Here is a 55,036-nt window from a genome sequence, read left to right on the forward strand (position 1 = left end):
CGTCGCGCTCGCGGAGCCGCCGGCCAGGCCGGAGCCCACGACGATGATCTTCTTCGAGCGCTTGTTCGCCGGGTTGACCAGCTTGACGCCGAATCGGCGGCGCTCCCAGCGGGTCTCGATGGCACCCGAGGGGACCGCCTTGTCGACGACCGGCTCACCGGTCGTGTAGTCGGCGTAGGAGATGTGGTGGGACGAGGCGTCAGTCATGGGTCAGACCACTCCGAACGTGACGGCGAGGGGCACCGAGATGAAGCCGAGGGTCAGCACGGCGGCGAAGACCGTCGACACCACCTTGATGGTGCGCTCACGCCTGTTCGACGACCACCCGAGCGTCTGGATGCCCGAGAAGATGCCGTGCTGGACGTGGAAGCCCAGCGCGACGACGGCGAGGACGTAGAACAGGGTGACGTACCAGCGGGCGGGGGTGAAGTCGGCCGCGAGGTTGTCCGCCACCGCGAGGTGCACGCCGTTCGGGTTCAGCGTGCCCGCGGTGAGGTCGAGCAGGTGGTAGACGACGAACAGCACGATGATCACGCCGCCCCAGCGCATGGTGCGGGCCGCGTAGCTGCCCTTGACCTGGTAGGAGCCACCCGCGTACTTGATCGGGCGGGCCTTGCGCGCGCGCAGGGCGAGCACCGTCGCCGACCAGATGTGGGCGACCACCGCGACGACGAGCACCACACGGACGATCCAGAGCATGCCCGAGTAGGGCAGCGCCGGCTCCAGGATGGTGCGCAGCCAGGCCGCGTAGTGATCGATCGCCTCGGGACCGAAGAAGATCTTCAGGTTCCCGATCATGTGCAACGTGACGTAGCCGAGCAGCACGACGCCGCTCACCGCCATCACGAACTTCAGCAGCGCACTGGGCGTGCGCGGACGCCGGGGCGCGGCGGGCTTGGCTCCGCCGCCGGCCCGGGACTTCTCGGACATCGTGACCACGTCGTCCAGTGGACATACCAACGGGCAAGGCAGTCCAATGCATGAAACGGTCTCCGGTCATAGCCGTAGGCTATGCATGTGACACTTCAGCAGCTCATGTACTTCGTCGCCGTGGCAAACGTGCGCAGCTTCACTCGGGCGGCCGACCAGGTCGGGGTCGCCCAGCCGACCCTGAGCCGCGCGCTGCGGGCGCTGGAGGACGAGCTGGGCTCCCCGCTGATCAACCGCGGGTCGGTCGTCACGCTGACCCCGGCCGGTGAGGCGGTGCTGCCACTGGCACGGAGGATGCTCGCCGACTCCGACATGGTCCGCACGACGGTGGCCGAGATGGTCGGCCTGCGCAGCGGCCGGGTCCGGGTCGGCGCGACGCCGTCGCTGTGCATCGGCGTGCTGTCCGACGTGCTGCGGGTCTTCCACGCCCGGCACCCCGAGATCGCCGTCGAGCTGGCCGAGGACGGCTCGCAGCCGTTGGAGGCGGCACTGGTCCAGGGCGCGCTGGACGTCGCCCTGGTCATCGTGCCCCCCGACGGGGTGGACCCGACGCTGCACACCGCTCCCCTGCTCCGCGAACGGCTCTCGGTCGCCTCCCCACGGGCACGCAGGCCGCTGACCCCGCGCGGGTCGATGACCGTCTCCGAGCTCGCCCGCCACGACCTGGTGATGGTGCGCCAGGGCTACGACCTGCGGGAGGTGACCCTGCGGGCCTACGCGGTCGCCGGGGTCACGCCGCGGATCGCGGTCGAGGGCGGCCAGATGGACGCCGTGCTGCGCATGGTCGAGGCCGGCACCGGGGTGGCGGTGGTGCCGGACCTGACGTTCATCGGGCGGCCGCGGCTGCGGCGCACGGTGCTCAACCCGGCCATCCACCGCACGGTGGCGCTGGCGCGCCGCGCCGACATCGCCCCCACACCGGCCGTCATCGCCTTCGCGGACACGCTGCTGGAGCACATGTCCGACACCTCGGCGTCGCTGCGGGAGGGCACGACCGACGTCCAGGTGCTGCACCGGCACCGGACCGGCCGGGAGCTGCTCGGCTGAGGACCGGGGTCAGTCGGGAACCGGGAACAGCGGGGCGCGGCCGTCGGGGGTCTCCGGCGGCGGGTGCGGGTCGAGCACCCGCAGGTGCTCGCAGGTGCCGGTGACCTGCAGGACCCGGCGGACCTGGCGGGCCGCGCCGCAGTACAGCTCCAGGACCACCCCGGCCGCGACGGCGGCGTGCCGGCAGTCGAGCAGCACCGAGATCCCGGCCGAGGCGAACACGCCCACCCCGGACAGGTCCAGCACGATCCGTGGGGCCGCGGCGAGCCAGTCGCCCACCTGCTCGGCCAGGAACGGCGCGGTCGCGAGGTCGACGTCGCCGACGGCGTGCAGCACCACCGGACCCGACGGGTGCGGCACCGCCTCCAGGGTCAGACCACCGCCCTCCGCGGTCGCGGCGGACAGGCCGGGCACTCCCCCCGGGCCCTCCGTCGGATCGGTCATCACCGGCCGCCTCCCGCGGGGCGCCGCGCCACCGCCGCAGTCAGGGTGCCAGTGCGGTGCCGGTACCGCACGCCGATCGCCCGGTGACGGCCCCGCCCGGCGTCGACGCGCGGGAGGGCGCCGGTCTTCCTAGGCTCGGCGGGTGGCCCATCACGATCTCGCAGTCGTCGGCACCGGATCCGGGAACACGATCGTCGACGACCGGTTCGACGGTCTCGACGTCGCCCACGTCGAGGCGACCCGGTTCGGCGGGACCTGCCTCAACGTGGGCTGCATCCCGACCAAGATGCTCGCCCACACCGCCGAGGTCGCCGAGACGGTCCGCGCGGCGTCGACCTACGGGGTGGACGCCCGGATCGACCGGATCCGCTGGAGCGACATCCGGGACCGGGTGTTCTCCCGACTCGACCCGATCGGCGACGAGGGCCGCGACCACCGCCGCGACCACGGCACCGTCTACGACGGCACGGCCCGCTTCACCGGGCCACGCGCGATGGCGGTGGACCTGGCCGACGGCGGCACCGCGGAGTTCACCGCGGACCGGATCGTGCTCGCCGTCGGCGGGCGACCGGTGGTCCCGCCGCCGGTCGCCGACTCGGGCGTCCCGTTCGACACCTCCGACACGATCATGCGGATCGACGAGCTGCCCGGGCACCTGGCGATCATCGGCGGTGGCTACATCGCAGCGGAGTTCGCGCACGTGTTCGGCGGGCTCGGCTGCGAGGTCACGCTCGTCGAGAGCGCCGACACCCTGCTCGGCGGGATGGACGAGACCGTCGTGGCGCGGTTCACCGACGCCGCCCGCGAGCGCTTCACCGTCCACACCGGACGGACGGTGGAGAGGGTCACCGGCGGTGCGGGCGACGTACGGCTGCATCTCGACGACGGCACCGAGGTGCGGGCCGACCGGCTGCTCGTCGCGGCCGGGCGCCGCCCGAACTCCGACCGGCTCGACCTGGACCGGGCCGGGATCGACACCGACGACGCCGGCCGCGTCGTCGTCGACGCCCACGGCCGCACCACCGCCGACGGGGTGTGGGCGCTGGGCGACATCTCGTCCCCGCACCCGCTCAAGCACGTCGCGAACCACGAGGCCGAGGTCGTCGGGCACAACCTCGCCCACCCCGACGACCTGCGCGAGGTCGACCACGGGTTCGTCCCGGCCGCGGTGTTCACCACCCCGCAGATCGGCACCGTCGGCCGCACCGAGCAGCAGTGCCGCGAGGAGGGCCTGGAGTTCCGCGTCGGGTTCCACGAGTACGCCGATGTCGCCTTCGGCTGGGCTATGGAGGAGCAGCGCGGGTTCTGCAAGGTCCTCGTCGCCCCGGACGGCACGCTGCTCGGGGCGCACCTGCTCGGCCCGCAGGCGTCGACGCTGGTCCAGCAGCTGGTGCAGGCGATGGCGCTGGGCGTGACCGCGCAGCGCCTCGCCGACGTGCAGTACTGGATCCACCCCGCGCTGAGCGAGGTGCTGGAGAACGCGCTGCGCGACGCCGCCGACCCGGACTAGGCGCGCCGCTCGGTCAGCTCGGTGGCCACCGCCAGGCCGATCACCACGGCGAGCACGACCAGCCCGATCGCGATCGCGGGCAGGGCGTGTCCGGCGACCAGCGCGACCACCGCAGCCACCACCAGGATCGCGGCGGCCACGTAGCGCGACCGCCCGACCGTCCCGGTGCGGCCCTGCAGGTAGAGCTTGTTGCCCGCGAGGTAGAGCAGCGGACCGCCGACCGAGGTCAGCACCAGCGCCGGGGTGTTCTCCGGGTGCGTGAGGTGCAGGTCGATCGCCACCGCGAACAGCACCGCCCCGGCCACCATCAGGCCGTGCGCGTAGGCGAACGCGGCCCGCGCCGCACGGGTCGACCCGTCGCCGGAGCTCGCCCGGGTGCCGTGCCCGGCGAGCGCGAAGTAGGACCACCACAGCGCGACCAGACCGGCGAAGCCGAGCAGGGTGATCACCACTGCGTAGGGGGTCACGTCCTCCATCTCCGACAGCGTGAAACCCATGATCAGGATCGACTCGCCGAGCGCGATGATGAACACCAGCCGGTTGCGCTCGGCGAGGTGCTCCACGTCGGTCGGCCACTCGTCCATCGGGGTGCGCCCGAGCCCCGGCACCCGGAACTCGAACCGCGGCCCGGCCATGTCGACGGCGACGGCCAGCACCCAGACGACCAGCCGCGCCACCGGCGGTAGGAACGCGCCGACGACGACGAGCACGGACGCGGCCGTGCTCCACACCAGAAGGTTGCGGTAGTTGCGGGCCATGACGTGCCCGCGCATGGTCACGACGAGGAACAGCGGGCGCCCGATCTGGGCGGCGGCGAAGCACAGTGCGAACAGCAGCCCGGACTCGCCGAACGCGCCCGGCAGGGCCAGCGCCATCCCCAGCGCCGCCAGCATCAGCCCGGCGTTGAGCATCCGGACCGACGGGCGTCCCGGGTCCAGGTAGTTCATCGCCCAGGCCGAGTAGTTCCACAGCCACCAGACCGCGGCGAACAGCACCGCCGTCTCCAGCGCCCCGATCGGGGTCAGGTGGTAGAGCAGGGTGTGCGAGACCTGGACGATCGCGAACACGTAGACGAGGTCGAAGAACAGCTCGATCGGAGCGACCTCGGAGTCACCCTCCCGTCGCAGCACCCGCGGCCGAATGTCCGGTGTGGTCATCGGTGGGCTCCTTTCCCGTGTCGGCGCTGCCGAAGGGTAGTGCGGCGCGCAACGATGGGCGGTGTGAACCTCGGTCTGCGCGAGATGCGCCCCCGCGATCCGGACGAGCCCCACCGGGTGGCCAGCCCGCTGGAGCTGTTCTTCGACCTGGTGTTCGTGGTGGCGGTGTCGCTGTCGTCGGCGGCGTTGCACCACGAGGAGTCCGGCGGGCACGTCGGCGCCGGGGTCGGGTCCTACCTGATGGTGTTCTTCGGCATCTGGTGGGCCTGGATGAACTTCACCTGGTTCGCCTCGGCCTTCGACGTCGACGACTGGCTCTACCGCGCCACCACCCTGGTCCAGATGGCGGGCGCGCTGGTCATGGCCGCGGGGACGCCCTCGGCGATGGCCGGTGAGGGCTACGGCGTGCTCGTCGCCGGGTACGTGGTGATGCGGCTGGCGATGGTCACGCAGTGGCTGCGGGCGGCGCGGTCGCACCCCGCGCTGCGGACCACCGCGCTCCGCTACGCGGGCGGCATCGCCGTCGTCCAGCTGCTGTGGATCGCCTGGGTGCTCGTCGCCCTGCACCCGGTGTGGTTCGTCGTGCTGGCACTGGCCGAGCTGGCGGTCCCGGTGGTCGCCGAGCGTGCGCGGTCGACGCCGTGGCACCCGCACCACATCGCCGAGCGCTACAGCCTGTTCACCCTGATCCTGCTGGGTGAGTCGATCCTGGCGTCGACGACGGCCGTGGTCGACGCGCTGTCCTCCGCCGAGCACCTCGGCCCGCTGCTGGTGCTCTCGGCGTGCGGGCTCGTGCTGGCAGCGGGCATGTGGTGGGTCTACTTCGCCCACAGCCAGCACGAGCACCTGCGGGCCATGCCGCGGGCGCTGGTGCACGGCTACGGCCACTACCTCGTCTTCGCCGCGGCCGGCGCCTTCTCGGCGGGCATCGAGGTGGCCGTCGACGTCGACACCACCGGGACCGGGCTGTCCGCCGCCGCGGCCGGGGCGACGCTGACCGTGCCGGTCGCGCTGTTCGTCCTCGGGGTGTGGGCGCTGGCGCTGCGCCCCGTGCTCGCCGCCGGCCGCAGCGCCGCCGTCGTCCTGCTGGCGGTGCTGCTGGGGCTGTCGGCGTTCGCGCCGTTCACCCCGGTCGTGGCCGCGGTGGTGATGGTGGCGGTGGTCGTGACCGTCGAGACGGCCCCCGCCCGGAACACCGTCGCCGCATGACGGGTTCGGAGACGTCAGGGGCCGGCACCTGCGGGAGCCGGTGAACCTGCGCCGCGTGGTGCGGCGCCGCGCGTCCTGAGAGGCTGAGTACATGTCCGGCGACACCGACCACGACACCGACCACGACACCGTGGTCACCCACGACACGGGCCACCACCGCTACGAGATCCTGATCGACGGCACCGTGGTCGGCAGGGCCGAGTACGTCGACGACCACGGGCAGCGGATCTTCCACCACACCGAGGTCGATCCGGAGCTGTCCGGGCGCGGGCTCGCGAGCACCCTGGTCCGGTTCGCGCTGGACGACACCCGCACCGCCGGGAAGCGGATCGTGCCGGTCTGCCCGTACGTGCGGCGCTGGGTGTCGACCCATCAGGGCTATGCCGACATCATCGACCCGGTGACGCCCGACGCCGTCGCCGCCGTCCGGAGGAGCGCGCGGTGAGCAACGTCGAGACCGCGCCGGAAGAGGTCGTCTGCGGGGGCGACGCCGCCGACGGGGAGCTGGTGACCCCGCGCGACGTGCCGCTGGGCGGGCCGCGCGCGATGACGGTGCGCCGCACGCTGCCGCGGCGCACCCGGTCGCTGATCGGGGCCTGGTGCTTCCTGGACCACTACGGCCCGGACCGGGTCGCCGACACCGGTGGGATGGCCGTGCCGGGGCATCCGCACACCGGGCTCGCGACGGTGTCGTGGCTGTTCACCGGCCGGGTCGAACACCGCGACACCACCGGCGCGCACGCGATCGTGCGCCCGGGTGAGCTGAACCTGATGACCGCGGGATCCGGCATCGCGCACTCGGAGTTCTCCACCCCCGACACCGAGGTGCTGCACGGGGTGCAGCTGTGGCTGGCGCTGCCCGCCGCCCACCGGGAGACCACTCCCCGCTTCGAGCACTACGCACCGCCCCGGGTGCAGGCCGGGGACGCCGCGCTGCGGGTGTTCCTCGGATCGCTGGCCGGGTCGTCGTCGCCGGTACCGACGTTCACCCCGCTGCTCGGCGCCGAGGTGGTGCTGCCCGCCGGCGCGTCGGTGACGCTGGACGTCGACGCCGGGTTCGAGCACGGTGTGCTGGTCGACACCGGCTCGGCGCAGGTGAGCGGCACCGCGACCGCGGCCGCCGAGCTCGTGTACCTCCCGCCGGGCCGGACGACCCTGGACCTGCACGCCGGCCACGACGGCGCCCGCCTGGTGCTGCTCGGCGGGGAGCCGCTGGGCGAGCAGATCGTGATGTGGTGGAACTTCGTCGGCTCCACCCACGACGAGGTCGTGGCCTTCCGGGAGCAGTGGCAGGACGAGCGTGCCGCCGGGGGGCGGGACGGTGGCCGCTTCGGGATGTTCCCGGACGCGTGGGAGTCGACGTTGCCGGCGCCGGAGCTGCCGAACGCGCGGTTGACTCCTCGCGGGTAGGCGGGGCATGACTCTGCTGCCCTGCCCTCGCAGGTCAGAGATTCGCGATTGCGAACGAAAACTAGCGACCGAACACGTGTTCGACTATCGTCGACAGTGTGACCGCGACCCAAGAGCCACCCGACCATGCCACCGGCGTGGGCCCGGGTGGGTCCCCGACCGGTGACCTCGATCTGTTCCGATTTCTCCTCGACCACGCCCACACCGCCGACACCTCTGCGCTGACAGAGACGGACCTGATCGACCAGATCCAGCAGATCGAGTCGCTCCAGGCCTCCCTCGCCGCACTGCAGGCGAGTCGGATCCGGGCGTTCGCCCGGGCCCACGTCGAGAACCACCTCACCGACGACCGGACCGACGGGACCGACCGCGCCCGGACCGACCCCGAGCGGCTCCACCGCAGTGTCGTCGCCCAGATCCAGCTCGCCTGCCGGATCTCCACCACCGAAGCCCGCACCCGCCTCGCCAACGCCCGCGACCTGCACACCGGACTCGACCACATCCGCGGCCTGCACACCGCCGGACAGCTCAGCGCCGCGAAGGTCACCGCGATCGCCGTCGAATGCCGCGACCTCGACCCACACCGGCGCAGGCAGGTCGACACCCGCCTCGCCGCACACGACCTCACCCGCTACGGCATCGGGCGCCTGCGCGCCATGACCCGCCGCCTGGTCGCCGAGATCGCCCCCGAACGCTTCCGGGCCCGCGTCCACACCGCCGCGGCCGAACGTCGGGTCACCCTGCGCCCGGCACCGGACGCGATGAGCTACCTCACCGCCTACCTCACCGCCGCACAGGGCGCGGCCTGCCTCGCCGCACTCCAGAAAGCCTTCATCCAGGTCCAGGTCGACCCGGCACCGTTGACCCGCAGCCGCGGGCAGATCATGGCCGACACCCTGGTCGAACGCCTCACCGGACAGACCACCGCAACCGCGGTCAACCTCGAAGTCCAGGTCACCGTCCCCGTCCAGGCCCTGCTCGACCCCACCTCCCCACTCCCCGCGGAGATCCCCGGCCTCGGCCCCATCCCGGTCGAGCTGCTCGCCACCAGCGAAGGCACCGCATCACTACGCCGCCTGCTCACCGACCAAGGTCTGGTCATCGGCGGCGACTCACGCCAACGCACCTTCACCGGACTGCTCGCCACCCTCGTGAAAGCCCGAGCCGGGAACCGGTGCACCGAGCCCTACTGCGACGCCCCCGCCCGCCACATCGACCACATCCACCGCGCCGCCGACGGCGGCCGCACCGAGTTGCAGAACGGACGAGGGGTGTGCGAGTTCCACAACCACATCCGCGAACAACCCGGATGGCACGTCACCCGAACACCCGACGGAGCCGTCGTCACGACCACACCCACCGGGCACACCTATCGCGGACCGGACTGACCGGATGATGCGTCTCCATCCGGCGGGCACGAGGGCCCGGCGGTGAACGACGGCGCCGCGCCCGGCTCAGCCCAGGTCGGCGCGTACCACCGGCACGACCCGGCGCAGCTGCTCGAGCAGCAGGTCGGCGGCCCGGCCGTCGTGGGCGACGACGAGGTCGACCCGGCTGATCTCGGCTGACATGTCGACCTGCAGCGAGCGGACCTTCCAGCGGCGCGACCGCAGCATGGTGAGGACCTTGTAGAGGCCGTCATCGGCATCGGTCAAGAGCAGCGAGACGACGTGGCCGTGCTCGGCGGGATCGGTCCCGGTGCGGGCGCGCTCGGCGGTGGGGGCGTTCATCGGATCTCCGGTGTTCGAGGGCGAACGTCAGGATCCGGCCAGGTCCGGCGGGCACCACGTGCCACGCGCCGGCTCCCTGGGTTCAGCCGGCGCGCCGGGTAATGATCCGACCGCGCACGGGTCGAGGGTAACAGCCGTCACCACCCCCGGGCGGAGCCGTGGTGACCGCGACGCGGATGCTGGCGCCGTGCGGTACGTGGCGATCGGGGACAGCTTCACCGAGGGCGTGGGCGACGAGGACGCGGCAGGTGTCCCCCGCGGCTGGGCCGACCGGGTCGCCGCCGGGCTGGCCGGTGCCTCCGGTGAGCCGGTGCACTACGCGAACCTGGCCGTACGAGGCCGGCTGCTGGCCGACGTCGTCGGGCCGCAGCTCGATGCCGCACTGGCGCTGGACCCCGCACCGACCCTGATCACCCTCAACGGCGGGGGGAACGACATGCTCCGCCCCCCGCACCGACGTCGCGGGGCTCGCCGCGCTCACCACCCGCGCCGTCGACCGCTGCGCGGCGGCCGGGGTCCGGCTGGTGCTGCTCAGCGGTGCCGACCCGTCGGACCGGCTTCCACTGGGACGGGTCGTCCACCGCCGCGGCGCGGAGCTGTCGGCGGCGGTGCGCACGCTCGCCGCCACACGCGGACTCACCTTCGTCGACGTGTTCGGCGACGCCGAGATCCGCCGGCCCGGCTACTGGTCGGACGACCGCCTGCACCTGGGCACGCCCGGGCATCTGCGCGCCGCGGGAATCGTGCTGGAGGCGCTCGGTGTGCGTGGGGCGACGCCCGCGACGACCGTCGCCGCGGACCCGCCGACCGGACCGGCCGCAGCGCTCGCCTACTACCGCACCCACGTCCTGCCCTGGGTCGGACGACGTCTGCGGGGCCGGTCGTCCGGGGACGGCCGGCCGGCGAAGGCTCCGTCCTGGACGGTCGTCCCGGCGCGCTGAGCTGCGCCGATCCGTGACTGCGCAATCACGGAAGCCGCTGAAAGTGATCACCCCGATGGATCACCGTCCGCCATACCGTTGCGACTGGCAACGATTTCGGCGGAAGGAGAAGACCATGACGGGGATCAGCAGGCGACGGGCCCTGGGCGCGGGTGTCGCAGGGGTGGCGGGGATGGCGGGACTGGCCGCCACGGGCGGGACCGCCGGGGCGGGTGCTCCGACGCCGCCGCGGACCGGGCAGCCCGGCCACCTGTTCCACCTCGCGGCGACCGAGCCCAACAACTTCGACGGCGGATGGCTGCGCGGGGCGAACGAGCAGAACTTCCCGGTGCTCGCCGGCCAGCAGGGGTCGGTGTACCTGGCCCACCTCGACCCCGGCGGGATCCGCGAACCGCACTGGCACCCGACCGCGTGGGAGCTGAACTACATCGTCTCCGGCACCGCGAAGTGGACCATCCTCGGCACCCACCCCGACGGCGAGTACCACAACGACGTCTTCACCGCGGAGCGCGGTGACCTCGTGTTCGCGCCGACGGGCCTGTTCCACTACTTCGAGAACGCGTCGACGACCGAGCCGCTCGACGTGCTCATCGTGTTCAACACCTCGACCGCCGAGCCGGACGACGACATCGGCATCGTCGGCAGCCTCAACGCGATCCCCCGGGACGTGCTGGCCGCGTCGTTCGGGGTGCCCGAGTCGGCGTTCGCGCAGGTGCCCCAGCGGATCGAGCCGGTGGTGATCACCCGCCGCCGCTGAGCACCGGGCGCGCTCAACCGGGCGCGCTCAGAGGTCGGCGAGCGCGGACAGCGGCGACTCGACGGCGTCGGCGACGAAGCGGAGGAATCCGCCCGCGGTGCCGCCGTCGCAGACCCGGTGGTCGAACACCAGCGACAGCTGGGTGATCGACCGCGGGACGACCGCGCCGTCGACGACCCACGGCCGCGGCAGCACCCGTCCGACGCCCAGCATCGCGACCTCGGGATGGTTGATGATCGCGGCGCTGCCGTCGACGCCGAGCACCCCGTAGTTGTTCAGGGTGAACGACCCTCGGGTCAGCTCGGCGGCGGTGACCGAGCCGTCCCGGGCCGCCGCGGTGAGGCGGCGGATCTCGGTGTCGAGGCCGCGCATCCCGAGACGGTGGGCGTCGGCCACCGAGGGGACGACCAGGCCGCGGTCGGTCTGCGCGGCGATGCCGAGGTGCACCCCGTCGAGGTGCACGATCTGCGCGGACCCGGTGTCGACGCGGGCGTTGAGCTCGGGGAACCGGGCCAGACCGGCGACGACGAACCGCGCCAGGATCGCGAGCAGCCCGACCGGACGGCCGTCGGCGCCGGTGAGCTGCTGGCGCAGGGCGAGCAGGTCGGTGGCGTCGACGTCGACCCAGGTCGTGGCCTCGGGGATCTCGGCGCGGCTGCGGGTCAGGGTCTCGGCGACGGCGCGGCGGACGCCGCGGAGCGGCACGACCTCGCGGACCGCGAGCCCGGTGCGGGGGTCGCGGTCCGGCGCGGCCGGGGTCGGACCGGTCGCGGTCGGTCCGGTCGCGGTCGGTCCGGTCGCGGCCGTCGCCATCGCGGCCGTGCCGGTCGCGGCCGTCGCGGTCGGGACGGTGGCTCGTTCCGCAGCGGCGGGCGGCGGGGCGGCGGCGGTCGGTGCGGCAGCACGGGCCGCGGCGACGGCCACGTCGTGGCGCAGCACCATCCCGCCGGGTCCGGTCCCCTCGACCGTCGCGAGGTCGATGCCGTGGTCACGGGCCAGCCGCCGCACCACCGGCGACTGCACCGGCCGACGCTCGCCCGGTGCGCCGTCGGCGGCCGACGTCGCCACCGGGACCGCGGATGTCGCTGCCGGGACCGCGGACGGGCGAGCCGACGCGGGGGCGTCCGCGGGTACGGCGGCCGTGGGTGCGGCGGCCGCGGGAGTGGCGGCCGCGGGAGTGGCGGCCGCGGGAGTGGCGGCCGCGGGAGTGGCGGCCGCGGGAGTGGCGGCCGCGGGAGTGGCGGCCGCGGGAGTGGCGGCCGCGGGAGTGGCGGCCGCGGAGGCGCGCTTCACCGCCCGGCGACGCCGGCGGGCCCCCTCGTGCCCGCCGGTCGTCCCGTAGCCGATCAGGACGTTGCCCGACCCGGCGTCCCCGGCGGCCCCGGCGGCCTCAGTGGCGTCCCCGACCGACACCAGCGGCTCCCCGACCCGCAGCGTCTCGCCCTCCGCGCCGTGCCGGGACAGCACCGTGCCCGCGTACGGCGAGGGCACCTCGACCACGGCCTTCGCCGTCTCCACCTCGGCGACGGGCTGGTCCACGCCGACGGTGTCCCCGTCGGCCACGAGCCAGCGGACCAGCTCGGCCTCGGTCAGCCCCTCCCCCAGGTCGGGCAGGGTGAACACCTGCGCGCTCACGCCGCGTCCTCCCAGCCGAGCGAGTCGACCGCGTCGAGCACCCGGTCCACCCCGGGCAGGTGGTGCTGCTCCAGCTTCGGCGGCGGGTAGGGCACGTCGAACCCGGTCACCCGGCGCACCGGCGCCTCGAGGTGGTGGAAGCAGCGCTCCGAGACCCGGGCGGCGATCTCCGAGGCGACCGAGGCGAACCCCGGTGCCTCCGCGACGACGACCGCCCGCCCGGTCCGGCGCACCTGCGCGCAGACGGTCTCGTCGTCGAACGGGACGATCGACCGCAGGTCGACCACGCCCAGGTCACGGCCCTCCAGAGCGGCCTCCTCGGCGGCGGCGAGCGCGACCGGGACCGTCGGCCCGTAGGCGATGAGCGTCGCGTCGGCCCCGGGGCGGCGGACGACGGCACGTCCGATCGGTGGCACCGGCACCGCCGTGTCGACCTCCTCGGAGGTGAAGTAGTGCTTCTTCGGCTCCAGGAAGATCACCGGGTCCGGGTACTCGATCGCCGCGCGGAGCAGGCCGTGGGCGTCGGCGTTCGTGGCCGGGGCGAGCACGGTCAGCCCTGCGGTGTGGGCGTAGTACGCCTCGGAGGAGTCGCAGTGGTGCTCGACGCCGCCGATCCCGCCGGCGTAGGGCACCCGGATGACCATCGGCAGCCGCATCCGGCCCGAGGTGCGGTTGCCGAACTTCGCGACGTGGCTGACGATCTGCTCGAACGCCGGGTAGGCGAACGCGTCGAACTGCATCTCGACGACGGGCCGCAGCCCGTTCATCGCCATCCCCACCGCCGTGCCGACGATGCCGGACTCGGCGAGCGGGGTGTCGAAGCAGCGGTGCTCGCCGAACTCGGCGGTGAGCCCGTCGGTGACCCGGAAGACCCCGCCGAGCGGGCCGACGTCCTCCCCGAACACGACGACGGTCGGGTCGGCGGCCATCGCCTCGCGCAGCGCGGTGTTGATCGACTGCGCCATCGTGAGCTTCACGGGACCGGTGTGCACGGTGCCGGTGTTCGCGGTGCCGGTGTTCACGGCGTGACCTCCAGCTCGGCACGCAGCTGGTCGCGCTGCTCGCGCAGCTGCGGGGTGGGGTGGGCGTAGACGTGCGCGAACAGCTCTTCGGGGTCGACCGGGGACTCGGCCGCGATGCCGGCGCGCAGGTCGGCGGCCATCTGCTCGGTCTCCTCGACGAGAGCGCGCTCGGCGTCGTCGTCGAGCAGGTCGTCGGCGCGCAGCCGGGCGCGCAGGCGCGCGAGCGGGTCGCGGGCGGCCCAGGAGGCGACCTCGCCGTCGCTGCGGTAGCGGCCGGCGTCGTCGGCGTTGGTGTGGGCGTCCATCCGGTAGGTGTCGGCCTCGACCAGCGTGGGGCCGTCGCCGGCGCGGGCCCGCTCCACGGCGTCGTCGAGCACGGTGAGCAGGGCGGCGAGGTCGTTGCCGTCGACCCGGACACCGGGCATGCCGTAGCCGACCGCCTTGTCCGCGAGGCTGGCGGCGGCGCTCTGGCGGTGCAGCGGCACCGAGATCGCGTACTTGTTGTTCTGCACCAGGAACACCACCGGCGCCCGGAAGACCGCGGCGAAGTTCAGCGCCTCGTGGAAGTCGCCCTCGCTGGTGGCGCCGTCGCCGCAGAGCGCCAGGACGGCGTCGGGCTCGCCCGTGAGCCGCGCGGCGTGGGCGACGCCGACCGCGTGCAGCAGCTGCGTCGCGAGCGGGGTCGCCTGCGGGGCGACGCGGTGGGCGGCGACGTCGTAGCCGCAGTGCCGGTCCCCGCGCAGCATCGTGAGGACCTCGACCGGGTCGACACCGCGGGCGACGATCGCGGCGGTGTCGCGGTAGGTCGGGAAGAGCCAGTCGCCGTCGGCCAGCACCATCGCCGCGGCCACCTGGCAGGCCTCCTGCCCGCGCGAGGACGGGTACACGGCCAGGCGTCCCTGCCGGACCAGCGCGCCGGCCTGCTCGTTGAGCCGACGGGCGCGCACCAGCCCGCGGTAGCCGGCGAGCAGCCGGTCGGGCGACGGGAGCTGGGCCCTGGGAACCGTGGTGCCGTCGGGCTCCACGAGGCGGACGGTCTCGTGCCGGTCGTCCACGACGACTCCCTTCCGTGCGGACACAGTGCTCCGAGAATGGCGCATGATCCGTACGATCAGCCTGGATCGCGAAGAGGACGAGACGATCGGCCCTGAGCGCGACACCGCCCCGGACGAGTGGTCCCGGGCACCGTCGCCCGGCGGGTCCCGGCGAGACGAACGGAGGCGGCGGTGCTCGACGACATCGACCGGCGGATGGTCGCGGAGCTGCAGCACGACGGCAGGCTGACCGGGCGCGCGCTGGCCGAGCGCCTGACGATCTCGCGGGCGAACGCCTACGCCCGCCTGGCCCGGCTCGTCGACGACGGCGTGATCACCGGGTTCACCGCCGTCGTCGACCCGCACCGGGTGGGGCTGCACACCTCGGCGTACGTGACACTGACGGTGCGCCAGAACAGCTGGCGCGAGCTGCGCGAACAGCTGCGCGCGATCCCCGAGGTCCGGCACATGGCGTTGGTCGGCGGGGACTTCGACGTGCTGCTGCTGGTGCGCACCACCGGCAACGACGCGTTGCGCAGCGTCGTGCTCGAACGCCTGCAGGCGCTCCCGACGGTCGTGTCGACGCGGACGATCCTGATCTTCGAGGACGAGTCCCGCTAGCTCCGGGCGGGTGTCCCTTGCTCGGACGAGGCGGTGTCGAGGAGCTGGCGCAGCGCGTCCACCGGCTGGGCGCCCGCGACGCCGTAGCGGTCGTCGACGACGAGGAACGGCACCGAGGTGATGCCGAGGCGGCGGGCCATGTCCTCGTCAGCGCGGACGTCGTCGAGGTACCGGTCGGAGCCGAGCACCGCGCGCACCCCGCCGTCGTCGAGACCGGCGGCCATCGCGATCCGGGCGAGCGCCTCGGGATCGCCGATCGGCTCGCCGTCGGTGAACGAGGCGCGCAGCAGCCGCCCCTTCAGCGTGTCCTGCAGCCCGGACCCGCCGGTCGCCCAGGCGTGGTGGAGCAGCCGGTGGGCGTCGACGGTGTTGCCGTGGCGGGCCCGGTCGAAGCGGAACTCCAGCCCGTCCGCGGCCGCGGTGGCGGTGACCTGCTCCTCCATCCGGCGGGCCGCCGCGACGCTCACGCCGTACTTGGCCGCCAGGTGCTCGGCGCGGTCACCGGGCTGCTCGCGCGGCGCGGTCGGGTCGAGCTCGAAGCTGCGCCATCGCAGTGTCACCTCGTCGCGGTGCGCGAAGCCGGACAACGCCGTCTCCAGGCGCGCCCGCCCGATCGCGCACCACGGACAGACGACGTCGGACCAGATCTCGAGCTTCACGACCGGTCGCAACCCGCACGCGACCCGCGGCATTCCCGCGCCGGACAGGTCAGGCCCTCGGCTCCCGCCGGTCCTTGAGGCGCTGCAGCTTCCCGACCGAGCGCTCCAGGGTGTCGGGGTCGACGACCTCACAGGTCACCGAGATCCCGACGGTCTCCTTCACCGCGCGCACGAGCTCGGCGGCGGCCGGGTCGCGGCGGTCGGCGGGGGTGTCGCCGCGGGCCTCGACGCGCACGGTCATCGCGTCGAGCCTGCCCCGGGTCGTCAGCTCCAGCTGGAAGTGCGGCGCGAGCCCGGGCGTGCGGAGCACGATCTCCTCGATCTGGGTCGGGAACACGTTCACCCCGCGCAGGATGATCATGTCGTCGAACCGGCCGGTGATCTTGGCCATCCGCCGCATCTGCGGCCGCGCGGTGCCCGGGAGCAGCGTCGTGAGGTCGCGGGTGCGGTAGCGGATGATCGGCAGCCCCTCCTTGGTGAGGCTGGTGAACAGCAGCTCGCCCTCGGCGCCGTCGGGCAGCGGGGTGCCGTCGAGCGGGTCGACGACCTCGGGCAGGAAGTGGTCCTCCCAGATGTGCAGGCCGTCCTTGGTCTCCACGCACTCCTGCGAGACGCCGGGCCCCATGACCTCGGAGAGCCCGTAGATGTCGACGGCGTGGATGCCGGCCCGCTCCTCGATCTCGGCGCGCATCCGTTCGGTCCAGGGTTCGGCACCGAGGATCCCGACCTGCAGGCTCGTGGCCCGCGGGTCGACGCCCTGGCGCTCGAACTCGTCGAGCAGGGTCAGCATGTAGCTCGGGGTCAGCATGATGACCTCGGGGGCGAAGTCGCCGATCAGCTGCACCTGGCGCGGGGTCATCCCGCCCGAGACGGGGATGACGGTCGTGCCCAGCTTCTCCGCGCCGTAGTGCGCGCCGAGCCCGCCGGTGAACAGCCCGTACCCGTAGGCGACGTGCACGCGGTGGCCGGGGCGCCCGCCCGCGGCGCGGATGGACCGCGCGACGAGCCCGGCCCACCGGTCGAGGTCGCCCGCGGTGTAGCCGACGACGGTGGGGCGGCCCGTGGTGCCCGACGACGCGTGGATCCGTGCGATCCGCTCCCGGGGCACCGCGAACATGCCGAACGGGTAGGTCTCCCGCAGGTCGGCCTTGGTGGTCGTCGGGAACTTCGCGATGTCGGCGATCTCGCGGCAGTCGTCGGGGTGCACGCCGTGCTCCTCGAACCTCCGCCGGTAGTACGGGACGTTGTCCCAGGCGTGCCGCAACGTCCACTGCAGACGCCCCAGCTGCAGGGTGCGCAGCTCGTCGACCGACATCCGCTCGGCCGGGTCCAGCAGCTCCGCCGGGGGCGCGTCGCCGAGGCGCTTGGTGGCCGCGGTCATCACGCGTCCTTCTTCGCGACGAGGGTGAGCACGTCGTAGCGGGCGACGGACTCGCCGTCCTGCCGCGTGACGTCGGCGTCCCAGCGGACCTCGCCGTAGCCGGCGGACTCGCGCGGGGTGAGCTGCTTGCAGGTCAGCGTGACGGTGAGCTCGTCGTCGAAGCGGACCGGGGTGAGGAACCGCAGCCCGTCGACGCCGAAGTTCGCGAGCACCGGGCCCGGGTCGGGGTCGACGAACAGCCCGGCGGCGAGGGACACGACCAGGTAGCCGTGCGCGACGCGCTGCCCGAACAGCGGGTTCGCCGCGGCAGCTGCCTCGTCCATGTGCGCGTAGAACGTGTCGCCGGTGAACTCGGCGAAGTGCTCCACGTCCTCCCGGGTCACCCGGCGTGGGCCGGCGACCAGGCAGTCGCCCGGGCGCAGCTCCTCCAGGTGCTTGCGGAAGGGGTGCACGTCGGTGGTGTTGCGCTGCGCTCCGGTGACCCAGCGGCCGGTGATCGCGGCGAGCGAGTCGGGGTCGGCCTGGACCGCGGTGCGCTGCATGTGGTGGAACACCCCGCGCACGCCGCCCATCTCCTCGCCACCGCCGGCCCGGCCCGGTCCGCCGTGGACGAGCTGCGGCAGCGGCGACCCGTGCCCGGTGGACTCCCCGGCGTCGCGGGCGTTGAGCACGTGCACGCGGCCGTGGAACGGGGCGACGCCGAGCACGACCTCGCGGACGAACGCGGGGTCGGCGGAGACGACGGAGCCGGCGAGCGAGCCCTGGCCGCGGGCGGCGTAGTCGATCAGCTCGTCGGTGGAGTCGTAGGGCAGCACGGTCGACACCGGGCCGAACGCCTCGACCTCGTGCGGCTCGGCGCGGTCCGGGTCGCCGACCAGCAGCAGCGGGGAGACGAAGGCGCCGCGGTCGGCGTCGGCGCCGGTCACCTCGACGCGGTCCGGGTCGCCGAACACGATCCGGCCGGCGTCGCGCAGGGACTTCACGCTGCGGCGGACCTCCTCGCGCTGGTCGAGGCTTGCGAGCGCCCCCATCCGGACGCCCTCGGCACCGGGCGCACCGACCACGACCGTCGCGAGCCGCGCGGTGACCGCCTCGACGACGGCGTCGACGTGCGCGCGCGGCACGAACGCGCGCCGGATCGCGGTGCACTTCTGTCCGGCCTTGACCGTCATCTCGGTGGTGAGGGCCTTCACGAACAGGTCGAACTCCGCGGTGCCGGGCGTCGCGTCCGGGCCGAGCGCGGCCAGGTTCAGCGAGTCGGCCTCGGCGGAGAACCGCACGGAGTTGCGGACGATCCCGGGGTGGCTGCGCAGGGTCTGCGCGGTCGACGCCGAGCCGGTGAAGCTCACCAGGTCCTGCCCGGTGAGGTGGTCGAAGGCGTCGCCGAGCGACCCGGCGACGAACTGCACGGACCCCTCGGGCAGCAGGCCGGAGCCGATGATCAGCTCGACGAGCTCCGCGGTGAGGAACGCCGTCGGCGACGCCGGCTTGATCAGCGTCGGGACGCCCGCGAGGAAGGCCGGGGCGAGCTTCTCCAGCGGGCCCCAGACCGGGAAGTTGAAGGCGTTGACCTGGACCGCGACCCCGCGCAGCGGGGTCAGCACGTGCTGGCCGAGGAAGGTCCCGCCGCGGCCGAGCGGCTCGACGTCGCCCTCGACGTGGATCGTGTCGTTGGGCAGCTCGCGCTTGGCCTTGGACGCGTAGGCGAGCAGGACGCCGATGCCGTCGTCGACGTCGAACTTGGAGTCGCCGAGCGTCGCGCCGGTCCGCGCGGAGACGGCGTAGAGCTGCTCGCGGTGCTCGCGCAGGTGCTGGCCGAGCGCCTTCAGCAGGGCGGCGCGCTGGTGGAACGTGAGCGCGCGCAGCGCGGGCCCGCCGGTCCGCCGCCCGAACTCCAGCGCCCCGGCGAGGTCGAGGCCGTCGGCGGAGATGCGGGCGACCTCGTCGCCGGTCACCGCGTCGTACAGCGGGCGGCCCTCGCCGCTCCCCGTCTGCCAGGTACCGGAGAGGTGACTGCGGAGCAGGGTCATCGGCGGGCCTCCGTCGCGCTTCGTCGTCGCGGGTCGGCCATTGGACCGACCGTTCGTTCGGGGAACCTAGCACCGGTCCACGGAGCCGCACCAGGGTCCGTCCGGGCGTCCGACGGCACCCGGACAACGGGCCTGACAGCACGCGCGGGACACCTCCCGACGTCGCCCGCCGGACAGGGAGACCGATCGTTCGGTCGGCCGTTAGGCTCACCGGATGACCTCCCCCGCCACCGGCACCGATCCCGCCGTCCTCGTGACCCGCGACGAGACCGACCCGTCGGTCGCGGTGGTCACGCTCAACCGACCGGCGAAGTACAACGCGCTCACCGTCGAGCTCAAGGAGGCCCTGCTCGCCGCGGTCGTCGAGGTCGCCGGGGACGAGTCCGTACGCGCGATCGTGCTGACCGGCGCGGGGAAGGCGTTCTGCGTCGGGCAGGACCTGGGCGAGCACGCCGCGCCGCTCGACGCCGACCCGGTCGGGGCCCTGGGCACGGTGCGCCGGCACTACAACCCGCTGATCCGCGCGCTCAACGAGGCACCGAAGCCGGTGGTCGCCGCGATCAACGGGCCCTGCGTGGGCGCCGGGCTCGGCATCGCCCTGGCCGCCGACCTGCGGATCGCCGCGGACGGACTGAAGTTCGCGACCGCGTTCACCGGCATCGGGCTGTCCACCGACAGCGGGCTCGCGGCGTCGCTCGCACACGCCGTCGGGGTCTCCCGGGCCACCGAGCTGGTGATGCTGAACGAGCAGTTCACCGCCTCCGACGCCCGCAACTGGGGGCTGGTGCGCGACGTCGTGCCCGCCGAGAAGGTCCTCGAGGCCGCACTGGACCTGGCGCGGCACCTCGCGGCGGGCCCCACCCGCGCCTACGCCGAGGTGAAGGGCGCGCTGCGCTTCGGCGCGGTCAACGAGCTCCCCGCCGTCCTGGAGTACGAGGCCGACGCCCAGATCCGGCTGTCGACCACGCGCGACCACCAGCAGGCCGTGAGCGACTTCCTGGCGAAGAAGAAGCCCGTCTTCGAGGGCCGATGAGCTCGCCGGTCAAGCGGGCCCGGCGCCCGAGCGGGGGCCGCGACGCGCTGCTCGAGACCGCGGTCGGCGAGTTCATCGACCGCGGCTACGACGCGACGTCGATGGAGGACCTCTCGCGGGCCGCCGGGATCACGAAGTCGTCGTTCTACCACCACTTCGCGGGCAAGGAGGCGCTGCTGCGCGCGGCGCTGGAACGCGCCGTCGACGGGCTGTTCGGGGTGCTCGACCTGCCCGAGGCCCGCGCCGGCTCCCCCGCCGAGCGGCTGCGGGCGATCGTCGCCGCGCAGGTCGGGGTGCTCATGGCCGAGCTGCCCTACGTCACCCTGCTGCTCCGGGTGCGCGGCAACACCGAGACCGAGCGCTGGGCGCTGGAACGCCGCCGCGCGTTCGACGGGGCCGTGCGGGCCCTGGTCCGCGAGGCCGTCGACGCCGGCGAGGTCCGCCCCGACGTCGATCCCGCCCTGGCCGCCCGACTGCTGTCCGGCACGATCAACTCGATCGTCGAGTGGTACCGCCCCGGCCGCCCCGGGACCGCCACCCTGCCGCAGGACGTCGTCCGCGCCGCCTTCAGCGGCATCGTCCCGGCCCCCTGACACCCGCCGAGCGTCACGAACCGGTGCCCACGACCACGGATTCGCGACGCTCGAGGTGGGCCCGGACGGTGAGTGCGAGCAGGTCCGGGTGCCGGAGGACGTCGGCAGCGGAGGGACGCAGGATCACCCAGCCCGCCCGGGACAGGTACTGCTGCCGCTCCAGGTCCCGCCGGGCCTGCGCCGGGTCACGATGGTGCTCGCCGTCGTACTCGATGCCGAGTCGTACGCGCGGGAAGGAGAGGTCGATCCGGTAGGGGCCGACGGGGTGCTGCAGCACCGGTGGCGGCAGCCCGCCGTCGTGCAGCGCCAGTCGGACACGGGTCTCCATCGGGGACCCGGCGAGCGGGTCCGACAGCGCGACGAGGCCGGGAAGCCGCCGGATCCCCCGCGCTCCCGGACACCGCCCGGCGAGATCGAGCACGGCGACCGGGGCGAAACCGCCGACCCGGGCCAGCGCGTCGAGGGCGATCACCGCTTCCGTGCGCGGCACCCGGCGGGCCAGGTCGAAGGCGGTGCGCAGCGGGGTGGTGGCCATGACCGTCCGGCCGGGGACGAACCTGGGCCGCCGGCCACCGGGGGCCGGGATCCGCACCCCCGCCACCAGCTCGTCCGGCGCGAGCAGGCCACGGTGGACCAGCACGCCGTCGAGCCGCCGGTTGCCACCCGGTACGACGATCTCGACCGGAACGCCCTGCGGCGCGCACCGTGCGTCGTGCACCTCCGCCGCCGCCCAGCCCGCGAGCGCGGTACGGGCGTCGCCCGGCCGAGGTCGCCCCGTGGCGGCGAGCGCTCCGACCGTCAGCGCGACCGCCTCGCACCGCAGCAGGTAGGTCACCGGCACGTCGGCGCGGACGTGGACGCCCCGCACCAGACGCCGGAAGCGCGGGCCGCGCAGCTCGTTGGGGGTGACCAGGCCGGCGCGGACCGCCGTCGCCCCGTGGAAGGGCCTCGTGAGATCCATGGGTCTTGGACGACACCAGGGGCGCTGCGGTTCCACTCGTCGTCGAGTGTCGCGTTCGTGTGGTCGGAACCACGGGAACGCGACGCCCGGCGTCGGGGTTGCGGGACCATCCGGCATCGGCCACACTCGTAGCCGAACGAACATTCGGTACGGAGGTGTCCAGTGACGAGCACCGCGCCATCGCCGGCGGAGCTGGCGGAGCGGTTCGACGCGACGATCGCGGCGGACCAGCGGATCGAGCCGCGGGACTGGATGCCCGAGGCCTACCGCAGGACGTTGATCCGGCAGATCGCCCAGCACGCGCACTCGGAGATCATCGGGATGCAGCCGGAGGGCAACTGGCTGCTGCGTGCGCCCTCGCTGCGGCGCCGGGCGATCCTGCTGGCCAAGGTGCAGGACGAGGCCGGCCACGGGATGTACCTCTACGCGGCGGCCGAGACGCTCGGCGTCGACCGCGAGGAGCTCACCGAGAAGCTGATCGACGCCAAGCAGAAGTACAGCTCGATCTTCAACTACCCGACGTTGTCCTGGGCCGACATCGGGGTGATCGGGTGGCTGGTCGACGGCGCGGCGATCGCGAACCAGGTGCCGCTGTGCCGCTGCTCCTACGGGCCCTACGCCCGGGCGATGATCCGCATCTGCAAGGAGGAGTCGTTCCACCAGCGCCAGGGCTACGAGTCGCTGCTCGCCCTGACCGCGGGGACCGAGGCGCAGAAGCGGATGGTGCAGGAGGCCGTGGACCGCTGGTGGTGGCCGTCGCTGATGATGTTCGGCCCGGCCGACGGCGACTCCCCCAACACCCACCAGTCGATGGCGTGGGGCATCAAGCGGCACACGAACGACGAGCTGCGCCAGCGCTTCGTCGACATGACCGTGCCGCAGGCGGCGGCGCTGGGCGTGACGCTGCCCGACCCGGACCTGCGCTGGAACGAGCAGCGGCAGGCGCACGACTTCGGGGAGCCGGACTGGTCGGAGTTCACCGCCGTCGTCTCCGGGGCGGGACCGGCGAACCGGCAGCGGCTGGACCACCGCCGCCGGGCGCACGAGAACGGGGCGTGGGTGCGCGAGGCGGCCCGGGCCTACGCCGAGAAGCAGGGGGCACGGGCATGAGCGAGCAGGACGTGGGCACCGAGAGCAGCGCACGCGGAACGAGCATGAACACCGAGAGCAAGGCACGCGGAACGAGCATGAGCGCCGAGGGCGGCCACGGCGCCGTCCCGACGACGGGCGTCGAGACCGGGCAGGGCGAGCGGCCGGGCCGTCGCGCCTGGCCACTCTACGAGGTGTTCGTCCGCGGCAAGCGCGGGCTCAACCACGTGCACGTCGGGTCGCTGCACGCCCCCGACGACGAGATGGCCCTGCACAACGCCCGCGACGTCTACACCCGTCGCAACGAGGGCGTGAGCATCTGGGTGGTCCGCGCGGACGCGATCACCGCGTCCAGTCCGGACGAGAAGGACCCGTTCTTCGCCCCGAGCGGGGACAAGGTCTACCGGCACCCGACGTTCTACGCGATCCCGGAGGAGGTGCCGCACCTGTGAGCGGCTCCGTCTACGACGCGCTGACCGAAGAGGGCGACGACCCCCGCTGGGCGTTCGGGTCGGGCTTCGAGGACTCCGAGGCCGACATCGTCGCGCCCGTCCCGGACGGCGTCGACCCCGCCGACCTGGCCGCGTACTGCCTGATGCTCGGCGACGACGCGCTGGTGCTGTCGCACCGGCTCACCGAGTGGGTCTCGAACGCCCCGGAGCTGGAGGAAGAGGTCGCGCTCGCCAACACCGCGCTCGACCTGCTCGGTCAGGCCCGGGTGCTGCTCTCGCGCGCCGGGCACCTGACCGGCCGCGACGAGGACGCGCTGGCCTACTGGCGCGAGGTCGAGGAGTTCCGCTGTGTCGGGCTCGTCGAACCGTCCGACGACCTGGACTTCGCCCGGTGCATCGCGCGGCTGCTGGTGTTCTCCACCTGGCGCCTCGCGCTCCTGCACCGGCTGCAGGGCTCGGCCGACCCGGTGGTCGCCGCCGTCGCCGCGAAGGGGGTCAAGGAGGTCACCTACCACCGTGACCACGCCGCCCGCTGGACGCTGCGCCTCGGCGACGGCACCGGCGAGTCCCACCGCCGCATGCAGGACGCGCTGGAGTGGGTGTGGCCGCACATCGAGGAGCTGTTCCGCACCACCGAGCAGGAACGGCGCCTGGTCGCGGCCGGGGTCGCGGTCGACCCCGCCGACACCCGCGAGGAGGTCGAGACCGTGCTCGCGCAGGTGCTGGAGCGGGCCACGCTGACCCGCCCGGACGTACCGCCGACCGGCACGGTCGGCGGCCGCGGCGGCCGGCAGGGGCTGCACACCGAGAAGCTGGAGCACGCACTCGTGGTGATGCAGAGCCTGGCGCGCAGACACCCGGGGGCGACGTGGTGACCACGGTGGACCTGAGCGACCGGGACCTGAGCGACCGGGACCTCGGTGCCCGCGACGTCGTCGCCCGGGTCGTCGACCCCGAGATGCCGATGCTCACCCTCGACGACCTCGGGGTGGTCCGGTCGGTCTCCGAACGGGATGGCACGGTGACCGTGACGATCACCCCGACCTACTCCGGCTGCCCGGCGATCGAGGAGATGCGGGCCGACATCCGCGGCGCGCTCACGGCGGCCGGGTACTCGGGCGTCGAGGTGCGGACGGTGTTCTCCCCCGCCTGGAGCACCGACTGGATCAGCGGGGCCGGTCGTCGCAAGCTCGCCGAGGCCGGCGTCGCACCGCCCGGGAGCGCCCCGCGCACCACCGGGCCGATCCCGCTGACGCTGGACGCGCCGTCGACGGTCGTGCCCTGCCCGCAGTGCGGGTCGCGGGCGACCGAGGAGCTGTCGCGCTTCGGCCCGACCGCGTGCACCGCGCTGCGTCGGTGCACGACCTGCCGTGAGCCGTTCGAGCACATGAAGGAGATCTGAGGGTGCGTGAGCATCGCGGCGAGCCCTGGCGAGCGAGGAGCGGAGCGTGCCCGGTGATCGACCGAACCGGCGAGGAGAACTGATGAGCGAGCGGCGCGCGGCGGCGTGGCAGGCCCGGGCCAACCAGGCGTACGGCAGGACGACGCTCGCTCTGGACGACGAGATCGAGGCCCTGCTGGCCGGGGACGACGCGCTGCCCGTCGGCTTCCACCGGCTCGTGGTGACCGAGGTGGACCGGCTGTGCGACGACGCCGTCGCCGTCACCTTCGACGTGCCCGACGACCTGCGCGCGCACTACGACTTCCGGCCCGGCCAGTACCTGACCCTGCGGAAGGTCACCGCCGACGGCGAGGAGCGCCGGTCGTACTCCATCTGCTCGGCCGCCGGGACCGCGCCGCGGGTGGGGGTCCGCCGGGTCGACGGCGGCCTGTTCTCCGCGTGGCTGGTCGACGAGGTGACCCCGGGCGACGTCGTCGAGGTCGGCCCGCCCGCCGGGTCGTTCACCCCGGAGCTGACGGCGGGCACGCACCACGGCCTCGTCGCCGCGGGGTCCGGGATCACCCCGGTGCTGTCGATCGCGGCGTCGCTGCTGGCCGCGCACGACGACACCCGCGTCACCCTCGTCTACGGCAACCGGCGGACCGACACGGTGATGTTCACCGAGGAGATCGCCGACCTGAAGAACCGCTACGGCCCGCGGCTGCACCTGCTCCACGTGCTGTCCCGCGAGCCCACCGAGGCCGAGATCGTCAACGGCAGGCTCGACGCCGACCGGCTGCGGCTGCTGTTCACCGCGCTGGTCGACACCGGCGACGTCGACGACTGGTGGTTGTGCGGCCCGCTCGGGATGACCGAGGCCGCGGTCGCGGTGCTCGGCGAGCTGGGTGTCGAGCGGCGCCGGGTGCACCGCGAGCTGTTCTACGTCGACGAGCCGCCGCCGGAGGTCGACCGCCACGAGCCCGAGCCGGACGGCGACGGCGCGCAGGTCACGGTCGTCCTGAACGGACGGTCGACGACGCTGGCCGTCCCGGCCGGGGCGTACGTCCTCGACGCCGCGCAGCAGGTCCGCGGAGACCTGCCGTTCGCCTGCAAGGGCGGGGTGTGCGGGACCTGCCGGGCGAAGGTGACCGACGGCGAGGTGACCATGCGGCGCAACTACGCGCTGGAGCCCGAGGAGGTCGCCGCCGGGTTCGTCCTCACCTGCCAGTCCCGCCCGGTGACGGGGACCGCCACGGTCGACTACGACGCCTGACCACGACGCCTGATACTGGCGGGCATGACCACGTCGCGTCGCGGCCACCCGGTGGGACCGACCGGGTCGGTCGTGGTGCGCGCGCTCGGCCTGCTCGACGCGTTCGGCCCCGACCGGGCCGCGCTGTCGCTCAGCGACCTCGCCCGGCACGCCGACGTCCCGCTGTCGACGGCCCACCGGCTCGTCGCCGACCTGGCGGCGTGGGGTGCGCTGGAGCGTGACGAGCAGGGCCGCTACCGGATCGGGCTGCGCGTGTGGGAGCTGGGCGCGCTCGCCCCGCGCGGGCAGGCACTGCGCGAGACGGCGCTGCCGTTCCTGGAGGACCTGTCCCGGGTCACCCGGGAGAACGTGCAGCTCGCGGTGCGCGAGGGCGCCGAGGTGGTGTTCGTCGAACGGCTCGCCGGGTCCGGCGCGGTCCCGGTGCAGACCCGGGTCGGGGGGCGTTTCGCGCTCACCGCGACCGGGGTCGGCCTGGTGCTGCTCGCGCACTCGCCGCCGGAGCTGCAGGACGAGGTGCTGGGCGGGCGGATCGAGCGCTACACCCCGTTCACCGTGACCGACCCGCAGCGGCTGCGCCGCATGCTCGCCGACGTCCGCCGCGACGGCCACTCGGTCAGCGACCGGCAGGTCACCGACGACGCGCTGTCGGTCGGCGCCCCCGTCTCCGACGCCCGCGGCCAGGTCGTCGCGGCCGTCTCGCTCGTGGTGCGGCACGGCAGCGTGCCCGCCCGTGCGCTGGCCCCGCTGGTGCGCACGACCGCCGCCGGGATCAGCCGCGCGCTCAGCACCACCACGCCCTGAAACCCTTCCATTCTCCGGAAGGCACGTACGGCGCTCGCCCCGTCGCCCCGCATCCTCGCTGCACCACCACCGCGCGGAGACGACGGAGTCCACCATGCGCCCACCACCCGCGACGGACACCGTCCGCCGCCTGCTCGACGACGCCCCCATGTCCCGCTACCAGTGGGGCGCGGTCGCGGCGTGCGTCCTGCTCAACGTCCTGGACGGCTTCGACGTCCTGGTCATGGCCTTCACCGGCCGTTCGGTCGCCACCGAGTGGGGCCTGTCCGGCAGCCAGCTCGGCCTGCTCCTGTCCGCTGGCCTGGTCGGCATGGCCGCCGGTTCGGTCCTCATCGGACCGTGGGCCGACCGCATCGGGCGACGGCCGATCGTGCTGGGCTGCCTGGTCGTCGCGGGGCTGGCGATGCTGGCCTCGTCCGCGGCGCAGTCCCCCGGTCAGCTCGGCGCGCTGCGGCTGGTCACCGGGCTCGGTGTCGGCGGCATCCTCGCCACCAGCAACGTCGTCGCCGCCGAGTACGCCTCGGCCCGCTGGCGGGGGCTCGCGGTCAGCCTGAACTCCACCGGCTACGCGATCGGGGCCGTCCTCGGCGGCGTGCTCGCCGCCACGCTGATCGGGCAGCTCGGCTGGCGGTCGGTGTTCCTCGTCGGTGGCCTGGCCACCCTGGCGGCGGTCCCGCTGGTCTGGTGGCGGCTGCCGGAGTCGCTGGACTTCCTGCTCGTGCGTCGCCCGGCCGGGGCGCTGGAGCGGGTCAACGCGCTGCTGGCCCGGATGGGGCACGCGGCGCTGCCCGCGCTCCCCGGGGACGCTCCGGCGCTCACCGGTGTCGCGGCCGGGTACGGCGCGCTGCTGCGCCCGGCGCTGCGCCGCACCACGGTGCTGCTCTGGATCAGCTTCTTCTGCGTGATGGCCGGGTTCTACTTCGTCACCAGCTGGACGCCGACGCTGCTCGTCGAGGCCGGGCTCTCCCCGGACGCGGGCATCGCGGGCGGCACCCTGCTCAACGTCGGCGGCATCTTCGGCGCCGCCGGGCTCGGCCTGCTCGCCGCCCGGTTCGCGCTGCGGCACGTGCTCGCCGGGTACCTGCTGGCCACCGCGGTGCTGCTCGCCGTGTTCATCGCCAGCACCTCCTCGCTCGCGGTGGCGTTCGTCGTCGCCGCGCTGGTCGGGCTGTTCGTCAACGGCTGCGGCGCCGGGCTGTACGCGATGGCCCCGACCTCCTACGGCGCCGACGTGCGCACCACCGGCGTCGGCACCGCACTCGCCGTCGGCCGGTCCGGGGCGATCCTCGCGCCGACCCTGGCCGGGGCGCTGCTCGACGGCGGCGCCACCCCGCAGTCGCTCTACCTGCTCTTCGCCGCGGTGTTCGTCGGCGCGGCCGTCCTCGTCCTGCTGCTCCGCCGATCCGGCGCCCCCACCACCCAGGGAGTCCCCGCATGAGCTCGATCCCCCGCGACCAGTGGTACGTCGCCGCCTACTCCGCCGAGATCGGGCGCGAGCTGTTCGGCCGCACGATCTGCGACGAGCCGATCCTGTTCTGGCGCACCGAGGCCGGCCAGGTCACCGCGCACGCCGACCGCTGCGTGCACCGCCGGTTCCCGCTGTCCCAGTCCCCGAGCCGGCTCGTCGGCGACACCGTCGTCTGCGGCTACCACGGCTTCACCTACGGCGCCGACGGCGCGTGCGTCGCGGTGCCGGGCCAGAAGCGGGTGCCGCGCACGGCCCGCCTGGCGGCCTACCCGGTCGTCGAACAGGACTCGCTGATCTGGGTCTGGATCGGGGCCCCGGAGCGCGCCGACGCGACCCGCATCCCGCGCGCGACCTACCTCGACGACGACGCGTGGACGACGGTGCGCGGCATGGAGCCCCTCGCGGCGCGGTTCTCGCTGCTGGTGGACAACCTGCTCGACCTGTCGCACGAGACCTACCTGCACGGCGGCTACATCGGCACCCCCGAGGTCGCGGCCACCCCGATCTCGACCGAGGTGGACGAGGACGCTGGCATCGTCCACGTCTCCCGGCACATGGCCGACGCCGAGTGCCCGCCGTTCTACGAGCGCTCCACCGGCCTGTCCGGGCGGATCTCGCGCTGGCAGGACATCGAGTACACCCCGCCGTGCCTGTACAAGCTGCACTCCCGGATCGCGCCGGTCGGCTCCGTCCCGAACCCGGACGGCACCGACCCGGACGCCTTCCACGTCGAGGTCGTCTACGCGATCACGCCGGAGACCGAGCACTCCACGCACGACTTCTGGATGGTCGCGCGCGACTTCGCCCAGGACGACGTCGAGGTCTCGGCGTTCCTGGCCGAGCAGAACCGCACCGTGGTGCTGCAGGACGTCGAGGCCCTCGACGTCCTGGAGAAGGTCGTCGCGACCGAGCCGCCCGGCTACCAGGAGCTGTCGGTCAACATCGACACCGGCGGGCTCGCCGCCCGCCGGATGCTGGCCAGGATGGCCTCGGCACCGCAGGCGGCGACCGTCCGGTGAGCGACATCCCCGAGGCGCCCCCGGTGCTGCACGGGCGCCGGGTGCAGCGCATCCACTGGGTGCTGGGCACCGACCTGCAACGCGCGGTGTGCCACTGCGGCGCCGAACGCGTCTTCGACGACCCCGTCCCGCTGTGGGAGTGGCTGCTCGCCCACCCCGACGGCCACCACCCGCTGCCCGAGCCGCCGTCCGCCCGGCGGGGAGCTGGAAGGAGCGACGCGATGAGCACCCCTCTCGTGGTGGAGAAGAAGGAGGCCGCCGCCGACGGCGTGGTGCTGCTGACCCTGCGCGACCCGTCCGGCGCGGACCTGCCGGCCTGGGAACCGGGCGCGCACATCGACCTGCGGACCGGGCCGGACCTGGTCCGGCAGTACTCGCTCTGCGGCGACCCCGGGGAACGGTCGGTCTACCGGGTCGCGGTGCTGCGGGAGGCCGACGGCCGCGGCGGGTCCGCGTACGTCCACGACGTCCTCGCCGAGGGCGACACCGTCGACGTGGACGGCCCCCGCAACCACTTCGGGCTCGTCGACGCGCCCGGCTACCTGTTCGTCGCCGGGGGCATCGGGATCACCCCGATCGTCCCGATGGTCGCGGCGGCACAGGCCGCGGGCGCGGACTGGCGGCTCGTCTACGGCGGCCGCGCCCGGGCGTCGATGGCCTTCACCGAGCTCGCCGAGCGGTACCCCGACCGCGTGGTCCTGGTGCCGCAGGACGAGGACGGGCCGCCCGACCTCGCCGCCGTGCTCGGGGCGGCCGGGGACCGGCCGGTCTACTGCTGCGGTCCCGGCGGCCTGCTCGACGCCGTCTCCGAGCTCGGCGACCGGCTCGGCCTCGACGTCCACCTCGAACGGTTCGCCCCCGCCGACGGCGCGCTCGACGGGCCGCAGGACGGGTTCGAGGTGGAGCTCGCCGGGTCCGGCCGGGTGGTCGAGGTCCCGGCCGGCTGCTCGATCCTCGACGCGCTCGAGGGCGCCGGGATCACGATGCTGTCCTCGTGCCGGGAGGGCACCTGCGGCACCTGCGAGACCGGGGTGCTGGGCGGCGAACCCGACCACCGAGACTCGCTGCTCTCCGACGACGAGCGCGCCGCGGGCGAGGTGATGATGGTCTGCGTGTCCCGCTCGCGGTCCCCGCGGCTCGTGCTGGACCTGTAGCCGATCCGCCGGCCTCCTTCCCGGCGCGCCGGGCGGCGCGGCCGCGCCACGTAGGGTCGACCCCGTGTTCGTGAAGGTGTGCGGGTTGTCCACCCCGGCCGACGTCGACGCGGCCGTGGCCGCCGGCGCCGACGCGGTCGGGTTCGTCGTGTACCCGCCGAGCCCCCGCCACGTCGACCCGGCCGGGCTGGCCGCGCTCGTCGCGCGGGTGCCGGACGGGGTGCGGTCGGTGGTCGTGGTCGCCGACCTGCCCGCGGGCGAGGCCGCCGCGGTGACCGCCGGCGCCGGCGCCGACGTGCTGCAGCTGCACGGCCGCTACACCGCCGGGGACTTCGCCGTCGCCGGGCGGCACCCGGTGACCCTGTGGCGGGCCACCTCGCTGACGGACGACCCGGACCTCACCGTCGGCCTGCACGGCGAGGAGGTCCTGCTGCTCGACTCCCCCGTCGCCGGGTCCGGCGAGCGCTGGGACGCCGAGGCACTCGACCCGAAGCCGGACGGGCGCTGGCTGCTCGCGGGCGGTCTGGACCCCGGCACGGTCGGTGAGGCGGTGCGCCGGGTGCGGCCCTGGGGCGTCGACGTCTCCAGCGGCGTCGAGTCCGCCCGCGGGGTGAAGGACCACGGGCGCATCCGCGACTTCGTCGCCGCCGCCCGCGACGCCGGCTGACCCCGGCCGGGCCCACGACGGCCGGGCGGGGCGTCGTCGGTCGGGGTCGTGCATGATCCGGGGGACCAGGCATCGTCTCGACGCCGAGGAGCCGTCATGGCCACGGACGCACAGCTCCCCCTGGAGGGCCTGCTCGTCGTCTCCTGCGAGCAGGCCGTCGCCGCGCCGCTGGCGACCCGGCACCTCGCCGACCTCGGCGCTCGCGTCATCAAGATCGAACGCGAGGGCTCCGGCGACTTCGCCCGCGACTACGACGAGACCGTCCACGGCATGTCCAGCCACTTCGTGTGGCTCAACCGGTCCAAGGAGTCTGTCACCCTCGACCTGAAGTCCGACGACGGACGCGCCACGATGCTGCGGCTGCTGGAGCGGGCCGACGTGTTCGTGCAGAACTTCGCCCCGGGTGCCGCCGAGCGGCTCGGGCTCGGCGCCGCCGCCCTGCGCGAGCGGTACCCCCGGCTGGTGACCTGCTCGATCTCCGGCTACGGAAGCTCCGGCCCGTACCGCGACGCGAAGGCCTACGACCTGCTCATCCAGTCCGAGGCGGGGCTCGTCTCGATCACCGGCACCGAGGACGCCCCCGCCAAGAGCGGCATCCCGGCCGCCGACATCGGCGCCGGCATGTACGCGTTCTCCGGCATCCTGTCCGCGCTCTACGAGCGGGAACGCACCGGGCTGGGCACCGACCTGGAGGTCAGCCTGTTCGACTCGCTGGTGGAGTGGATGGGCTACCCGCTCTACTACGCCGGCTACGGCGGCACCGCCCTGCGGCGGACCGGCACCAGCCACGCCGCGATCGCTCCGTACGGCACGTTCTCCGCCGGTGACGGCACCGACGTCGTCCTGTCGATCCAGAACGAGCGCGAGTGGGTGACGTTCTGCGAGGTCGTGCTGCGCCGCCCGGAGGTCGCGACCGACCCGCGGTTCTCCAGTGGCCGGGCCCGGGTGGAGAACCGCCCCGCCCTGCACGCCGAGATCGACACCGTGCTGACCGGCCTGACCGGCGACGAGCTCGTCGCGCGGCTGGTGGCGGCGCGGATCGCGCACGCCCGGCAGCGGGAGGTCGGCGAGGTGCTGGAGCACCCGCAGCTCGCCGCGCGGGACCGGTGGACCGAGGTCGACAGCCCGGTCGGGCCGCTGCGGGCGCTGCAGCCGCCGATCACCGTCGCCGGGCGGCGGGCGCGGATGGACCCGGTCCCGGCCGTCGGCGAGCACACCGAGGCCGTCCTCGCCTGGCTCGACGGGCACCGGGCCGAGGAACCGTCCGACGGCTAGGGTCGCGCGGATGGACTGGGTACGGCACGCGATCTGGTGGCACGTGTACCCGCTGGGGTTCACCGGGGCCCACCCCGACCGTGGCGACGGGGCGGACCACTCGCTGCGGCGGATCATCGGCTGGCTCGACCACGCGGTCGCGCTGGGGGCGAACGGACTGCTGCTCGGCCCGGTGTTCGCCTCGGCCACCCACGGCTACGACACCACCGACCACCTGCGGATCGACCCGCGCCTGGGCTCGGGCGCCGACTTCGACGCGCTCGTCGCCGAGGCGAAGGGGCGCGGCCTGCGGATCCTGCTCGACGGCGTCTTCAACCACGTCGGGCCCGAGCACCCCAGGCTGCTCGCCGCCCGCGCCGACCCCGGCGGGCCGGACGACGCCTGGTTCCGGCACACCGACGACGGGGAGATCGCCGTCTTCGAGGGCCACCCCGGCCTGCACACCCTCGACCACGACAACCCCGCGGTGCGCGACCACGTCGTGGACGTGCTCTGCCACTGGCTCGACCGCGGCGCCGACGGGTGGCGGCTCGACGCCGCGTACACCGTCCCCGACGACTTCTGGGCCGACGTCCTCCCCCGCGTCCGCGCACGCCACCCGGGCGCCTGGTTCCTCGGCGAGGTCATCCACGGCGAGCACGACGCGGTCACCGCCGCCACCACGATCGACGCGCTCACCCAGTACGAGCTGTGGAAGGCGGTCTGGTCGAGCCTCAACGACGGCAACCCGCACGAGCTGGCGTGGGCGCTGCAGCGCCACGACCGGTTCGTCGCCGCCGCGGTGCCGAACACCTTCCTCGGCAACCACGACGTCACCCGGCTCGCGTCGCAGCTGCACGACCGCCGCCACATCGAGCTGGCCGTGGCCGTGCTGTGCACCGTCGGCGGCACCCCCTCGGTCTACGCCGGCGACGAGCTCGGCCTGACCGGGGTCAAGGAGGAGCGGGCAGGCGGCGACGACGCGGTCCGCCCCGAGTTCCCCGCCGACGGGTCGTTCCCCGACGGCGCCGACCCGCACGTCCTCGCGGTGCACCAGGAGCTGATCGGGCTACGCCGGCGCCATCCCTGGCTGTACGACGCGCGGACCGAGGTGGCCGAGGCCACCGACGACCGGCTCGTCTACGTCAGTCACGGCGACGGCGGCCACGGGGACGGCGGAGCGCTGCGGGTCACCCTCGACTACGCCGCGGGCACCTGGGACGTCCAGGACGCCTGACCACCTCGGCAACCGGCGGATCGCCGCTGATCCTTCCGGCCGAGCCGCCCGCCACTCGCAGCACCGCGACGGCCGGTGGTCGCGGACCGACCCCGCGTCGGCAACCCGGTCCGTACGGTCGATCACGGAACGGTCACGGTCCTGATCCCCAGCAGGACCCGCGCGCCCCGCTCCCCAGGCATCCGGGCGCAGCCGTCTCCGACGAGGAAGGACGCCCTGCGTGCCGAGGAACATCCCCGGCTCCGTGGCGGCCCGGCGCTCCCCGAGCCGGGCCGACCCGAGCCGACCGTTGCCGTCGACGACCGTCGTCACCCGTGACGTCGGCCCGGAGCGGGGCGGGAGGCACCGCCGCGCGGGCCGGGCCCGCACCCTGCAGGTCCTCACCTCCGCGCTCGCGGGCGGCGGACTCGTCGCCGCGCACGCCGCGACCGGCGGCGGACTCCCCCGGGTCGACGACCTCGCGCTGCAGGCCTTCAGCTCCCCGGCCGCGGACGCGTCGCCGACCGACGCGGCCACCGCGGCGCCGTCGGCACACTCCGGGACGGCGCGGTCGCTGGCCGAGCCGCCGCCCCCGGTCGACGTCGACGCGATCGTCGGCGCCGCGAACGGTGCGGTCGGCTCCGCGGTGACCGCCCGCGACGAGGCGCGCGAGCGCGCCCGGGCCGCCGCCCGCGAGGCACGGGAGGCGGCCGCCCGCGCCGCCGACTCCGCGCGCTCCTCCGCCGGGGCCGCCGACGCACCCTCGGCCGGCGGCCCGACCGGCTCCCCCACGTGTGCCCTGGGCACCGCGGGCATGGAGGGCGTCGCCGCGAACGTGGCGAGGGCCGGGGAGAAGCTGCGCTGCCTGTTCGGCGTCGACTCCGTGCTGGGCATCGGCAGCCGCGGCAACGCCTCCGACCACCCGAGCGGCAAGGCCCTGGACTTCATGGTCGACCGGGCGACGGGCGACCGGCTCGCCGCCTACGCCCAGCAGCACCGGGACGAGCTCGGGATCTCCTACATCATCTGGCGGCAGCGCATCGACACCGGCAGCGGCTGGACGGCCCAGGAGGACCGGGGCGGGGCGACGGCGAACCACATGGACCACGTGCACATCTCGTTCAGCTGACGCCGCGACGATGATCGTCACGACCGAGCGGTCCGGTGCCGTTCCCGGCACCGGATCCCTCAGTCGCGACGATCTCCGCTCAGCCCAGCAGCGCCCGCATCTCCGCGATCTCCGCCTGCTGCGTGTCGAGGATCCGCTGCGCCACCTCCCGTGCCCGCGGGTCCACCCCGGCGTCGAGCTCGGCGCGGGCCATGGTCACCGCACCCTCGTGGTGGGCGATCATCATCTCGAGGAACGACCGGTCGAACGCGGCGCCGGACGCGCGTTCCAGCCCGGCCATCTGCTCGTCGGACATCATCCCCGTCATCCCGGCCATGTCACCGTGACCGGCGTGGGGGTCCGCGGCGGGCGCGGCGCCCCAGTCGGCCAGGAACCCCTGGAGCTGCCCGATCTCCGGGCCCTGGGCGGCCTCGATCCGGTCGGCGAGGGCGCCCACGCGGGCCCCGGCGCGGCCGTCGGCGAGCCGTGCCATCGCGATCGCCTGTTCGTGGTGCGGGATCATGCCCTGGGCGAAGGTGACGTCGGCGCTGCTCGACGACGCGACCGGCGGTGCGGACGCGGCTCCGCCGGCGCAGCCGGTCAGGACGAGGGCAGCGGTCAGTGCCGTGGCGGCGAGCGCCACGTTCGTGTGTGTCATGTGTCGGTACTCCCGTGTCGTGGGTGCTCGGCGGCTCCGGCGCTCTCCCGCGCCGGAGGCCGGTCACGTCCGCGACACGCAGAGCAGCGCGAGCCGCCGTGGGACCGGGGGCGAGCGGCCGGTCGGTCCGGTCCGCGGGCGCCCCGGGCCGACCGGCCCCCGCGACGCCGGCAGCGGCGCCCACCCGGACAGCAGCACCGCCGCGGCGAGGACGACCCCGGCCACGAGCACGGCCAGGCACAGGTGCAGCAGGTGCGCGGCCCCGTCGTGCGACGATCCGTGGGGACCGGGACGTGTGGCCCCCGCCGACGCGCCGTCCGGGACGGGGTGCGCCGGTACCGCGGCGGCGCGGGCCGGTCCATCGTGCAGTGCCGAGTGCAGTGCGGAGTGCGAGGCGGAGTGCAGTGCGGGGTGCGGGGCGGCGTGCGGCGTGCCCGCGGGACGGTCGTGTACACCGGAGTGCGCGGATGGCGCCGCGAGCGCGTGCATCCCCAGCAGCCCGAGCAGCACCGGCAGCACGAGCACGAGCAGCCGGGTCCGGTCCGTCACACCTCGACCGTACCGGCGGGGTGGATACCACTACCCCCTAGGGGTATGGTCGCGGTGGACCCCGAGGAGGACGCGATGCCCGGCTACGCCGACACCAAGGACGCGCACGTCAAGCGGATGCGCCGGATCGAGGGCCAGGTCCGCGGCATCACGAAGATGATCGAGTCGGACAAGTACTGCATCGACGTGCTGACCCAGGTCGCCGCGGTCAACAAGGCCCTGGAGGCCGTCGCGCTGGGCCTGCTCGACGAGCACCTGAAGCACTGCGTCGCCGACGCCGCCGCCGAGGGCGGCCCCGTCGCCGAGGAGAAGATCCAGGAGGCCAGCGCGGCGATCGCCCGGCTGGTCCGATCCTGACCCCGATGGCGCCGGACCCCGATGGCGCCGAACCCCGCACAGGAGAGAGCACGATGAGCACCGCCAGCTACACCGTCACCGGCATGACCTGCCAGCACTGCGTCGCCTCGGTCACCGAGGAGATCAGCGAGATCGCCGGCGTCACCGACGTGGCCGTCGACCTGCCGACCGGCGCCGTCACCGTCACCAGCGACGACGAGGTCTCCACCGAGGCCGTCCGCGACGCCGTGCGCGAGGCGGGCTACCAGCTCGTCTGAGCACCCCACCCGACCACCCACCCGGCGCGGGTCGCGACCGCCACCCGCGCCGGGTCGCCCCGGAGGACCGACCATGAGCGACACGTCCCCGGCCCACGGACCCGTCACCGCCCTGCCCCGCGCAGCCGCGACCGGGACCGTCGCCGAGAGCGGCCCAGGCAGCGTAGCCAGCACAGCCGGCACAGCCGGCCCGGGCAGCACAGCCGGCACCGTCACCGAGATCGAGCTCGCCGTCGGCGGCATGACCTGCGCGTCCTGCGCGAACCGCATCGAGCGCAAGCTCAACAAGCTCGACGGCGTCACCGCCACCGTCAACTACGCCACCGAGAAGGCGCGGATCAGCGCCCCCGGCGGCGTCGGGCTCGACACCCTGCTCGGGACCGTCGAGGCGGCCGGCTACACCGCCACCCCGCCGAGCGCCGAGCCCGACCCGGACCCCGAACGCGACCTGCGCGACCTGCGGAACCGGCTGATCGGCGCCGTCGTGCTGTCGGTGCCGGTCGTCGTCCTCGCGATGACGCCCGCGTGGCAGTTCGTCGGCTGGCAGTGGGCCTCGCTGCTGCTCACCCTGCCGGTGTGGGGCTGGGCCGGGGCGCCGTTCCACCGGGCCGCCTGGACGAACCTGCGTCACGGCGCCGCCACGATGGACACCCTCGTCTCGATGGGGACGACGGCCGCGCTCGCCTGGTCGCTCTACGCGCTGTTCCTCGGCACCGCCGGGATGCCCGGCATGGTGCACCCCTTCGAGCTGACGATCTCGCGTACCGACGGCAGCGGGAACATCTACCTGGAGGTCGTCGCCGCGGTCGTCACGTTCGTGCTGGCCGGTCGCTACGTCGAGCTCCGCTCCCGCCGCCGGGCCGGCGCCGCGCTGCGCGCGCTGCTGCAGATGGGCGCGAAGGACGTGACGGTGCTCCGCGACGGCGCCGAGGTCCGCGTCGCCGTCGACGAGCTCACGGTGGGCGAGGAGTTCGTCGTGCGCCCCGGGGAGAAGGTCGCCACCGACGGCGAGGTCGTCGACGGCCGCTCGGCGGTCGACGTCTCGATGCTCACCGGCGAGTCGGTGCCGGTCGAGGTCCGGGCCGGTGACACCGTCGTCGGCGGGTGCGTGAACTCCGGCGGGCGGCTCGTCGTGCGGGCCACCCGGGTCGGCTCGGACACCGCGCTCGCGCAGATGGCGCGGCTGGTCGAGGAGGCGCAGAACGGCAAGGCCGAGGTGCAGCGCCTCGCCGACCGGATCTCCGCGGTGTTCGTGCCGGTCGTCGCCGTGATCGCCGCCGCGACGCTGCTGGCCTGGATCCTCACCGGCGCCCCGGCCTCGACCGCGTTCACCGCGGCCGTCGCCGTGCTGATCATCGCCTGCCCGTGCGCGCTCGGGCTGGCCACACCGACCGCGCTGCTCGTCGGCACCGGCCGCGGCGCCCAGACCGGCATCCTGATCAAGGGCCCGGAGATCCTGGAGTCGACGCGCCGGGTCGACACCGTCGTGCTCGACAAGACCGGCACCGTCACCACCGGCACCATGGCGCTGACCGATGTGCACACCGCCGACGACACCGACGAGGCGACCGTGCTGCGCCTCGCCGGAGCGCTGGAGCGCGCCTCGGAGCATCCGGTGGCCGCCGCGATCGCCGGGGCCGCCACCGAGCGGGTCGGTGACCTGCCCGCCGTCTCCGACTTCACCAACCACGAGGGTCTCGGCGTGCAGGGCGTCGTCGACGGTCACGCCGTGCTCGTCGGCCGCCCGCGGCTGCTCGAGCAGTGGTCGGTCCCGCTGTCCGACGACCTCGCCGCGGTCGCCGCGGACGAGGCCGCACGGGGCCGCACGACGGTCGCCGTCGCCTGGGACGGGGCCGCCCGCGCCGTGCTCGTCGTCGCCGACACCGTGAAGCCGACGTCGGCGGAGGCGATCGCGGAGTTCCGCAGGCTCGGGCTGCGCCCGGTGCTGCTCACCGGGGACAACCGTGCCGTCGCCGAGACCGTCGCCCGTGAGGTCGGCATCGAGCCCGGCCCGGAGACCGTCGTCGCCGACGTGCTGCCCGCGGACAAGCTCGCCGTCGTGACGCGGCTGCAGGAGCAGGGCCGGGTCGTCGCGATGGTCGGCGACGGGGTGAACGACGCGGCCGCGCTGGCCCGGGCCGACCTGGGCCTGGCCATGGGCACCGGCACCGACGTGGCGATCGAGGCGTCGGACATCACCCTGGTCCGGGGCGACCTGCGGGCCGCGGCCGACGCCGTCCGGCTGTCCCGGCGCACGCTGGGCACGATCCGGGGCAACCTGTTCTGGGCGTTCGCCTACAACACGGCCGCGATCCCGCTGGCCGCGTTCGGGCTGCTCAACCCGATGATCGCGGGTGCGGCGATGGCGTTCAGCTCGGTGTGCGTGGTGCTCAACAGTCTGCGGCTGCGCCGGTTCCGTCCGCTGGCGGTGTGACCCCGCCGGCCGCGGGGTCGCGGGCCAGGTGCTCGGCGATCGAGCGGAGCTTGATGTTGAGGTGCTGCGAGGCGCGGGTGAGCCGGTCGAAGGCCTGCTCCGAGGTGATCCCGTAGCGCTCCCGCAGGATACCGATCGCCTCGCCGATCACCTGCCTGCTCCGGACGGCCTCGTGCAGGTTCTCCCGCGTGCGTGCGGCGTCGATGGCGACGGCGGCGTGCGCGGCCAGCACCGCGATCCGGTCCTGCGCGGCGGTGTCGAACGCGCCGGCGGCGCCGAAGACGTTCAGGGCGCCGGTGGTGCGGTCGTCGGTGAACAGCCGCGACGCCACCACCGAGCCGATCCCCCGGCGCGCGGCGGCCGGGCCGAACCGGGGCCAGCGCGGGTCGTGCTCCAGATCCGCCGACACGACGTTGCGGTCGGCGCGGATCGCCTGCAGGCACGGACCCTCGCCCAGCTCACGCTGCAGGTCGTCGAGGATCTGCGCGGACGGGCCGGTGCTCGCCGGGGTGACGATCCGGCCGCCCGTGGTGAGGGTCAGCGTCGCGTGGGTGCAGCCCTCCACGAGGCCGGTGCAGGCCTCGATCACACGCTCGCAGGCGTCGGTGGCGTCCTGGGCACGGTAGAAGTGCCGGGACAGCCCGGCCATGACGCCGGCCAGCTCCTCGGGGGCGCGGGCGGCGTCGGCGTCGGCACGGAACTCCCCGGAGGGCCGCTGTGACAGCTCGTCGGTCCAGGGCGACCGCCGTGCCGTCATCTGCCGCTCCTCGGTGTCCGGGGGGCGGCCCCGCCGGCTGCAGGATCTCAACCGACAGGACCTGGGCCGGCGTACGCCCCGGGTACGAGTGCCGGCATGGTCCTGGCATACCCGGTCGGCGGCCGCCCACACGTCATCGGCCGGCCGGATGCAGATCCGGGCTGCGGTCGGCCGGGCCGGCGTGCAGGTGGTCCAGGCACCGCCGCAGGTGCAGCACGATCCCCGACGCGGCGAGGCTGTCCTCCCAGCCCGCGCGCTGCGAGTCGAGCCGGTCGGTGACGCGGTCCAGCGCCTCGCGGGCGGCGGCCAGGTGTCGGCGGTGCCCGTCGAGCCCGGATCGGGCGGGACCGCGGGTCAGGTGCGCCAGCTCCGCCGACCGGATCGCGGTGGCCAGGTCCGCCATCGCCTCCGCGACCGGGGTGCGCAGCTCCGGGTCGAGGACCAGGACGGTGCGCTCGGCCCACGCCGTCTGGGCCAGGACCGTGCTGATGTCGCGGACGAGCACCGCGAGCTGTTCCAGGGTCTGCGCGGCCTCGTAGAGCTGCTGTCCGCGGGCCCGGTAGGCGCGTGCCCGCAGGTTGGCGCGCCGGCCCGCGTCGGCGGAGCGGACCGCCTCCCGCGTCGCGTCGATCAGCGGCTCGAAGTCGTGGCGGTGGCGTGTCCACTCCTCGCGCTCGGGTGGCCACCGTTCGGCCAGGACCTCCGCCATTTCCTGCAGGTGGTCGGCGATGCCGTCGCGCAGCCGCGTCACGACACGGTGCGCGCGGGCGTTCTGCGGCGGGGGTGGCAGGGCCAGGGTGACCGCGATCCCGACCAGTACACCGAGCAGGGTCTGGCCGAGGTAGCCGGCCATGAACCCGGACGGGTCGGCGGCCCCGATGAGGATGGTGAACAGCGCCGCCGTGGGGATCAGGTCCCGCGCCGCGGCCAGCACGGGCACCGCGCCCGCCGCGATCCCGGCCAGGACGGCGACGGCCACCGCCCACCACCGGGCCCCGCCCAGGTGCAGTGCGGTGGCACCGAGACCGACACCGATGCCGGAGGCGAGCACCGCGAACAGGCTCTGGCGCAGCGAGTCGAAGACGGTCGGGTAGCAGACGAGCAGGGCGCCGAGCGGCGCGTAGTAGGGGTACTGGCCGAGCACACCGGGGACGAGGGTGGCGAGGTACCAGGCCGCGCCGGCCGCGGCGCCGGCCCGCCAGGCCAGTCGCATGCGGTGGCGCAATCCCTCGGTGAACAGGGAGGCCGGGGAGTTCGGGTGGTGCGGGATCAACGACGGCTCCGTCGGTCGTGCAGGTGGTGTGGGAAGCGGGGCCGGCTGTTCGACCGCGAGGGCCCTGACCACCCGTCGGCCGCGGGGAACGCGGTGGAGTCCGGGGGTGGCGCCGTGCGCACACGGGCGCGGGCCGGACGAGGGCTACCCGCGGCCGTGCGGCACAAACCCGGCCGGTGGCAGGGTGGGCCGGTGCGCGCCATCGTGATCGGCCACGACCACGTCGCCGGGCTCGGGCTGCTCGGCCCGGCCCTGGAACGACACGGCGTCCGTCCGGAGTGGACGACGGTGGTGCCCGCGTCCCGGTACGACACCCCGGACGTCGACACCCGGTTCCCCGACCCCGCCGGGGCCGACCTGGTGGTCACCCTCGGCGCGCCGTGGCCGCGGGAGCGGATCGCCGGGTGGGCGGGCCGCGAGGTCGACTTCCTGCGTGCCGCGCACGACGCTGGCGTGCCCGTCCTCGCGGTCTGCTTCGGTGCCCAGCTCCTCGCCGAGGCCCTCGGCGGCGGCCGGACGACGCTGCCGGCCGCCCGGATCGGATGGCACCCGGTCGACCCGGTCGACGACCGCCTCCCGGCCGGACCGTGGTTCTGCTGGAACGCCGAGCAGCTCGTCGCGCCGCCCGGGGCGGAGCTGCTCGCGACCAGCGGGGCCGGACACGAGGCGTTCCTGGCCGGCCGCAGCGTGGGCGTGCAGTTCCACCCCGAGATGACCGTGGACCTGCTGGAGCGCTGGTTCACCCTCGGTGTGCCCGACGGTCTCGACGCCGACGCGCTCCGGGCGGCGACGGCGGCGCAGGACCCGCAGCGACTCGCCGAACGGGCGCAGCGGGTCCTGGCCCTCGCGCTCAGACCGCCAGGAAGTGCTCCAGCGTGATCGGCAGCGACCGGACCCGCACGCCGGTGGCGTGGTGGGCGGCGTTCGCGACGGCCGCGGCCACCCCGACGATCCCGATCTCCCCGATGCCCTTGGCACCCACCGGGTTGACGAGCGGGTCGTGCTCGTCGACCCACTCGGCGTCGATGTCGCCGACGTCGGCGTTCGCCGCCACGTGGTAGCCGGCGAGGTCGTGGTTGACCACGTGCCCGCGGGCCGGGTCGACGACGCCCTCCTCGTGCAGCGCCATCGACAGCCCCCACACCATCCCGCCGAGGAACTGCGAGCGGGCGGTCAGCGGGTTGAGGATGCGTCCCGCGGCGAACACCCCCAGCATCCGCGGCACCCGGATCTCGCCGGTGTCGGCGTGCACCGCGACCTCGACGAAGTGCGCCCCGTGCGCGCCCATCGCGTACTCGGCCATCGCCGGGTTGTGCCCGGCGACGCCGTCGGCCTCCGCCCCGTCCTCGGGGTCGGTGCCCCACTTGTCGCGGAACCGGTCGGCGGCCTCGACGATCGCCGTCGCCCAGGACGCGGTGCCCGCGGAGCCCCCGGCCATGGTCGCGTGCGGCAGGCCGGTGTCGCCCAGGTTCAGGTCCACCTGCGCGGGTGGCACCCCGAGCGCCTCGGCCGCGATCTGGGTGAGCACCGTGCGGGCGCCCTGGCCGATGTCGGACGCGGCGATGTCCACCCGGTAGCGACCCGGCGCTCCGGCGCCGGGGGTCCCGTCGGCCGAGTACCGGATCGCGGCGGCGGAGCCGGGCATCGCGAACGTCGGGAAGAACGCCGCGGCGACACCGGTGCCGTGCCACCAGCCGTCGACGAGCCGGGTGCGCGGCCGCGGGTCGCGGTCCGCCCAGCCGAACCGGTCGGCGCCCCGCCGCAGGCAGGCCACCAGGTTGCGGCTGGAGAAGGGCCTGCCGGTGTCGGGGTCGACGTCGGGCTCGTTGCGGATCCGCAGCTCGACCGGGTCGATCCCGAGCGCGACGGCGAGCTCGTCGACCGCGGACTCCGCACCGAAGCTGCCGGGCGCCTCGCCGGGGGCGCGCATGTACGTCGGCGTCGACAGGTCCAACGGCACCACCCGGTGCGAGGTCGCCCGGTGCGGCGCCGCGTACAGGTGCCGGCTCATCACCGCGGTCGGCTCGCCGTACTCGGCCATCCGTGCCCCGCCCTCGACGACGTCGTGGGCCAGCGCGGGCAGCCGACCGTCGGTCCCCGCGCCGAGCCGGACCCGCTGCACGGTCGCCGGCCGGTAGCCGGTGGTGTCGGTCATCTCGCGCCGGGTGAGCGACAGCTTCACCGACCGGCCGGGGACGGCCCGCGCCGCGAGCACGGCCAGCACCGACCCCGCGTGCAGCGCGCCCTTGGTCCCGAACCCGCCGCCGACGTGCGGCGAGACGACGGTGACGTCGTCGTCGCCGATCCCGAACAACGCCGCGACCTGGCGCCGGGCGTCCCAGACCGACTGCGAGGCCTCGAACAGGGTGAGGTGCCTGCCGTCCCAGCGGGCCACGGTCGAGTGCGGCTCCATCGGGTGGTGGTACTCGATCGGCGTGCGGTAGGTGGCGTCGATCCGTACCGGGGCCTGCGCGAACGCCGTCTCCGGGTCGCCGGTGCGGGTGTCCGGCGGGAACGCGACCACCACCTCGGGGGTGTAGGCCTGCGACGAGTCGGGGTCGAACGCGGTGACGGCGTCCTCGGCGTCGTAGGTGACGACGACGGCGCCGGCGGCCTCCCGGGCCGCCTCGGCGGTCTCGGCGAGCACCGCGGCGACGTACTGGCCGCGGTGGTGCACGGCGCGGGTCTGCAGGACGGCCTGCTCGGTGCTCGCGCCGTCGTCGAGCCGCTGCGCGGTGTCCGCGGTGAGCACCGCGACCACCCCGGGGACCGCGGCCGCGGCGGCGGTGTCGACCGCGCGGACCCGGCCACGGGCGATCGTCGCGCCGACACCGCACAGGTGCAGCGGCGCGACGGTGTCCTGCTCGTAGGCGTAGACGGCGTTGCCGGTGACCTTGGCGGGGCCCTCGATCCGGGTGTGCGCGGTGCCCGCGGTGCCGGGGGTGACGGTGCTGGTCATGCGGCCTCCGTCCGGTGCGCGGCGAGGCCGCGCAGGGTGGCGGTGACCGTCCCGGCCACCAGCGGGATCTTGAAGGCGTTGCCGCCGACGGCGGTGTCCACGGCACGGGCGTCGGCGGTCTCGGCCGCCGCGGCGGCCCGGAACGCCTCGTCGGTGGCGGGCCCGCCGAGCAGCGCCTGCTCGGCGCGGTGCGCCCGCCACGGCCGGTGCGCGACCCCGCCGAGGGCGATCCGCACGTCGCGGACGGTGCCGTCGTCGGCGACGTCGAGGGCCGCGGCCACCGACACCAGCGCGAACGCGTAGGAGGCGCGGTCGCGGACCTTGCGGTAGGCCGAGCGCGCGGCGACCGGCAGTGCGGGCAGCTCGACCGAGGTGATCAGCTCCCCGTGCTCCAGCACGGTGTCGCGGGACGGGTCGTCGCCGGGCAGCCGGTGCAGCTCGGTCGCGGCGACGGTGCGCTCCCCGTCCGGGCCGAGGACGTGCACCCTGGCGTCGAACGCGGCCAGGGCGACCGCCATGTCCGACGGGTGGGTCGCGATGCAGCCGCCCTCGGGCGCGCCGAGGATCGCGTGGTGGCGGGCCCAGCCCTGCTGCGCGGAGCAGCCCTGCCCCGGGTCCCGCTTCGTGCAGGGCGCGGTGAGGTCGGCGAAGTAGGAGCAGCGGGTGCGCTGCAGCAGGTTCCCGCCGGTCGTCGCCATGTTGCGCAGCTGCCCCGAGGCCCCGGCGAGCAGCGCCGCGGACAGCGCCGGGTAGTCGCGCCGGACCCGCGGGTCCACGGCGACGTCGGTGTTGCGGGCGCCCGCGCCGATGGACACGCCGCCGTCGGCGGTCGGGGTGATCGCGGTGGACAGCAGCCCGGTGACGTCGACGAGCGTGCCCGGGCCGGCCACGCCCAGCTTGAGGTGGTCGACGAGGTTGGTGCCCCCGGCCAGGTAGACGGCGGACGGGTCGGCGGCGACGGTCGCGACGGCGGCCGCGGCGTCGCCGGGGCGGGTGTAGGCGAACGGCTTCACCGCGACGCCCCCGCTCCGGTGCCCACGGCGCTGACGGCGCTGACGGCGCTGACGATGCCGGAGTAGGCCGCGCAGCGGCACAGGTTCCCGGACAGGCGCTCGGCGATCTCGGCACGGTCCAGCACGGCGGGCCCGTCGGCGGACAGGTCGGAGGTGACCGCGCTGGGGTGCCCGGCGCGGGCCTCATCGAGCATCCCGACGGCCGAGCAGATCTGGCCGGGGGTGCAGTAGCCGCACTGGTAGGCGTCGTGGGTCACGAAGGCCTCGGCGAGCGGGTGCAGGTCCGCCCCGTCGCCGAGGCCGTCGGCGGTGGTGACCGCGGCGTCGTCGTGGGCGACGGCGAGCGAGAGGCAGGACAGCACGCGGCGGCCCGGCCCCTGCTCGCCGGGCCCGGCCATCAGGACGGTGCACGCACCGCACTGGCCGTGGTCGCAGCCCTTCTTGGCGCTGGTCACGCCGAGCCGGTCACGCAGCGCGTCGAGGACGGTGGTGCGGGTGTCGACCGTCAGCTCGTGGCGACGGCCGTCGACGGTGAGGGAGATCGTGGAGTCCACGATGGTGCGCTCCTTCGGGAGACGGAGTGGAGACCCCGAAACGGAGCCTCCTCCGTTACTATAGAGGAACGATGTTCCGGTTAGGCAACCCGAAGGCCGGCGAGGAAGAAGCCGACGGCGCGCCGGGCGTCGTAGGCAGGGTCGGCGTCGGCAGGGTCGGCAGGGTCGGCGTCGGCACCGAAGCACAGGTTGCCGATCCCGCGCAGCACCTCGTAGGTGGTGACGTCGGACGGCAGCTGCCCGGCATCCCGAGCCGCCCGGACGATCTCCTCCGCCGCCGGCAGCAGCCGCTCCACGAACAGCTCGTGCAGGGCGGCGGAACGGCCGTCGTCGTGGACGAGCATCGCGACCAGCCCGTGCTTGGTGACGACCAGGTCGACGAACTCCCCGACCCACGCCACGAGCGCGTCGAACGGCGTCGGACCGGCGTCCAGGCAGGCCCGGGCGGCCGCGGCACAGCTCTCGACCTGGTGCCGATAGACGGCGACCACCAGGTCGGGCCGGGTCGGGAAGTGCCGGTAGACCGTGCCCACACCGACCCCCGCGCGGGCGGCGATCGCCCGGACCGGCGCGTCGACGCCCGAGGTCACGAACTCGGCCGCGGCGGCCTCGAGCAGGGCGGCGCGACTGCGCCGGGCGTCGGACCGCACCGGTTCCCGCTGCACACCCACCACAGACTCCCTGCCGCCCGGAACGCTGTTCCGCATCGTATCTGGCACAGCGTTCTGCTCCATCTCGGGAGACGAGGTCGTCGCGCAGGTTTAGCCGACCGGGTAGTTCGGTCATCTAACTACCATGACCTCCTCCCGGCACGCACTCATCTCCGGCGCCGGCATCGCCGGCTCCGCGCTCGCGCTGCGCCTGGCCGCGTACGGCTGGCGCACCACCGTCCTGGAGCGCACGCCGCGACGGCGCGACGAGGGGCACAACGTCGACGTCCGCGGCGCCGCACGCGAGGTCCTGCGACGGATGGGGCTGGAGGACGCGGTGCGGGCCGCGGGCACCCGGGAGGTCGGCTTCCGCGTGATCGGCGACGACGGGCGGGCCGTCGCGGAGATCCCGATGGACCCGACCGGGCCGACCGACGGGCCGACCGCCGAGCTGGAGATCCTGCGCGGGGAGCTGGCCCGGGTGCTGATCGAGGCCGCGCCGGCGTCCACGACGTTCCGGTTCGGCACCCGGATCACCGGCGTCGAGGACCGGGGCACCGCCGACGGCCCGGCCCGGGTCGCCCTCGACGACGGCACGACCGTCACCGCCGACCTCATCGTGGTCGCCGAGGGGCTGCGGTCGCGCACCCGCGACCTGGTCTTCGACGACGTCACGGTCCGCGAGACCGGCATGTACGGCGCCTACCTGACGATCCCCCGCACCACCGACGACAACGCCTGGTGGAACTGGTTCCACGGGACCGGCTCGCGCGGGGTGCACCTGCGCCCGGACAACCTGGGCACCACCCGCGCCATGCTGACCTTCCTGTCCGGGGTGCGGGGCCTGGAGACCCTCGGCGACGCCGACGTCCGCACCGTCCTCCGCCGGACCTTCGCCGCCGCGGGCTGGGTCGCCCCGCGGATCCTGCGCGAGCTCGGCGACGGGCCGGACGGAGCCCCGATGTACTTCGACGCCGTCGGGCAGGTCATGGCCCCGCGCTGGAGCTCGGGACGGGTGGTGCTCCTCGGCGACGCCGCGCACTGCCCGTCGCCACTGGGCGGCGGGGGCACGAGCCTGGCACTGATCGGTGCCTACGTGCTGGCCGGGGAGCTGGCCTCCCACCCCGGCGACACCGCAGGCGCACTGCGCCGCTACGAGGAGCTGCTGCGGCCCGCGACCGATCGGGCACAGAAGCTCCCGCCGCTGAGGCTGGCCAACCCGCGGACCCGGGCCGGGATCCGGACGCTGCGCACCGCGTTCCGGGCCGTCGCGAGCCCGGCCGGGAAACGGGTCACCGGAATGCTCGGGGCCACGCCGACCGGCGCGGTCGACACGTTCGGCCTCCCGGACTACCCGGCGCCGAGCTCGTCGAGCGTGGCGACGACCTCGCGCAGGTAGCGCTCGACGACCGCACCCTCGTCGTCGGAGAGGCGGCGGGCGACGTCGTCGAGGGCCCGGACGGCCGGCTCCCACTGCGCGAGCCGCGCACGGAAGGACTCCTCCCGCGAGCGCACGGTGACGCGGCGGCGGTCGTGCGGGTCGGGCACCCGCTCGAGGTGACCTGCCGCCTCGAGCCGGTCGATCAGCGCGGTGGTCGAGGCCGGCCGCAGGTCGAGCCGCCGGGCCAGCTCGGTCGGCCCGAGCGAGCCGTGCACGTCGAGCAGCCGCAGCGCCCACAGGTCGGTCGGGTGCAGCCCCGCCCGCCGGGCCTGTCTCCCGGTGAACTCGTGGGTCGCCCGGGTCACCGCCTCCAGCGCGACGGTCGGGCCGGCGAGCCCCTCCAGCAGGTGTCGGCTCTCGCTCATGCGGCCGCCCGGCTTCGGTCCACGGCACCGTAGCCGGACAGGGCCGGCCGCATTCGCGGCGGGATCGGTCACGAGATGGTCACGAATTCATCGCGCCCCGTCGAGGGCGATCACCCTGTCGCCTCCCTGGAATGGCAACGATTCCGCGTAAACTGATCAACCAACCGCAGGTGACGGCCCTGTGATGTGATTCACTCGATCGAGTGGCGACGCATTTTTGCCCACCATTCCCGGAGTCGGCCCGACGAATTCCCGGAATGCCGGCGTGCGTAATCTCCGGAATCGTGATCGAACTCGAGGGGGTCTCCAAGGTCTACCGGAACGGAGCCCTCGAGCTGCGCGCACTCGACTCCGTGGACCTGCGCGTCGACGACGGCGACCTCGTCGCGATCATGGGCCCCTCCGGCTCGGGCAAGTCCACGATGATGAACATCCTCGGCTGCCTCGACGTGCCGAGCTCCGGCAGTTACCGGCTCGACGGCATCGACGTCGGCCGGATGTCGGACAACCGGCTCGCCGACATCCGGCTGCAGAAGATCGGCTTCGTCTTCCAGTCGTTCAACCTGCTGCCGCGCACCACCGCACTGGCCAACGTGGAGCTGCCGCTGGTCTACGCCGGCGGGCGCGACCGCCGGGGCCGGGCGCGGCGCGCGCTGGAGCGGGTCGGGCTCGCCGACCGCGGCGACCACCGGCCCAACGAGCTCTCCGGCGGCCAGCAGCAGCGCGTCGCGGTGGCCCGCGCACTGGTCACCGACCCGTCGATGATCCTGGCCGACGAGCCGACCGGGAACCTCGACACCACCTCGACCACCGACGTGATGAACCTGTTCGTGGAGCTCAACGAGTCCGGCCGCACGGTCGTGCTGATCACCCACGAACCCGAGGTCGCCGAGTTCGCCAAGCGGGTCGTGACCCTGCGCGACGGCCGGATCGTGAGTGACGAGCGCCGATGACGATCTGGGAGTCCGCGCGGATCGCGGTACGGGGCCTGCGTGCCGGGCCGCTGCGGTCGCTGCTGACGATGCTCGGGATCATCATCGGGGTCGCCGCGGTGATCGTGCTGGTCGCGTTCGGCAACGGGCTGCAGCGCTTCGTCGCCGACGCGTTCGGGCCGCTCGCCAACCAGATCCAGATCACCCCGGACCGCGGCGGCATCAGCGGCACCGGCACCCCGCGCGACCTCACCGACGCCGACGTCCGCGCCCTGCGCGACCGGGCCTCCGCCCCGGCGGTCGCCTCGGTCAGCCCGTCGGTGACCGGCTCGGCGCAGCTGCAGCTGGCCGGCGGCGGGAGCGTCCGCAGCGGCGTGACCGGCGCCGACGCCGACTATCTCGACATCGCCAACCGGGAGCTCGTCGTCGGGTCGTTCTTCGACGACCGCCAGGCCACGACCCGGGCGAAGGTCGTGGTGCTCGGCCCCAACCCGGTGGCCACGTTGTTCGGCGGCCGCGCCGGCGAGGCGCTCGGCTCGGAGGTGCGGATCGGTCGCACCTCGTTCCGGGTGATCGGCGTGCTCGCGGCCAACGGGCAGCAGGACGACGTCGCGGTCATGCCGCTGGGTGCCGCGCGGGCCTACCTGACCGGCGGCGGCGACGACGTCGACCAGATCACCGTGCGGGCGGTGTCCACCGACGCGGTGCCGCAGGCGGTCGAGCAGGTCACCACGATCCTCGACGAACGGCACCGCATCGACGACCCGCAGGACCGCGACTACACCGTCACCGCGCTGCAGAGCCTGCTCGACCAGTCCTCGCAGGTCCTGAGCTTCGTGACGATCTTCGTCGCGGCGGTCGCGGGCATCTCGCTGCTGGTCGGGAGCATCGGCGTCGCCAACATCATGCTGGTCACGGTGACCGAACGGACCCGCGAGATCGGCATCCGCAAGGCCATCGGCGCACGCCGCCGCGCGATCCTGCAGCAGTTCCTCATCGAGGCGATGGTCCTGACCGGCATCGGCGGGGTCATCGGGATCCTGCTCGGCGTCGGCGTGTCCGTGCTGGCCGGGATCGTCCTGCCCCGCCTCGTGCCCGACTTCCCCGCCCCGACGGTGTCGGCCGGATCGGTGGTGCTCGCCTTCGGGGTGAGCCTGCTGATCGGGCTGCTCGCCGGCGGCTTCCCCGCCAACCGGGCCGCACGGATGCGGCCCATCGACGCACTGCGGCACCAGTGACAGCAGCTGAGGAGCACTTCATGACCCGACTGCGGCTCGCGGGCAGCCTGCTGCTCGCCGGACTCGTCGGCCTCACGGCCTGCAGCGGCGGGGAGCAACCGCCGCCGACGGCCGTCGTCGACCGGGGTGTGGTCTCCACCGGGGTGTCGGCGTCGGGCTCGCTGGTGTCGATCACCCAGCAGAACCTCGGGTTCACCGAGGGCGGCCGGATCACCGAGCTGCTGGTCGAGGTCGGCGAGACCGTCGCGGCAGGGCAGCCGCTGGCCCGGCTGGACGACGCCGAGGCCCGGTCGAAGGTCGTCGCCGCGCAGGCCGCCCTGGACCAGCAGCAGGCGTCGCTGGGCAAGCTGACCGGCGCGAACACCGTCGAGGCCGCACAGACGTCGCTGGGCTCGGCCGAGTCGGTGCTCGCCGCGACCCGCGACCAGGTCGGTGCGCAGAACGCCGCGAACGACACCGCCGTCGAGCGGGCGAAGGTCCAGCTGGCCTTCGACCGCAAGCAGCTCGCCGCGGCGCAGGAGAAGCTGGAGACCGACCGGCGGGCCTGCAAGCGCTCCGGTGGCAGCACCGCGACCGCCACCCCGGACCCGGCCACCCCGGAGCCCGACGCCGCGTCCTCCGGCGGCGGCCTGCTCGGCGGCCTGTCCGGCGGGTCCGGCACGTCGGGCGGGTCCGGACTCGGCGCGGCCACGACCGACCCGGCCTGCACCACCGTCGCCGCCGACGAGCAGGCCGTGACGACGGCGAAGGGCCAGGTCATCGCCTCCCAGACGGCGCTGGCGCAGGCCGAGGGCACCCGCGACACCGGGGCTGCCTCCGGCCGGGTCTCCATCGCGAACGCCGAGAGCGCGGTCGCCGACGCCCGCTCCCAACTCACCGGGGCGAACAACGACGCACCGGCCGACGTCGCGGTGCAGGACGCCGTGGTCGCCGACGCCCGCAACACCCTCGCCGACGCCCAGCGCGGCCTGGACGACACGCTGCTGCGCGCCCCGGTCGCCGGCACCGTGTCCGCGATCAACGGCGCGGTCGGCGACGTCGTGCCCGCCGCGAGCTCCACGACCGCGCTCGCCCCCGGCTCCGACGCCCGGATCCCGCAGGCCGTCGGGTCGGCGTCGGCGGCATCGGGCACCGCGGGGGCCACCGGGGGCGGCGCGTCCGCGGCCGGCGGGGCCCCGTTCATCACCCTCAACGACCTGCAGACCTACCAGCTGGTCGTCCCGTTCGAGGAGAGCGACGCCGCCCGGGTCGCGCCGAACCAGACGGTCGACGTCACCGTCGACGCACTGCCCGGGGTGAGCCTGCCCGCGACCGTGGTGGCCGTCGCGCCGACCGCGACGCAGCTCTCCGGCGTCGTGAGCTACTACGCGACCGTCGTGCTGAACCGTACCGACCCCCAGCTGCGCGACGGCCAGACCGCACAGGCCGACGTGCGCACCGAGGCCCGCAACGGGGTGCTGCGGGTGCCCAACACCGCCGTCCGGCAGGAGGGCGGGCGCTCGGTCGTCGACGTGCCCGGCGACGACGGCGCCCCGGTGACCCGGCAGTTCGTCCCCGGCCTGGTCGGTGACCAGTTCACCGAGGTCCGCTCCGGCCTGGACGACGGCCAGCAGGTCCTGCTGCCGCAGGCCACCGTCGCGGCGACCCCGGGCGGCCCCGGCGGAGGTGGCCCCGGCGGGGGCGGCGCGGGCGGGAACTGACCCGCTCCGCCCGTCACCCCCGGCGCGCTCCGCCCCGGTGGGTGACCGGACGCGACGGCGCGTCCTCCGCGACCGTCCCGGCCGTCGCCGGGATGGTCCGCCAGGCGACGATCGCCGCGGCCAGGGTGACCGCCGCGGCGATCAGCGAGGTCGTCTGCATGGCGACGGTGAACGAGGCGCGGGCACCGTCGAGCACCGGCGAGGCCGGGTCGAGGGCGTTCGTGCCCGCGGCGAGCGAGTCGGTCACCGCGGCCCGCGCGGCCGGGTCCAGCCCGGCGGGCAGCGTGAGGCGGTCGCGATAGATCAGCGACACCACCGACCCGAGGACGGCGACGCCCATCGCGACCCCCAGCTCCAGCACCGTCTCGGAGATGGCCGACGCCGCTCCCGCCTTGCGCGGCGGCACCGACGACACGACCGCGTCGGTGGTCAGCGTCTGTGTCAGGCCGACGCCGAGCCCCAGCGGGACCAGGGCCAGCGCCAGCCACAGGTAGCTGGTGAAGCCCTCGGCGACCGCGACGGCCACCAGCCCCCCGGTGACCAGCCCGAGGCTCACCGCGATCGCCCGGCCGAGCCCCAGCACGCGGGAGAACCGCCCCACGACGGCGACGACGGCGACCGCCGACAGCGTGGTCGGCAGCTCCCCGAGACCGGCCTGCAGCGGTGAGAACCCGCGCACGAGCTGCAGGTACTGGGAGAAGAAGAACAGCGTCCCGATGAGGGCGAACACGGCCATGAACCCGGCGAACACCGAGCCGGCGAAGGCCGGGCGGGCGAACAGCGACACGTCGATCAGCGGGACGGTCAGACGCCTCTGGCGACGGACGAACAGCGCGCCCAACGCGAGCCCGGCCGCCAGCGCGGCGACGCCGGCGACGTCGATCCCGGCCGTGACAGTGTGCTTGACCGCCCACACGACCGGCACGATCGCGGCCATCGACAGCAGCGCCGAGACCAGGTCGAACGGCCCCGGTGCGGGGTCGCGCGACTCGGGCAGCAGCCACACCCCGGCCACGATCAGCACGACCATGATCGGGACGTTGATCAGGAACACCGAGCCCCAGGAGAAGTGCTCGAGCAGCGCGCCGCCGACCAGCGGGCCGACCGCGGCACCGCCGCTGGCCGCGGCCGCCCAGGCCGCGACGGCCCGGGCCCGCTCGGCCGGGTCGGTGAACACGGTGCGGATGAGCGACAACGTCGAGGGCATCAGCGTCGCGCCGGCGACGCCGAGCAGCAGCCGGGCCGCGATGAGCATCGCGGGGCTGGTGGACAGCGCCGCGAACAGCGATGCCGCCCCGAACGCGGCGGCGCCGACCAGCAGCAGCCGCTTGCGGCCGATCCGGTCGGCCAGCGACCCCATGACGACGAGCAGCCCGGCCAGCGCCAGGGAGTAGACGTCGCCGATCCACAGGATCTCGGTCGCCGTCGGCGACAGGTCCGCGGTCAGCGAGGGCACGGCGAGGTAGAGGACGGTGTTGTCGACCGCGAGGACCAGGACGGCGATCGACAGCACCACGAGGGCCGCCCAGCGGCGGCGGGGCGTGAGCCCCTGGGTGGTGGTGTCGGCGTACATGAGCAAAACTGTACCGACTGGTCGGTTTAGTTTCGACGTGGTGTCCGTCTCGCCGGCACCGGACGGGAGGATGGACGCATGGGTCGCACGACCGGACGGTCCCCGGAGGACACACGCAAGCTGGTGCTCGACGCCGCCGCGTCCGCCATCCGCACGCACGGCATCGGGTCGACGCTCGACCTCGTCGCGCGGGAGGCCGGGATCTCCAAGGGCGGACTCGTCTACCACTTCCCCAGCAAGACCGCGCTGCTCGTCGCCCTGGCGCAGGTGGAGCTCGACGCGTTCTGGGACGCCGTGCACGCCCACCTCGACCAACCCGAGGGCACCCCCGGACGACTGGTGCGCGCCTACGTGCGGGCCAGCCTGGCACCGGTCGACGAGGGCGAGGCCCTGGAACGGTTCACCCTGATCGCGCAGCTGCTCGCGGTGCCCGAGGTCCTCGACCTGGCCCGGGTGGACGACGAGCGCTGGCAGGCCGCGCTCGCCGGGGACGGGGTGCCGGAGGCGACGCGCACGCTGGTCCTCGCCGCCGCCGACGGGATCGGCGGACGACCGCTGTGGGCGGCGGACCTGGAACCGGCGGTGCGGGAGCGGCTGGAGGCCGACCTGCTGGACATGGTGGACGCGGCGCTGCGCACGCCGCCGGCCGAGCGCTGACCCCGCGGCGCGGTCGGCCGTCCCGTACCCGTCGACTGTGACGATCGTGTGTCCTACCGCCCCTGTGGCGACACACATTCCTCACACCGTTTACCCCGCGCGGCCCTGTCCGCGACCGGGCCGGACTCCCTAGCTTGTCCACACCCGACGGGCCCCGTCGGTGACGACGCGCCCCGGGAGGACGCCATGGCGAACGATCCGTCGGACTACCTGGAGCGACGACGGCTGCGCACCGGGGCGGCGGGCTGGGTCCTGCTCGCCGGTCTCGGCGTCAGCTACGTCATCTCCGGCGACTACTCGGGATGGAACTTCGGTCTCGCCGAGGGCGGGTTCGGCGGGCTGCTGATCGCCGGCGTCGTCATCGCCGCCATGTACTTCGCGATGGTGCTGGGGATGGCCGAGCTGTCCTCGGCGCTGCCGGCGGCGGGCGGCGGCTACACCTTCGCCCGGCGCGCGCTCGGCCCGTGGGGCGGGTTCGCGACCGGCACCGCGATCCTCATCGAGTACGCGATCGCCCCGGCCGCCATCGCCACCTTCATCGGCGCCTACGTCGAGTCGCTCGGCCTGTTCGGCATCACCGACGGCTGGTGGGTCTACCTGGCCGCGTACGTGCTGTTCATCGGCATCCACATCGCCGGCGTGGGCGAGGCGCTCAAGGTCATGTTCGTGATCACCGCGATCGC

General features: G+C 74.4%; 56 protein-coding genes and 1 pseudogene (2 of these 57 running past the window's edge). 35 read left to right on the top strand and 22 right to left on the bottom strand.

From position 1 onward, the window contains the following. Both Ae505Ps2_RS27165 and Ae505Ps2_RS27170 read right to left on the bottom strand, forming a co-directional pair. Window positions 1-207, bottom strand: partial view of a fumarate reductase/succinate dehydrogenase flavoprotein subunit gene (locus tag Ae505Ps2_RS27165; protein WP_020623677.1) — the beginning only. The gene continues 1,761 nt to the left of window position 1, outside the view; the window shows 207 of its 1,968 coding nt (coding positions 1-207); its start codon is at window positions 205-207; the stop codon falls past the left edge of the window. Between the two features lie 3 nt (window positions 208-210). After that, window positions 211-930 (bottom strand): succinate dehydrogenase cytochrome b subunit, encoded by a 720-nt coding sequence (locus Ae505Ps2_RS27170; protein WP_082375760.1) that lies wholly within the window; start codon window positions 928-930, stop codon window positions 211-213. An 87-nt stretch (window positions 931-1,017) separates the two neighbouring features. On the opposite strand from Ae505Ps2_RS27170, the gene Ae505Ps2_RS27175 reads away from it, so the two are divergent. Then, complete coding sequence (locus tag Ae505Ps2_RS27175) at window positions 1,018-1,977, top strand: LysR substrate-binding domain-containing protein (protein WP_043278006.1); 960 nt, start codon at window positions 1,018-1,020, stop codon at window positions 1,975-1,977. 9 nt (window positions 1,978-1,986) lie between these two features. Here the strand turns inward: Ae505Ps2_RS27175 and Ae505Ps2_RS27180 are convergent, their stop codons facing one another. After that, window positions 1,987-2,421: an STAS domain-containing protein gene (locus Ae505Ps2_RS27180; RefSeq protein ID WP_083695147.1), complete on the bottom strand. Its 435-nt coding sequence runs from the start codon at window positions 2,419-2,421 to the stop codon at window positions 1,987-1,989. 142 nt (window positions 2,422-2,563) lie between these two features. On the opposite strand from Ae505Ps2_RS27180, the gene Ae505Ps2_RS27185 reads away from it, so the two are divergent. Further along, complete coding sequence (locus Ae505Ps2_RS27185) at window positions 2,564-3,931, top strand: mycothione reductase (protein ID WP_075333663.1); 1,368 nt, start codon at window positions 2,564-2,566, stop codon at window positions 3,929-3,931. Here the strand turns inward: Ae505Ps2_RS27185 and Ae505Ps2_RS27190 are convergent. Beyond that, a complete protein-coding gene (locus Ae505Ps2_RS27190) occupies window positions 3,928-5,088 on the bottom strand; it encodes a low temperature requirement protein A (RefSeq protein WP_075311085.1) in 1,161 nt (386 codons plus the stop codon). The genes Ae505Ps2_RS27185 and Ae505Ps2_RS27190 overlap by 4 nt on opposite strands. 54 nt (window positions 5,089-5,142) lie before the next feature. On the opposite strand from Ae505Ps2_RS27190, the gene Ae505Ps2_RS27195 reads away from it, so the two are divergent. The 4 genes from Ae505Ps2_RS27195 to Ae505Ps2_RS27210 all read left to right on the top strand — a co-directional run bounded on the left by Ae505Ps2_RS27195 (window position 5,143) and on the right by Ae505Ps2_RS27210 (window position 9,095). Next, a complete protein-coding gene (locus Ae505Ps2_RS27195) occupies window positions 5,143-6,297 on the top strand; it encodes a low temperature requirement protein A (RefSeq protein ID WP_170917092.1) in 1,155 nt (384 codons plus the stop codon). Window positions 6,298-6,388: 91 nt separating this feature from the next. Then, window positions 6,389-6,742, top strand: a complete 354-nt coding sequence (locus Ae505Ps2_RS27200; protein ID WP_075311083.1) for a GNAT family N-acetyltransferase — start codon at window positions 6,389-6,391, stop codon at window positions 6,740-6,742. After that, window positions 6,739-7,707: a pirin family protein gene (locus tag Ae505Ps2_RS27205; protein WP_075554111.1), complete on the top strand. Its 969-nt coding sequence runs from the start codon at window positions 6,739-6,741 to the stop codon at window positions 7,705-7,707. The genes Ae505Ps2_RS27200 and Ae505Ps2_RS27205 overlap by 4 nt, the downstream gene beginning before the upstream one ends. Window positions 7,708-7,805: 98 nt before the next feature. Further along, window positions 7,806-9,095 carry a DUF222 domain-containing protein gene (locus Ae505Ps2_RS27210; RefSeq protein WP_075329681.1) on the top strand — a complete coding sequence of 430 codons (1,290 nt, stop codon included), beginning with the start codon at window positions 7,806-7,808 and terminating at the stop codon, window positions 9,093-9,095. A gap of 66 nt (window positions 9,096-9,161) precedes the next feature. Here Ae505Ps2_RS27210 and Ae505Ps2_RS27215 read toward each other — a convergent pair whose 3' ends face one another. Next, on the bottom strand, window positions 9,162-9,437 hold the full coding sequence (locus Ae505Ps2_RS27215; protein ID WP_075311078.1) for an ACT domain-containing protein: 276 nt from the start codon (window positions 9,435-9,437) through the stop codon (window positions 9,162-9,164). 226 nt (window positions 9,438-9,663) lie between these two features. On the opposite strand from Ae505Ps2_RS27215, the pseudogene Ae505Ps2_RS33785 reads away from it, so the two are divergent. The 3 genes and pseudogenes from Ae505Ps2_RS33785 to Ae505Ps2_RS27225 form a co-directional block, all read left to right on the top strand. Next, a pseudogene (locus Ae505Ps2_RS33785) lies at window positions 9,664-9,825 on the top strand (SGNH/GDSL hydrolase family protein); the annotation flags it as partial. A 136-nt stretch (window positions 9,826-9,961) separates the two neighbouring features. Continuing rightward, window positions 9,962-10,378 (top strand): hypothetical protein, encoded by a 417-nt coding sequence (locus Ae505Ps2_RS33790; protein WP_249265406.1) that lies wholly within the window; start codon window positions 9,962-9,964, stop codon window positions 10,376-10,378. A gap of 115 nt (window positions 10,379-10,493) precedes the next feature. Continuing rightward, the gene (locus Ae505Ps2_RS27225) at window positions 10,494-11,135 is read left to right on the top strand and encodes a cupin domain-containing protein (protein WP_020621661.1); all 642 of its coding nucleotides are present in this window, start codon (window positions 10,494-10,496) and stop codon (window positions 11,133-11,135) included. A gap of 27 nt (window positions 11,136-11,162) precedes the next feature. Here the strand turns inward: Ae505Ps2_RS27225 and Ae505Ps2_RS27230 are convergent, their stop codons facing one another. From Ae505Ps2_RS27230 to pdhA, 3 genes are read right to left on the bottom strand one after another with little or no spacing between them, the layout of a single operon-like run. Then, a complete protein-coding gene (locus Ae505Ps2_RS27230; protein ID WP_075554113.1) occupies window positions 11,163-12,770 on the bottom strand; it encodes a dihydrolipoamide acetyltransferase family protein in 1,608 nt (535 codons plus the stop codon). Further along, window positions 12,767-13,735: an alpha-ketoacid dehydrogenase subunit beta gene (locus Ae505Ps2_RS27235; RefSeq protein WP_083696141.1), complete on the bottom strand. Its 969-nt coding sequence runs from the start codon at window positions 13,733-13,735 to the stop codon at window positions 12,767-12,769. The genes Ae505Ps2_RS27230 and Ae505Ps2_RS27235 overlap by 4 nt, the downstream gene beginning before the upstream one ends. A 53-nt stretch (window positions 13,736-13,788) precedes the next feature. Next, entirely contained in the window at window positions 13,789-14,817 is a 1,029-nt protein-coding gene (gene pdhA, locus Ae505Ps2_RS27240) for a pyruvate dehydrogenase (acetyl-transferring) E1 component subunit alpha (RefSeq protein ID WP_233147784.1), read from the bottom strand. A gap of 201 nt (window positions 14,818-15,018) precedes the next feature. On the opposite strand from pdhA, the gene Ae505Ps2_RS27245 reads away from it, so the two are divergent. Beyond that, the gene (locus tag Ae505Ps2_RS27245) at window positions 15,019-15,447 is read left to right on the top strand and encodes an Lrp/AsnC family transcriptional regulator (RefSeq protein WP_043276485.1); all 429 of its coding nucleotides are present in this window, start codon (window positions 15,019-15,021) and stop codon (window positions 15,445-15,447) included. On the opposite strand, the gene Ae505Ps2_RS27250 is transcribed toward Ae505Ps2_RS27245, so the two are convergent. Genes Ae505Ps2_RS27250 through paaZ form a run of 3 tightly spaced genes read right to left on the bottom strand, consistent with a single transcriptional unit; the run spans window position 15,444 to window position 19,517 of the window. After that, window positions 15,444-16,106 carry a DsbA family oxidoreductase gene (locus Ae505Ps2_RS27250; RefSeq protein WP_075312972.1) on the bottom strand — a complete coding sequence of 221 codons (663 nt, stop codon included), beginning with the start codon at window positions 16,104-16,106 and terminating at the stop codon, window positions 15,444-15,446. The two genes, Ae505Ps2_RS27245 and Ae505Ps2_RS27250, sit on opposite strands and share 4 nt — an antisense overlap. Window positions 16,107-16,155: 49 nt before the next feature. Then, a complete protein-coding gene (gene paaK / locus Ae505Ps2_RS27255) occupies window positions 16,156-17,487 on the bottom strand; it encodes a phenylacetate--CoA ligase PaaK (protein WP_075554114.1) in 1,332 nt (443 codons plus the stop codon). Further along, entirely contained in the window at window positions 17,487-19,517 is a 2,031-nt protein-coding gene (gene paaZ / locus Ae505Ps2_RS27260; protein ID WP_075554115.1) for a phenylacetic acid degradation bifunctional protein PaaZ, read from the bottom strand. The genes paaK and paaZ overlap by 1 nt, the downstream gene beginning before the upstream one ends. 214 nt (window positions 19,518-19,731) lie before the next feature. Between paaZ and Ae505Ps2_RS27265 the strand changes: the two genes are divergently transcribed. After that, the gene (locus Ae505Ps2_RS27265; protein ID WP_075554116.1) at window positions 19,732-20,550 is read left to right on the top strand and encodes an enoyl-CoA hydratase-related protein; all 819 of its coding nucleotides are present in this window, start codon (window positions 19,732-19,734) and stop codon (window positions 20,548-20,550) included. Then, a complete protein-coding gene (locus Ae505Ps2_RS27270) occupies window positions 20,547-21,143 on the top strand; it encodes a TetR/AcrR family transcriptional regulator (protein WP_075311064.1) in 597 nt (198 codons plus the stop codon). Before Ae505Ps2_RS27265 ends, Ae505Ps2_RS27270 begins: the two co-directional genes overlap by 4 nt. A gap of 13 nt (window positions 21,144-21,156) precedes the next feature. Here the strand turns inward: Ae505Ps2_RS27270 and Ae505Ps2_RS27275 are convergent, their stop codons facing one another. Beyond that, window positions 21,157-22,104, bottom strand: a complete 948-nt coding sequence (locus Ae505Ps2_RS27275) for a DUF559 domain-containing protein (RefSeq protein ID WP_075311062.1) — start codon at window positions 22,102-22,104, stop codon at window positions 21,157-21,159. A gap of 162 nt (window positions 22,105-22,266) precedes the next feature. Between Ae505Ps2_RS27275 and paaA the strand changes: the two genes are divergently transcribed. The 13 genes from paaA to Ae505Ps2_RS33795 all read left to right on the top strand — a co-directional run bounded on the left by paaA (window position 22,267) and on the right by Ae505Ps2_RS33795 (window position 35,007). Further along, window positions 22,267-23,214 carry a 1,2-phenylacetyl-CoA epoxidase subunit PaaA gene (gene paaA / locus Ae505Ps2_RS27280; protein ID WP_075311060.1) on the top strand — a complete coding sequence of 316 codons (948 nt, stop codon included), beginning with the start codon at window positions 22,267-22,269 and terminating at the stop codon, window positions 23,212-23,214. Window positions 23,215-23,258: 44 nt separating this feature from the next. Continuing rightward, window positions 23,259-23,645: a 1,2-phenylacetyl-CoA epoxidase subunit PaaB gene (gene paaB / locus Ae505Ps2_RS27285; protein ID WP_075311058.1), complete on the top strand. Its 387-nt coding sequence runs from the start codon at window positions 23,259-23,261 to the stop codon at window positions 23,643-23,645. Beyond that, the gene (paaC, locus tag Ae505Ps2_RS27290) at window positions 23,642-24,520 is read left to right on the top strand and encodes a 1,2-phenylacetyl-CoA epoxidase subunit PaaC (RefSeq protein ID WP_075311056.1); all 879 of its coding nucleotides are present in this window, start codon (window positions 23,642-23,644) and stop codon (window positions 24,518-24,520) included. The genes paaB and paaC overlap by 4 nt, the downstream gene beginning before the upstream one ends. A gap of 26 nt (window positions 24,521-24,546) precedes the next feature. Continuing rightward, on the top strand, window positions 24,547-25,047 hold the full coding sequence (gene paaD, locus Ae505Ps2_RS27295; RefSeq protein ID WP_075312970.1) for a 1,2-phenylacetyl-CoA epoxidase subunit PaaD: 501 nt from the start codon (window positions 24,547-24,549) through the stop codon (window positions 25,045-25,047). Between the two features lie 79 nt (window positions 25,048-25,126). Beyond that, window positions 25,127-26,299 (top strand): 1,2-phenylacetyl-CoA epoxidase subunit PaaE, encoded by a 1,173-nt coding sequence (gene paaE, locus Ae505Ps2_RS27300; RefSeq protein WP_233147786.1) that lies wholly within the window; start codon window positions 25,127-25,129, stop codon window positions 26,297-26,299. Window positions 26,300-26,323: 24 nt separating this feature from the next. Next, entirely contained in the window at window positions 26,324-27,100 is a 777-nt protein-coding gene (locus Ae505Ps2_RS27305) for an IclR family transcriptional regulator (protein WP_075311054.1), read from the top strand. A 94-nt stretch (window positions 27,101-27,194) separates the two neighbouring features. Beyond that, the gene (locus Ae505Ps2_RS27310) at window positions 27,195-28,538 is read left to right on the top strand and encodes an MFS transporter (RefSeq protein ID WP_075554117.1); all 1,344 of its coding nucleotides are present in this window, start codon (window positions 27,195-27,197) and stop codon (window positions 28,536-28,538) included. Next, window positions 28,535-29,587 carry an aromatic ring-hydroxylating dioxygenase subunit alpha gene (locus tag Ae505Ps2_RS27315; protein WP_020622248.1) on the top strand — a complete coding sequence of 351 codons (1,053 nt, stop codon included), beginning with the start codon at window positions 28,535-28,537 and terminating at the stop codon, window positions 29,585-29,587. Before Ae505Ps2_RS27310 ends, Ae505Ps2_RS27315 begins: the two co-directional genes overlap by 4 nt. 221 nt (window positions 29,588-29,808) lie before the next feature. Further along, a complete protein-coding gene (locus tag Ae505Ps2_RS27320; protein WP_075312966.1) occupies window positions 29,809-30,741 on the top strand; it encodes a PDR/VanB family oxidoreductase in 933 nt (310 codons plus the stop codon). A gap of 64 nt (window positions 30,742-30,805) precedes the next feature. Then, window positions 30,806-31,408, top strand: coding sequence for a phosphoribosylanthranilate isomerase (locus Ae505Ps2_RS27325; protein ID WP_075311048.1), 603 nt, complete (start codon window positions 30,806-30,808; stop codon window positions 31,406-31,408). A 96-nt stretch (window positions 31,409-31,504) separates the two neighbouring features. Further along, window positions 31,505-32,683, top strand: coding sequence for a CaiB/BaiF CoA-transferase family protein (locus Ae505Ps2_RS27330; protein ID WP_075311046.1), 1,179 nt, complete (start codon window positions 31,505-31,507; stop codon window positions 32,681-32,683). Between the two features lie 10 nt (window positions 32,684-32,693). Further along, complete coding sequence (locus tag Ae505Ps2_RS27335) at window positions 32,694-33,899, top strand: alpha-amylase family glycosyl hydrolase (RefSeq protein WP_075311044.1); 1,206 nt, start codon at window positions 32,694-32,696, stop codon at window positions 33,897-33,899. Window positions 33,900-34,119: 220 nt separating this feature from the next. Continuing rightward, on the top strand, window positions 34,120-35,007 hold the full coding sequence (locus Ae505Ps2_RS33795; RefSeq protein WP_233147625.1) for a hypothetical protein: 888 nt from the start codon (window positions 34,120-34,122) through the stop codon (window positions 35,005-35,007). 79 nt (window positions 35,008-35,086) lie between these two features. On the opposite strand, the gene Ae505Ps2_RS27345 is transcribed toward Ae505Ps2_RS33795, so the two are convergent. Then, window positions 35,087-35,644 (bottom strand): DUF305 domain-containing protein, encoded by a 558-nt coding sequence (locus Ae505Ps2_RS27345; protein ID WP_075311042.1) that lies wholly within the window; start codon window positions 35,642-35,644, stop codon window positions 35,087-35,089. Between the two features lie 63 nt (window positions 35,645-35,707). Beyond that, window positions 35,708-36,193 carry a DUF6153 family protein gene (locus tag Ae505Ps2_RS27350; RefSeq protein WP_075311040.1) on the bottom strand — a complete coding sequence of 162 codons (486 nt, stop codon included), beginning with the start codon at window positions 36,191-36,193 and terminating at the stop codon, window positions 35,708-35,710. Window positions 36,194-36,268: 75 nt separating this feature from the next. Between Ae505Ps2_RS27350 and Ae505Ps2_RS27355 the strand changes: the two genes are divergently transcribed. From Ae505Ps2_RS27355 to Ae505Ps2_RS27365, 3 genes are all read left to right on the top strand, one after another. Further along, window positions 36,269-36,550 (top strand): metal-sensitive transcriptional regulator, encoded by a 282-nt coding sequence (locus tag Ae505Ps2_RS27355; RefSeq protein ID WP_043278418.1) that lies wholly within the window; start codon window positions 36,269-36,271, stop codon window positions 36,548-36,550. Between the two features lie 53 nt (window positions 36,551-36,603). Continuing rightward, on the top strand, window positions 36,604-36,807 hold the full coding sequence (locus Ae505Ps2_RS27360; RefSeq protein WP_020623949.1) for a heavy-metal-associated domain-containing protein: 204 nt from the start codon (window positions 36,604-36,606) through the stop codon (window positions 36,805-36,807). Window positions 36,808-37,048: 241 nt separating this feature from the next. Continuing rightward, window positions 37,049-39,241 (top strand): heavy metal translocating P-type ATPase, encoded by a 2,193-nt coding sequence (locus Ae505Ps2_RS27365; RefSeq protein ID WP_139320271.1) that lies wholly within the window; start codon window positions 37,049-37,051, stop codon window positions 39,239-39,241. On the opposite strand, the gene Ae505Ps2_RS27370 is transcribed toward Ae505Ps2_RS27365, so the two are convergent. After that, complete coding sequence (locus tag Ae505Ps2_RS27370) at window positions 39,198-39,998, bottom strand: GAF and ANTAR domain-containing protein (RefSeq protein WP_075311038.1); 801 nt, start codon at window positions 39,996-39,998, stop codon at window positions 39,198-39,200. The genes Ae505Ps2_RS27365 and Ae505Ps2_RS27370 overlap by 44 nt on opposite strands. A 133-nt stretch (window positions 39,999-40,131) precedes the next feature. Beyond that, the gene (locus Ae505Ps2_RS27375) at window positions 40,132-41,271 is read right to left on the bottom strand and encodes an FUSC family protein (protein ID WP_075333668.1); all 1,140 of its coding nucleotides are present in this window, start codon (window positions 41,269-41,271) and stop codon (window positions 40,132-40,134) included. A 192-nt stretch (window positions 41,272-41,463) separates the two neighbouring features. Here Ae505Ps2_RS27375 and Ae505Ps2_RS27380 point away from each other — a divergent pair, with 192 nt between their 5' ends. Further along, window positions 41,464-42,150 carry a gamma-glutamyl-gamma-aminobutyrate hydrolase family protein gene (locus tag Ae505Ps2_RS27380; protein ID WP_075311034.1) on the top strand — a complete coding sequence of 229 codons (687 nt, stop codon included), beginning with the start codon at window positions 41,464-41,466 and terminating at the stop codon, window positions 42,148-42,150. Here the strand turns inward: Ae505Ps2_RS27380 and Ae505Ps2_RS27385 are convergent. The 4 genes from Ae505Ps2_RS27385 to Ae505Ps2_RS27400 form a co-directional block, all read right to left on the bottom strand. After that, the gene (locus Ae505Ps2_RS27385) at window positions 42,122-44,230 is read right to left on the bottom strand and encodes a xanthine dehydrogenase family protein molybdopterin-binding subunit (protein WP_075554118.1); all 2,109 of its coding nucleotides are present in this window, start codon (window positions 44,228-44,230) and stop codon (window positions 42,122-42,124) included. The genes Ae505Ps2_RS27380 and Ae505Ps2_RS27385 overlap by 29 nt on opposite strands. Further along, window positions 44,227-45,243: a xanthine dehydrogenase family protein subunit M gene (locus Ae505Ps2_RS27390; RefSeq protein ID WP_075311030.1), complete on the bottom strand. Its 1,017-nt coding sequence runs from the start codon at window positions 45,241-45,243 to the stop codon at window positions 44,227-44,229. The genes Ae505Ps2_RS27385 and Ae505Ps2_RS27390 overlap by 4 nt, the downstream gene beginning before the upstream one ends. Beyond that, window positions 45,240-45,797: a 2Fe-2S iron-sulfur cluster-binding protein gene (locus Ae505Ps2_RS27395; protein WP_075333670.1), complete on the bottom strand. Its 558-nt coding sequence runs from the start codon at window positions 45,795-45,797 to the stop codon at window positions 45,240-45,242. Before Ae505Ps2_RS27395 ends, Ae505Ps2_RS27390 begins: the two co-directional genes overlap by 4 nt. Window positions 45,798-45,877: 80 nt before the next feature. After that, a complete protein-coding gene (locus Ae505Ps2_RS27400; RefSeq protein ID WP_212567675.1) occupies window positions 45,878-46,468 on the bottom strand; it encodes a TetR/AcrR family transcriptional regulator in 591 nt (196 codons plus the stop codon). A 124-nt stretch (window positions 46,469-46,592) separates the two neighbouring features. Here Ae505Ps2_RS27400 and Ae505Ps2_RS27405 point away from each other — a divergent pair, with 124 nt between their 5' ends. After that, window positions 46,593-47,846, top strand: coding sequence for an FAD-dependent monooxygenase (locus tag Ae505Ps2_RS27405; RefSeq protein ID WP_075311013.1), 1,254 nt, complete (start codon window positions 46,593-46,595; stop codon window positions 47,844-47,846). On the opposite strand, the gene Ae505Ps2_RS27410 is transcribed toward Ae505Ps2_RS27405, so the two are convergent. Further along, window positions 47,798-48,253, bottom strand: a complete 456-nt coding sequence (locus Ae505Ps2_RS27410; protein ID WP_075311011.1) for a MarR family transcriptional regulator — start codon at window positions 48,251-48,253, stop codon at window positions 47,798-47,800. The two genes, Ae505Ps2_RS27405 and Ae505Ps2_RS27410, sit on opposite strands and share 49 nt — an antisense overlap. Before the next feature lie 284 nt (window positions 48,254-48,537). On the opposite strand from Ae505Ps2_RS27410, the gene Ae505Ps2_RS27415 reads away from it, so the two are divergent. The 3 genes from Ae505Ps2_RS27415 to Ae505Ps2_RS34075 are packed head-to-tail and all read left to right on the top strand — an operon-like array spanning window position 48,538 to window position 52,123. After that, a complete protein-coding gene (locus Ae505Ps2_RS27415) occupies window positions 48,538-49,206 on the top strand; it encodes an ABC transporter ATP-binding protein (protein WP_075311009.1) in 669 nt (222 codons plus the stop codon). Next, window positions 49,203-50,423: an ABC transporter permease gene (locus tag Ae505Ps2_RS27420; protein ID WP_020622710.1), complete on the top strand. Its 1,221-nt coding sequence runs from the start codon at window positions 49,203-49,205 to the stop codon at window positions 50,421-50,423. The genes Ae505Ps2_RS27415 and Ae505Ps2_RS27420 overlap by 4 nt, the downstream gene beginning before the upstream one ends. A 20-nt stretch (window positions 50,424-50,443) precedes the next feature. Further along, window positions 50,444-52,123 (top strand): HlyD family efflux transporter periplasmic adaptor subunit, encoded by a 1,680-nt coding sequence (locus Ae505Ps2_RS34075; protein WP_075554120.1) that lies wholly within the window; start codon window positions 50,444-50,446, stop codon window positions 52,121-52,123. Window positions 52,124-52,136: 13 nt separating this feature from the next. Here Ae505Ps2_RS34075 and Ae505Ps2_RS27430 read toward each other — a convergent pair whose 3' ends face one another. Next, a complete protein-coding gene (locus Ae505Ps2_RS27430) occupies window positions 52,137-53,696 on the bottom strand; it encodes an MFS transporter (protein ID WP_075554121.1) in 1,560 nt (519 codons plus the stop codon). A gap of 78 nt (window positions 53,697-53,774) precedes the next feature. On the opposite strand from Ae505Ps2_RS27430, the gene Ae505Ps2_RS27435 reads away from it, so the two are divergent. Then, on the top strand, window positions 53,775-54,353 hold the full coding sequence (locus Ae505Ps2_RS27435) for a TetR family transcriptional regulator (RefSeq protein WP_075554122.1): 579 nt from the start codon (window positions 53,775-53,777) through the stop codon (window positions 54,351-54,353). Between the two features lie 186 nt (window positions 54,354-54,539). Further along, a protein-coding gene (gene eat, locus Ae505Ps2_RS27440) for an ethanolamine permease (RefSeq protein ID WP_075311001.1) crosses the window boundary here: on the top strand, window positions 54,540-55,036 show its start. Its footprint extends 898 nt past the window's final position; only the first 497 of its 1,395 coding nucleotides appear in the window; its start codon is at window positions 54,540-54,542; its stop codon lies beyond the right edge, outside the window.

Origin of the sequence: Pseudonocardia sp. Ae505_Ps2, assembly GCF_001932425.1 — a bacterium.
GTDB lineage: Bacteria > Actinomycetota > Actinomycetes > Mycobacteriales > Pseudonocardiaceae > Pseudonocardia.

What these genes read in the sequence shown, in the direction of transcription:
- Ae505Ps2_RS27170 (WP_082375760.1), bottom strand. Translation starts at nt 930, where the DNA reads ATGTCCGAGAAGTCCCGGGCCGGCGGCGGAGCCAAGCCCGCCGCGCCC.
- Ae505Ps2_RS27180 (WP_083695147.1), bottom strand. Translation starts at nt 2,421, where the DNA reads ATGACCGATCCGACGGAGGGCCCGGGGGGAGTGCCCGGCCTGTCCGCC.
- Ae505Ps2_RS27190 (WP_075311085.1), bottom strand. Translation starts at nt 5,088, where the DNA reads ATGACCACACCGGACATTCGGCCGCGGGTGCTGCGACGGGAGGGTGAC.
- Ae505Ps2_RS27195 (WP_170917092.1), top strand. Translation starts at nt 5,143, where the DNA reads ATGGGCGGTGTGAACCTCGGTCTGCGCGAGATGCGCCCCCGCGATCCG.
- Ae505Ps2_RS27200 (WP_075311083.1), top strand. Translation starts at nt 6,389, where the DNA reads ATGTCCGGCGACACCGACCACGACACCGACCACGACACCGTGGTCACC.
- Ae505Ps2_RS27215 (WP_075311078.1), bottom strand. Translation starts at nt 9,437, where the DNA reads ATGAACGCCCCCACCGCCGAGCGCGCCCGCACCGGGACCGATCCCGCC.
- Ae505Ps2_RS27225 (WP_020621661.1), top strand. Translation starts at nt 10,494, where the DNA reads ATGACGGGGATCAGCAGGCGACGGGCCCTGGGCGCGGGTGTCGCAGGG.
- Ae505Ps2_RS27235 (WP_083696141.1), bottom strand. Translation starts at nt 13,735, where the DNA reads ATGGCGCAGTCGATCAACACCGCGCTGCGCGAGGCGATGGCCGCCGAC.
- paaK (WP_075554114.1), bottom strand. Translation starts at nt 17,487, where the DNA reads ATGACCGCGGCCACCAAGCGCCTCGGCGACGCGCCCCCGGCGGAGCTG.
- paaZ (WP_075554115.1), bottom strand. Translation starts at nt 19,517, where the DNA reads ATGACCCTGCTCCGCAGTCACCTCTCCGGTACCTGGCAGACGGGGAGC.
- Ae505Ps2_RS27265 (WP_075554116.1), top strand. Translation starts at nt 19,732, where the DNA reads ATGACCTCCCCCGCCACCGGCACCGATCCCGCCGTCCTCGTGACCCGC.
- Ae505Ps2_RS27270 (WP_075311064.1), top strand. Translation starts at nt 20,547, where the DNA reads ATGAGCTCGCCGGTCAAGCGGGCCCGGCGCCCGAGCGGGGGCCGCGAC.
- Ae505Ps2_RS27275 (WP_075311062.1), bottom strand. Translation starts at nt 22,104, where the DNA reads ATGGATCTCACGAGGCCCTTCCACGGGGCGACGGCGGTCCGCGCCGGC.
- paaB (WP_075311058.1), top strand. Translation starts at nt 23,259, where the DNA reads ATGAACACCGAGAGCAAGGCACGCGGAACGAGCATGAGCGCCGAGGGC.
- Ae505Ps2_RS27305 (WP_075311054.1), top strand. Translation starts at nt 26,324, where the DNA reads ATGACCACGTCGCGTCGCGGCCACCCGGTGGGACCGACCGGGTCGGTC.
- Ae505Ps2_RS27310 (WP_075554117.1), top strand. Translation starts at nt 27,195, where the DNA reads ATGCGCCCACCACCCGCGACGGACACCGTCCGCCGCCTGCTCGACGAC.
- Ae505Ps2_RS27315 (WP_020622248.1), top strand. Translation starts at nt 28,535, where the DNA reads ATGAGCTCGATCCCCCGCGACCAGTGGTACGTCGCCGCCTACTCCGCC.
- Ae505Ps2_RS27320 (WP_075312966.1), top strand. Translation starts at nt 29,809, where the DNA reads ATGAGCACCCCTCTCGTGGTGGAGAAGAAGGAGGCCGCCGCCGACGGC.
- Ae505Ps2_RS27330 (WP_075311046.1), top strand. Translation starts at nt 31,505, where the DNA reads ATGGCCACGGACGCACAGCTCCCCCTGGAGGGCCTGCTCGTCGTCTCC.
- Ae505Ps2_RS27335 (WP_075311044.1), top strand. Translation starts at nt 32,694, where the DNA reads ATGGACTGGGTACGGCACGCGATCTGGTGGCACGTGTACCCGCTGGGG.
- Ae505Ps2_RS27345 (WP_075311042.1), bottom strand. Translation starts at nt 35,644, where the DNA reads ATGACACACACGAACGTGGCGCTCGCCGCCACGGCACTGACCGCTGCC.
- Ae505Ps2_RS27355 (WP_043278418.1), top strand. Translation starts at nt 36,269, where the DNA reads ATGCCCGGCTACGCCGACACCAAGGACGCGCACGTCAAGCGGATGCGC.
- Ae505Ps2_RS27360 (WP_020623949.1), top strand. Translation starts at nt 36,604, where the DNA reads ATGAGCACCGCCAGCTACACCGTCACCGGCATGACCTGCCAGCACTGC.
- Ae505Ps2_RS27365 (WP_139320271.1), top strand. Translation starts at nt 37,049, where the DNA reads ATGACCTGCGCGTCCTGCGCGAACCGCATCGAGCGCAAGCTCAACAAG.
- Ae505Ps2_RS27370 (WP_075311038.1), bottom strand. Translation starts at nt 39,998, where the DNA reads ATGACGGCACGGCGGTCGCCCTGGACCGACGAGCTGTCACAGCGGCCC.
- Ae505Ps2_RS27385 (WP_075554118.1), bottom strand. Translation starts at nt 44,230, where the DNA reads ATGACCAGCACCGTCACCCCCGGCACCGCGGGCACCGCGCACACCCGG.
- Ae505Ps2_RS27405 (WP_075311013.1), top strand. Translation starts at nt 46,593, where the DNA reads ATGACCTCCTCCCGGCACGCACTCATCTCCGGCGCCGGCATCGCCGGC.
- Ae505Ps2_RS27410 (WP_075311011.1), bottom strand. Translation starts at nt 48,253, where the DNA reads ATGAGCGAGAGCCGACACCTGCTGGAGGGGCTCGCCGGCCCGACCGTC.
- Ae505Ps2_RS27420 (WP_020622710.1), top strand. Translation starts at nt 49,203, where the DNA reads ATGACGATCTGGGAGTCCGCGCGGATCGCGGTACGGGGCCTGCGTGCC.
- Ae505Ps2_RS34075 (WP_075554120.1), top strand. Translation starts at nt 50,444, where the DNA reads ATGACCCGACTGCGGCTCGCGGGCAGCCTGCTGCTCGCCGGACTCGTC.
- Ae505Ps2_RS27430 (WP_075554121.1), bottom strand. Translation starts at nt 53,696, where the DNA reads ATGTACGCCGACACCACCACCCAGGGGCTCACGCCCCGCCGCCGCTGG.
- Ae505Ps2_RS27435 (WP_075554122.1), top strand. Translation starts at nt 53,775, where the DNA reads ATGGGTCGCACGACCGGACGGTCCCCGGAGGACACACGCAAGCTGGTG.